The sequence below is a fragment of the Cohnella sp. 56 genome (assembly GCF_037963805.1).
Lineage (GTDB): Bacteria > Bacillota > Bacilli > Paenibacillales > Paenibacillaceae > Cohnella.
In genome coordinates this window covers 115,344-172,378 of sequence record NZ_JAZDQE010000014.1, presented here as the reverse complement: position 1 = coordinate 172,378, position 57,035 = coordinate 115,344, and the positions used below count along the sequence as shown (strand labels likewise).

General features: G+C 63.4%; 53 protein-coding genes and 4 tRNA genes (2 of these 57 cut by a window edge). 18 read left to right on the top strand and 39 right to left on the bottom strand.

Annotated elements, in window-relative coordinates:
* The 10 genes from VQ071_RS22385 to VQ071_RS22340 form a co-directional block, all read right to left on the bottom strand.
* On the bottom strand, positions 1-1,375 hold the 5' portion of the coding sequence (locus tag VQ071_RS22385; RefSeq protein WP_340516453.1) for a hypothetical protein. 938 nt of this gene lie to the left of the window's left edge; only the first 1,375 of its 2,313 coding nucleotides appear in the window; its start codon is at positions 1,373-1,375; its stop codon lies off the left edge, out of view.
* A gap of 44 nt (positions 1,376-1,419) precedes the next feature.
* Entirely contained in the window at positions 1,420-2,067 is a 648-nt protein-coding gene (locus VQ071_RS22380) for a hypothetical protein (protein ID WP_340516452.1), read from the bottom strand.
* A gap of 103 nt (positions 2,068-2,170) precedes the next feature.
* Positions 2,171-2,377, bottom strand: a complete 207-nt coding sequence (locus tag VQ071_RS22375; protein WP_340516451.1) for a Flp1 family type IVb pilin — start codon at positions 2,375-2,377, stop codon at positions 2,171-2,173.
* A 59-nt stretch (positions 2,378-2,436) separates the two neighbouring features.
* Complete coding sequence (locus VQ071_RS22370) at positions 2,437-3,303, bottom strand: type II secretion system F family protein (RefSeq protein WP_340516450.1); 867 nt, start codon at positions 3,301-3,303, stop codon at positions 2,437-2,439.
* Complete coding sequence (locus VQ071_RS22365; RefSeq protein WP_340516449.1) at positions 3,300-4,040, bottom strand: type II secretion system F family protein; 741 nt, start codon at positions 4,038-4,040, stop codon at positions 3,300-3,302. Before VQ071_RS22365 ends, VQ071_RS22370 begins: the two co-directional genes overlap by 4 nt.
* Positions 4,012-5,253 (bottom strand): CpaF family protein, encoded by a 1,242-nt coding sequence (locus VQ071_RS22360; RefSeq protein WP_340516448.1) that lies wholly within the window; start codon positions 5,251-5,253, stop codon positions 4,012-4,014. Before VQ071_RS22360 ends, VQ071_RS22365 begins: the two co-directional genes overlap by 29 nt.
* On the bottom strand, positions 5,250-6,458 hold the full coding sequence (locus tag VQ071_RS22355; RefSeq protein ID WP_340516447.1) for a nucleotide-binding protein: 1,209 nt from the start codon (positions 6,456-6,458) through the stop codon (positions 5,250-5,252). Before VQ071_RS22355 ends, VQ071_RS22360 begins: the two co-directional genes overlap by 4 nt.
* A 268-nt stretch (positions 6,459-6,726) precedes the next feature.
* Positions 6,727-7,524: an alpha/beta hydrolase gene (locus VQ071_RS22350; protein WP_340516446.1), complete on the bottom strand. Its 798-nt coding sequence runs from the start codon at positions 7,522-7,524 to the stop codon at positions 6,727-6,729.
* Positions 7,525-7,613: 89 nt separating this feature from the next.
* Positions 7,614-8,645: a Gfo/Idh/MocA family protein gene (locus VQ071_RS22345; RefSeq protein ID WP_340516445.1), complete on the bottom strand. Its 1,032-nt coding sequence runs from the start codon at positions 8,643-8,645 to the stop codon at positions 7,614-7,616.
* A 15-nt stretch (positions 8,646-8,660) separates the two neighbouring features.
* On the bottom strand, positions 8,661-9,569 hold the full coding sequence (locus tag VQ071_RS22340) for a sugar phosphate isomerase/epimerase family protein (RefSeq protein WP_340516444.1): 909 nt from the start codon (positions 9,567-9,569) through the stop codon (positions 8,661-8,663).
* 136 nt (positions 9,570-9,705) lie between these two features.
* Here VQ071_RS22340 and VQ071_RS22335 point away from each other — a divergent pair, with 136 nt between their 5' ends.
* A complete protein-coding gene (locus VQ071_RS22335) occupies positions 9,706-10,596 on the top strand; it encodes an AraC family transcriptional regulator (protein ID WP_340516443.1) in 891 nt (296 codons plus the stop codon).
* A gap of 9 nt (positions 10,597-10,605) precedes the next feature.
* Here VQ071_RS22335 and VQ071_RS22330 read toward each other — a convergent pair whose 3' ends face one another.
* The 3 genes from VQ071_RS22330 to VQ071_RS22320 all read right to left on the bottom strand — a co-directional run bounded on the left by VQ071_RS22330 (position 10,606) and on the right by VQ071_RS22320 (position 13,896).
* Positions 10,606-11,145, bottom strand: a complete 540-nt coding sequence (locus VQ071_RS22330) for a hypothetical protein (RefSeq protein ID WP_340516442.1) — start codon at positions 11,143-11,145, stop codon at positions 10,606-10,608.
* A 214-nt stretch (positions 11,146-11,359) separates the two neighbouring features.
* Entirely contained in the window at positions 11,360-12,865 is a 1,506-nt protein-coding gene (locus VQ071_RS22325) for an alpha-glucosidase/alpha-galactosidase (RefSeq protein ID WP_340516441.1), read from the bottom strand.
* Positions 12,866-13,002: 137 nt separating this feature from the next.
* Complete coding sequence (locus VQ071_RS22320; protein ID WP_340516440.1) at positions 13,003-13,896, bottom strand: AraC family transcriptional regulator; 894 nt, start codon at positions 13,894-13,896, stop codon at positions 13,003-13,005.
* A gap of 126 nt (positions 13,897-14,022) precedes the next feature.
* Between VQ071_RS22320 and VQ071_RS22315 the strand changes: the two genes are divergently transcribed.
* The 3 genes from VQ071_RS22315 to VQ071_RS22305 all read left to right on the top strand — a co-directional run bounded on the left by VQ071_RS22315 (position 14,023) and on the right by VQ071_RS22305 (position 16,444).
* Entirely contained in the window at positions 14,023-14,934 is a 912-nt protein-coding gene (locus tag VQ071_RS22315) for a J domain-containing protein (RefSeq protein WP_340516439.1), read from the top strand.
* A 410-nt stretch (positions 14,935-15,344) separates the two neighbouring features.
* Complete coding sequence (locus tag VQ071_RS22310; RefSeq protein WP_340516438.1) at positions 15,345-15,572, top strand: hypothetical protein; 228 nt, start codon at positions 15,345-15,347, stop codon at positions 15,570-15,572.
* A gap of 188 nt (positions 15,573-15,760) precedes the next feature.
* A complete protein-coding gene (locus VQ071_RS22305; RefSeq protein WP_340516437.1) occupies positions 15,761-16,444 on the top strand; it encodes a M50 family metallopeptidase in 684 nt (227 codons plus the stop codon).
* 17 nt (positions 16,445-16,461) lie between these two features.
* Here the strand turns inward: VQ071_RS22305 and VQ071_RS22300 are convergent, their stop codons facing one another.
* From VQ071_RS22300 to VQ071_RS22290, 3 genes are all read right to left on the bottom strand, one after another.
* A complete protein-coding gene (locus VQ071_RS22300) occupies positions 16,462-17,151 on the bottom strand; it encodes a hypothetical protein (protein WP_340516436.1) in 690 nt (229 codons plus the stop codon).
* 3 nt (positions 17,152-17,154) lie between these two features.
* The gene (locus VQ071_RS22295) at positions 17,155-17,661 is read right to left on the bottom strand and encodes a hypothetical protein (protein ID WP_340516435.1); all 507 of its coding nucleotides are present in this window, start codon (positions 17,659-17,661) and stop codon (positions 17,155-17,157) included.
* A 73-nt stretch (positions 17,662-17,734) separates the two neighbouring features.
* Entirely contained in the window at positions 17,735-19,288 is a 1,554-nt protein-coding gene (locus tag VQ071_RS22290; RefSeq protein WP_340516434.1) for an NAD(P)H-hydrate dehydratase, read from the bottom strand.
* 168 nt (positions 19,289-19,456) lie between these two features.
* Here VQ071_RS22290 and VQ071_RS22285 point away from each other — a divergent pair, with 168 nt between their 5' ends.
* Positions 19,457-20,062 carry a biliverdin-producing heme oxygenase gene (locus tag VQ071_RS22285; protein WP_340516433.1) on the top strand — a complete coding sequence of 202 codons (606 nt, stop codon included), beginning with the start codon at positions 19,457-19,459 and terminating at the stop codon, positions 20,060-20,062.
* 23 nt (positions 20,063-20,085) lie between these two features.
* A complete protein-coding gene (locus VQ071_RS22280) occupies positions 20,086-22,659 on the top strand; it encodes a diguanylate cyclase domain-containing protein (RefSeq protein ID WP_340516432.1) in 2,574 nt (857 codons plus the stop codon).
* A 61-nt stretch (positions 22,660-22,720) separates the two neighbouring features.
* Here VQ071_RS22280 and VQ071_RS22275 read toward each other — a convergent pair whose 3' ends face one another.
* Positions 22,721-23,542, bottom strand: coding sequence for an SPL family radical SAM protein (locus VQ071_RS22275; RefSeq protein WP_340516431.1), 822 nt, complete (start codon positions 23,540-23,542; stop codon positions 22,721-22,723).
* Positions 23,543-23,713: 171 nt separating this feature from the next.
* Here VQ071_RS22275 and VQ071_RS22270 point away from each other — a divergent pair, with 171 nt between their 5' ends.
* Positions 23,714-24,613: a DNA-3-methyladenine glycosylase family protein gene (locus VQ071_RS22270; protein WP_340516430.1), complete on the top strand. Its 900-nt coding sequence runs from the start codon at positions 23,714-23,716 to the stop codon at positions 24,611-24,613.
* Between the two features lie 15 nt (positions 24,614-24,628).
* On the opposite strand, the gene VQ071_RS22265 is transcribed toward VQ071_RS22270, so the two are convergent.
* Together VQ071_RS22265 and VQ071_RS22260 are read right to left on the bottom strand one after the other, a co-directional pair.
* Complete coding sequence (locus tag VQ071_RS22265; RefSeq protein ID WP_340516429.1) at positions 24,629-25,186, bottom strand: methylated-DNA--[protein]-cysteine S-methyltransferase; 558 nt, start codon at positions 25,184-25,186, stop codon at positions 24,629-24,631.
* Positions 25,183-25,791, bottom strand: coding sequence for a bifunctional transcriptional activator/DNA repair enzyme AdaA (locus tag VQ071_RS22260; RefSeq protein WP_340516428.1), 609 nt, complete (start codon positions 25,789-25,791; stop codon positions 25,183-25,185). The genes VQ071_RS22265 and VQ071_RS22260 overlap by 4 nt, the downstream gene beginning before the upstream one ends.
* Before the next feature lie 209 nt (positions 25,792-26,000).
* On the opposite strand from VQ071_RS22260, the gene VQ071_RS22255 reads away from it, so the two are divergent.
* Genes VQ071_RS22255 through VQ071_RS22245 form a run of 3 tightly spaced genes read left to right on the top strand, consistent with a single transcriptional unit; the run spans position 26,001 to position 29,088 of the window.
* Entirely contained in the window at positions 26,001-27,191 is a 1,191-nt protein-coding gene (locus VQ071_RS22255; protein ID WP_340516427.1) for a LacI family DNA-binding transcriptional regulator, read from the top strand.
* A 28-nt stretch (positions 27,192-27,219) separates the two neighbouring features.
* On the top strand, positions 27,220-27,945 hold the full coding sequence (locus VQ071_RS22250; RefSeq protein WP_340516426.1) for a ThuA domain-containing protein: 726 nt from the start codon (positions 27,220-27,222) through the stop codon (positions 27,943-27,945).
* 36 nt (positions 27,946-27,981) lie between these two features.
* Positions 27,982-29,088 carry a Gfo/Idh/MocA family protein gene (locus VQ071_RS22245; RefSeq protein ID WP_340516425.1) on the top strand — a complete coding sequence of 369 codons (1,107 nt, stop codon included), beginning with the start codon at positions 27,982-27,984 and terminating at the stop codon, positions 29,086-29,088.
* 391 nt (positions 29,089-29,479) lie between these two features.
* Here VQ071_RS22245 and VQ071_RS22240 read toward each other — a convergent pair whose 3' ends face one another.
* The 3 genes from VQ071_RS22240 to VQ071_RS22230 form a co-directional block, all read right to left on the bottom strand.
* Positions 29,480-30,175, bottom strand: coding sequence for a hypothetical protein (locus tag VQ071_RS22240; RefSeq protein WP_340516424.1), 696 nt, complete (start codon positions 30,173-30,175; stop codon positions 29,480-29,482).
* Between the two features lie 231 nt (positions 30,176-30,406).
* A complete protein-coding gene (locus tag VQ071_RS22235; RefSeq protein WP_340516423.1) occupies positions 30,407-31,141 on the bottom strand; it encodes a DNA alkylation repair protein in 735 nt (244 codons plus the stop codon).
* Positions 31,142-31,711: 570 nt separating this feature from the next.
* Positions 31,712-32,851, bottom strand: a complete 1,140-nt coding sequence (locus VQ071_RS22230) for a GntR family transcriptional regulator (RefSeq protein ID WP_340516422.1) — start codon at positions 32,849-32,851, stop codon at positions 31,712-31,714.
* A gap of 151 nt (positions 32,852-33,002) precedes the next feature.
* Here VQ071_RS22230 and VQ071_RS22225 point away from each other — a divergent pair, with 151 nt between their 5' ends.
* From VQ071_RS22225 to VQ071_RS22205, 5 genes are all read left to right on the top strand, one after another.
* On the top strand, positions 33,003-35,795 hold the full coding sequence (locus tag VQ071_RS22225; protein WP_340516421.1) for an alpha-mannosidase: 2,793 nt from the start codon (positions 33,003-33,005) through the stop codon (positions 35,793-35,795).
* A 162-nt stretch (positions 35,796-35,957) separates the two neighbouring features.
* Positions 35,958-36,314, top strand: coding sequence for a DUF6864 domain-containing function (locus VQ071_RS22220; RefSeq protein ID WP_340516420.1), 357 nt, complete (start codon positions 35,958-35,960; stop codon positions 36,312-36,314).
* Positions 36,315-36,320: 6 nt separating this feature from the next.
* Complete coding sequence (locus VQ071_RS22215) at positions 36,321-36,650, top strand: hypothetical protein (RefSeq protein WP_340516419.1); 330 nt, start codon at positions 36,321-36,323, stop codon at positions 36,648-36,650.
* Positions 36,651-36,777: 127 nt separating this feature from the next.
* On the top strand, positions 36,778-37,890 hold the full coding sequence (locus VQ071_RS22210; protein ID WP_340516418.1) for an ABC transporter ATP-binding protein: 1,113 nt from the start codon (positions 36,778-36,780) through the stop codon (positions 37,888-37,890).
* 13 nt (positions 37,891-37,903) lie between these two features.
* Complete coding sequence (locus VQ071_RS22205) at positions 37,904-39,475, top strand: glycine betaine ABC transporter substrate-binding protein (RefSeq protein ID WP_340516417.1); 1,572 nt, start codon at positions 37,904-37,906, stop codon at positions 39,473-39,475.
* 17 nt (positions 39,476-39,492) lie between these two features.
* On the opposite strand, the gene fdhD is transcribed toward VQ071_RS22205, so the two are convergent.
* From fdhD to VQ071_RS22160, 9 genes are all read right to left on the bottom strand, one after another.
* A complete protein-coding gene (fdhD, locus tag VQ071_RS22200) occupies positions 39,493-40,284 on the bottom strand; it encodes a formate dehydrogenase accessory sulfurtransferase FdhD (protein WP_340516416.1) in 792 nt (263 codons plus the stop codon).
* 21 nt (positions 40,285-40,305) lie between these two features.
* Positions 40,306-42,660, bottom strand: coding sequence for an FdhF/YdeP family oxidoreductase (locus VQ071_RS22195; RefSeq protein WP_340516415.1), 2,355 nt, complete (start codon positions 42,658-42,660; stop codon positions 40,306-40,308).
* Positions 42,661-42,923: 263 nt separating this feature from the next.
* Entirely contained in the window at positions 42,924-43,145 is a 222-nt protein-coding gene (locus VQ071_RS22190; RefSeq protein ID WP_340516414.1) for a hypothetical protein, read from the bottom strand.
* Positions 43,142-44,251, bottom strand: a complete 1,110-nt coding sequence (locus tag VQ071_RS22185; protein ID WP_340516413.1) for a GerAB/ArcD/ProY family transporter — start codon at positions 44,249-44,251, stop codon at positions 43,142-43,144. Before VQ071_RS22185 ends, VQ071_RS22190 begins: the two co-directional genes overlap by 4 nt.
* A gap of 39 nt (positions 44,252-44,290) precedes the next feature.
* The gene (locus VQ071_RS22180; RefSeq protein ID WP_340516412.1) at positions 44,291-45,490 is read right to left on the bottom strand and encodes a Ger(x)C family spore germination protein; all 1,200 of its coding nucleotides are present in this window, start codon (positions 45,488-45,490) and stop codon (positions 44,291-44,293) included.
* The gene (locus VQ071_RS22175) at positions 45,490-47,037 is read right to left on the bottom strand and encodes a spore germination protein (protein WP_340516411.1); all 1,548 of its coding nucleotides are present in this window, start codon (positions 47,035-47,037) and stop codon (positions 45,490-45,492) included. The genes VQ071_RS22180 and VQ071_RS22175 overlap by 1 nt, the downstream gene beginning before the upstream one ends.
* A 52-nt stretch (positions 47,038-47,089) precedes the next feature.
* Positions 47,090-48,208: a glucuronyl esterase domain-containing protein gene (locus tag VQ071_RS22170; RefSeq protein ID WP_340516410.1), complete on the bottom strand. Its 1,119-nt coding sequence runs from the start codon at positions 48,206-48,208 to the stop codon at positions 47,090-47,092.
* A 598-nt stretch (positions 48,209-48,806) separates the two neighbouring features.
* A tRNA-Leu gene (locus tag VQ071_RS22165) sits at positions 48,807-48,892 on the bottom strand.
* 83 nt (positions 48,893-48,975) lie between these two features.
* Positions 48,976-49,050 (bottom strand) — tRNA-Glu (locus tag VQ071_RS22160).
* Between the two features lie 149 nt (positions 49,051-49,199).
* Between VQ071_RS22160 and corA the strand changes: the two genes are divergently transcribed.
* Entirely contained in the window at positions 49,200-50,141 is a 942-nt protein-coding gene (gene corA / locus VQ071_RS22155) for a magnesium/cobalt transporter CorA (RefSeq protein ID WP_340516409.1), read from the top strand.
* A gap of 695 nt (positions 50,142-50,836) precedes the next feature.
* On the opposite strand, the gene VQ071_RS22150 is transcribed toward corA, so the two are convergent.
* The 3 genes from VQ071_RS22150 to VQ071_RS22140 form a co-directional block, all read right to left on the bottom strand.
* A tRNA-Ser gene (locus VQ071_RS22150) sits at positions 50,837-50,927 on the bottom strand.
* A gap of 4 nt (positions 50,928-50,931) precedes the next feature.
* Positions 50,932-51,007 (bottom strand) — tRNA-Asn (locus VQ071_RS22145).
* A gap of 79 nt (positions 51,008-51,086) precedes the next feature.
* Positions 51,087-51,587 (bottom strand): SprT family protein, encoded by a 501-nt coding sequence (locus tag VQ071_RS22140; RefSeq protein WP_340516408.1) that lies wholly within the window; start codon positions 51,585-51,587, stop codon positions 51,087-51,089.
* Between the two features lie 104 nt (positions 51,588-51,691).
* Here VQ071_RS22140 and VQ071_RS22135 point away from each other — a divergent pair, with 104 nt between their 5' ends.
* Entirely contained in the window at positions 51,692-52,048 is a 357-nt protein-coding gene (locus tag VQ071_RS22135) for a hydrolase/acyltransferase (RefSeq protein ID WP_340516407.1), read from the top strand.
* Between the two features lie 127 nt (positions 52,049-52,175).
* Positions 52,176-52,313 (top strand): cortex morphogenetic protein CmpA, encoded by a 138-nt coding sequence (gene cmpA / locus VQ071_RS22130; protein ID WP_340516406.1) that lies wholly within the window; start codon positions 52,176-52,178, stop codon positions 52,311-52,313.
* Between the two features lie 129 nt (positions 52,314-52,442).
* Here cmpA and VQ071_RS22125 read toward each other — a convergent pair whose 3' ends face one another.
* From VQ071_RS22125 to alr, 5 genes are all read right to left on the bottom strand, one after another.
* A complete protein-coding gene (locus VQ071_RS22125; RefSeq protein ID WP_340516405.1) occupies positions 52,443-54,635 on the bottom strand; it encodes a Tex family protein in 2,193 nt (730 codons plus the stop codon).
* A gap of 128 nt (positions 54,636-54,763) precedes the next feature.
* Positions 54,764-55,378, bottom strand: a complete 615-nt coding sequence (locus VQ071_RS22120; RefSeq protein WP_340516404.1) for a TetR family transcriptional regulator — start codon at positions 55,376-55,378, stop codon at positions 54,764-54,766.
* A gap of 150 nt (positions 55,379-55,528) precedes the next feature.
* Positions 55,529-55,879, bottom strand: a complete 351-nt coding sequence (locus VQ071_RS22115) for a type II toxin-antitoxin system PemK/MazF family toxin (protein ID WP_090114400.1) — start codon at positions 55,877-55,879, stop codon at positions 55,529-55,531.
* A gap of 3 nt (positions 55,880-55,882) precedes the next feature.
* Positions 55,883-56,164: a CopG family ribbon-helix-helix protein gene (locus VQ071_RS22110; RefSeq protein ID WP_090114402.1), complete on the bottom strand. Its 282-nt coding sequence runs from the start codon at positions 56,162-56,164 to the stop codon at positions 55,883-55,885.
* Positions 56,165-56,312: 148 nt separating this feature from the next.
* On the bottom strand, positions 56,313-57,035 hold the 3' portion of the coding sequence (gene alr, locus VQ071_RS22105) for an alanine racemase (protein ID WP_340516402.1). Its footprint extends 462 nt past the window's final position; 723 of the gene's 1,185 nt are visible here — the last part of the coding sequence; its start codon lies off the right edge, out of view — the gene reads right to left on this strand; it ends in the stop codon at positions 56,313-56,315.

The following is a 57,035-nucleotide window of genomic DNA, read 5'->3' as shown; positions in this document are numbered from 1 at the left end:
AACGAAGCGCGTCGCGTCTGGCTCCGGTCACGCTTCCCCCGGCTGCGTACTTGCCCGAATAGGCCGCAAGCAAAGATTGCAGACGGTCGGCGCCTCCGCGAAGCGTCTCGCCCATACCGGTTGAGCCCGGTACGCCCGGCAGCAGGTCGGCGAAAGCGTTGGCGGCCGTCAGAAGTCCCTCTCCCTCGGCGCGCATCGCTGTCAGCTCATCCCGGTAGCGAGGCCAATAGCTGTCAGGCAGCACAAGCTCGGCTGCCGTCTGCCGCAGCCCGCGCAGCGATTGGGCCTCGCCTCCGTTCATGGCGCCCTCGCCGGTTTCCGGCGGCCACTCGGCAGACCGCTCGGCTGCCGCCGCGGCTTCACCCGCGATTGCCGCCATCTCCCGATTGGCGGCCTCCGCCTCCTCCAGCGCGCTCATCGCAGCTTCGATTCCCGTCTCCTTCGCCCTGTCGCCTTGCCCGGCCCTATCCCTCAGCTTCGGAGACAAACGCGTCACGCCTTGCTCATAAGCCGCGATCTGCGCGCCGTACTGCGGCCCTTCATAGGGCGGAAGCGTCGGCAACGGCGTGCCTTTCTTTTTGCTTTCCGCCTCCAGACGCCGGCGCTCCTCCTCTCTCTGCCGCTGCGCCTCGGCTCTGGCCGCGTCTTGGGCGCGCTTGGCTGCATAGTCTCCGTACATCATGGCCGCATCGGCCGTATCGCGAACGTCACCCGCAGACCGTGAGCCGGACATCGGGTCCGGCGGCTGCGGCACGATGCCTTGAAGACGGTCGGCATACGCTTCGCCCGCTTCCGTCTGATGCTTCAGTGCGCTGTCCAGCGCAGCCTCGCGCCGGTCATAGGCCTCGCGCATCGCTTCGAGCAGATCCGCGGTTCTGCGCGCCTCCTTCATGACGGCAGGCAAGCCCTTGAAGCGCGAGGCCAGATCCAGCGTCAGATCGATCGGCGCCTTGTACTTCATCTCCTCGAGCACCTGCCGCTTGAAAATATCGTACATCCCCAAAGGCCTGCTCTCCAGCACCTCTGTCTCGCTCCACGAAGTGTCCAGCAACCGCAGCGCCTCGGAATCCTGCGGCTCTGCATGCCCCGCAAGCACCTCGGACACCAGCTCCTCGGACACGCCGCCTCCGATGGCGAACAAGCCGTAACGCTCGTACAGAACCGGATCGTAGGCGGACAAAACCGCTCTGGCGCCTGCCTTCACGGCGAGCTCCGCCTGCTTGCGGTAAGCCGCGATGCGGCCCAGATCGATCAGCACGCCGGTCAAAAAGATCATTGCCGCCATCACGGCTGCGAGATAGACCGATACGGCTCCCGGCGCACTGCCGCTGCGCCGCAGGCGCAGTCGCAAGCGAATCCGTCCTCCGAACGCCATGCTCCTCTCCCCCTCCTTGCTCCGGTTTTCCCGCTAGAACCGCCTCATCCGCCGCGTCTGCTCAAGAGGGTTCCGGCTTTGTCGAGATAACCCTTCGCTCCCGAGCCATCGCGCTCCGCCCGTGCCATATAGTAACGGACGAGATCGAAGGTACGAATCCATTCGGCCGGCTCCGTGACCGGCGAAGAGGACGCAGCCGATACGGCGGCAGAACCGCGCAGCGCCAACAGCGGCGCCAGCTCGCCCGGATCTGCGGCGGCCGCCTCAACCTCCCGCTTCAGTCCGCCATGCCGGTAGCCGATGCTCCCTTTCCAGTTCAAGCCCAGCGACTCGGCCGCGGGATACAGCTTGCGAAGCGTGGAGCTGTATCCCGGATCGGCTGCGCCGGGGTAGTCCAGCGTATCGGCCGACTCGTCCGAAGTCCACCCGAACAGCCCCTTCAGCAGCCCGTCATCCGTCAAGCGCCAATACAGTCCCTCGTACCGGCCCGGCTCGTAAGCGCCCGTCGCATAGTCGCTGTCCGCATGCCCCCAGTTGAACGCCGCGCGCTCCGTCGCGATCGAAGACTTGTAACGGATAATGACGTGCTGCGTCATGAACAGCGCATAAAAGACAAGCAAAAAGGTGATGATCATCAGCACAGGCATGAGCATGCTGGCTTCGAGCGTGTAAGAGCCGGATGACTGTCTCATAAACGGGACAACACGGGAACGCCCCGAATCCAAAGCCGCTCGCCAGATGCTCCCATCCAAAGGTCCGACGCTGCTGCGAACGCTGCCGCTCAGCATTGGCCGTTCATCCAAAAAACGACTCGGATTTGTCTTCGACCTTGCCGAACAGCGAGTTCAAAAAGTCGAGAATCCAGTCCCTGAACAGCACCGCAATCGCGATGATGACCGCCGCAATCAGTACGATCTCCAGCGTGCCGAGCCCTTCCCTGTCCTTCCAAAACGCGCTGAGCTTGCCCGCCGCGAAGGCGTATGCATTCGTACATAACTTCACTGTAAATTCCTCCTTGTAATTAGCTGTAATCAGCTGTAATCAGCTGTAATCAACCGTAATCAGCCGCCGGCCATCAGCAGTATCGATGGCGTCCCGACGAGCACCAATATGATCAAAAAGATGACGGCGAGCGGAAAAGCGAGCCGGGAGGACGCCCGCTCGCCGAGCGTTTTGGCGGCGGCCTTTCGTTTCTCCCAGAGCAGGTGCGACAGCTCCCGGAGTGCGGCAACGAACGTATCGCCGCCGCGTCTGGCATTCATGAGCAGCGTCGTCGCAAACATCCTCGCCTCGGGAACGGCGCATCTGCGGCCGAACTCCTCCCATGCGAAGACGAACGATTCTCCGCGCTTCATCGCCGCCACGGCCGCTTCGAGCTCCGCGTACAGCGGATGCCCGTCCTGTCTGCGGCCGCCCGCCGGCCTTTCCAGACAGCACTCGAGCGCCCGCAGCACGTTCTCGCCTGCATTGACCAGCAGCAGCAGCCGGCTCAGCAGCTCGGGCAGCTCCATGACGATCGAATGCCTGCGGGCTTCCAGCTTGCCATGGAGCTCCTTTCTTTTCATCAGCGGCAGCACTACTGCCAGCAGCGCGCCCAGACCGGCCAGCACGCCGCTGGCCGCGAGCCAGCCGAGCAGGAGGCCGGCCAGCAGCGCGCCGTACCCGTAGCCTGCGAATTGAGCGGCCTGCCGCAGCAGGCGCGACGGCACTGCCGCGCCGCCGAACAAGACGGACAATGCCGCCTGCTCCCGGTGAAGCTTCGGCGCGAGCCATGTCCATATTCTCCGGCGGCCGATCAGTGCGGCCATCGGATCGAACAGCAGGTGACGCGGCCTCCCCCACAGACGCCTGCGCGAGACGTCCAGACAGAGCGCCAGATAGCCTCCGAGCAGCAGCAGACTCAGCACGCCGAGCAGCGTCCGGCTCATAGTCGGATATCCATGATCCGCTTCATCCACAGGCACACGGCCGCCAGCGCCAGCAGGCATACCGTGAGCACGAGCAGACCGCCGCCGCGGTACAAGGGCTGCATGTAGTCCGCCGCAAAAAATCCCAGCAGTCCGACGAAGCCGAAAGGCATTGCCATCATAAGCTTGGACTCGAATTTTTTCTGGGCGATCAGCACGGATACCTCAAGCTCCACCTCAAGCTTCTCGCCGATCAGTTGGGACGTTCTCCGCATGACCTCCACCAGATCGCCGCCCGCGCGCTTGCAAATGCGGAAGGCCTCGGCGAAGTTCCCGATCTCCTCAAGCCCGCTGCGTACGGCCAGATCGCCGAGCGACTGCTCGAGAGGCTCCCCGTTGCGCAGGCGGTTCACGACCGCGCGAATCTCACGCAGCAGAGGCGCGTCCGGGTCTCCGACGAGCAAGGCCATATCCTCCTCCAGCGCGGCGAACGCGTTGTCGACCGAGCGGCCCGCGGACAACAGCGACGACAGCGTCTGCAGCATATCCTTGAATTGCAGCCGCAGGCGCTCCTGCCGCTTGCGCCGCAGATAGCCGGACAGCAGCTTCGGCCCGTACAGTCCGAGCGGGACCGCGAGCAAGGCAATCAGCGGCTCCCGGTACAGGAGCCATACGGCCGCGAAGCCGATACAAGCTGCGCCCAGCCGCGCGGACACCAGCTGCGCCCGGCTAAGCGTGTATACGGTGTAGTCCGTCATGCCCTGCTGCTCCCTTCTCGTGCTCCGCCAGCTTTCTGACGTTGTGCAATTCGCCGACTGCGACGAGCCCGCCGCTGCCTTCATCCCGCGCATACAGCGGATGCAAGCCCACCTCTCCGTCGCGCAGGCCCGCGATCTCGCTGATCTCGACGACGCGGCGAGTCCCGTCGCGCAGGCGGCTCAGGTGGACGATCACGTCCAGCGCCGACGAGATCTGCTGCCGCACGACGGACACCGGCAGCTCCGACCCTCCCAGCACCATCGTCTCCAGCCTGGACAGCATATCGCGGGCCGTATTGCTATGCCCCGTCGACAGCGAGCCCTCGTGCCCGGTATTCATCGCCTGCAGCATATCGAGCGCCTCCTCCCCGCGCACCTCGCCCACGATGATGCGGTTGGGACGCATCCGCAGCGAAGCGCGGATCAGCTCGCGCATGCCGATGCGTCCCTTGCCCTCGGTGTTGGCATTGCGCGTCTCAAGCGATACGAGATTCGGAATGCCGCGAATCTGCAGCTCGGCCGCGTCCTCGATCGTGATGATCCGCTCGTCCGGCGGTATCCACTGGGCGAGCGCGTTCAGGAACGTCGTCTTGCCCGAGCCGGTGCCTCCGCTGATGAAGATGTTGTACTTCGCCCCTACAAGCCGCCGCAGCAGTCCCGCCGCCTCCGCGCTCAGCGCCCCGAGTCCGACCAGCTCGTCCATGCCGAGCGGCCGGCTGGGGAACCGCCGGATCGTGACCGTCGGTCCCTGCAGCGCGATCGGCGGCAGCACGACATGCACGCGGGAGCCGTCGGGGAGCCTGGCGTCCACGATCGGCGACGCTTCGTTTACGATGCGGTTGACCTGCCCCACGATCGACTGGATCAGATCCTCGAGCCGTTCGCGGCTCTCGAAGCCGAGCGGCGCGAGCTGCAGCCGACCGTTTTTCTCGATGAAAATCCGCTCGTGTCCGACGATCATAATCTCCGTGACGGCCGGGTCGTCCAGCAGCGGCTGCAGCGCATCCAATCCTCTGAAGGAATGATAGAGCCGGTTCACCGCGGCCCTCCGCTCCTCCGAGGTCAGCCTGCGCATATGCGGCAGCACGAACAGCTCGCTCTCGATGAGCGCGCGCAGCTCGGCATCGGTCACGGCCGCATCCCAGGCCAGCCTGGATCGCACGCGCTCGCGCACCGCCGCGATCTCCTCGGGCACAAGTCCGGCGGCGATCATGAATAGCGCCCGACCGCCGCGGCCGGCCTCTCCCGAAGCTGATCGTCGGTCCTGCGGCGTGAGGGTGGCGAATAGACGCTCCCGCTCCCGCCTCCGCCGCGATCCGTAAGCGAACGGTCCGTCTCCTCGCCGGCGCCGGGGTAGCCCAGCTTGTCCAGCAGCCTGTCCACGCCGCCCGAAAAAGCTGCGGAGGTCACCAGCACGCCCATCTCCCGCGCGCGCTTCCACTGCGGAATATACGGCAGCGTCAGCCATCGCTCGCCGCCCGGAGGATGCCACAGGTCATCCTCCGGCTCTCCCGCTGTCTTGTTCAGCACGAAGGTCGACTTGGCGGACAGCTCGCCGAGCCTGCCCGCCCACTCGCGGAGCAGCCGCTCCGTCTTGCGCAGGAGCTGCGCGTCGTCCGCGCCGATCCATAGCAGCCTGTCGCTCAGTTCGAGCAGCCGCTGCTGCCATTCGCCGAACCCGCCGTCCGCATCCGCCACGATGAGATCGAAGCCGCCGTGGCTGCGCAGCGCGCCGAGCAGCAGCTCCAGCCGCTCCGGCGTCATGGACAGCAGCTCGGCGGGACTGGCCGCCGTGTCCATATAACTCGCGCCGATCGCGGATCGCCGCGCGCCGAGCCGGCCGATACGCGCGGCGGCGGCCTGCGGATGCGCGGACAGCTCGTACAACAGCCGCGTCAGCGCATCCGGCTCCTCCGATTCGAGCAGCAGATTGGTCGCATCGAGCGCCTCCAGATTCAAGTACATGACGCTGTATCCGCGCTCCGACGCCTGTCTGGCCAGATTAAGCGCGAGCGTGGTCTTGCCTGCCCCGCCGCCCGCCGAGCAGACGGTCCACAGCGCCGTACCGTCGGCGCGCGCAGCCTCCCCCGCAGCCGTCAGCCTGCGAATCTCCGAAGCAAGCCGCGGCAGCGACTGGTACTGCGGGATCGCAGGGAATCCCTCGTATTGCTCCGCCTGGGTCCCCTCCACGAGCACGATCACGCGCGCATGTCCGGTCGCCACCGTGCGCACATCCGCGAGCATCGCCTGGTGAACGACCAGAATATCCGGGCCTCCGCGATCCCGCAGGTCACTCTTCAGCGTATCGGCATGCGTGAAGGCGCCGATCGACAGCTCCGGCTCCCTCTCCTTCAGATACAACGCCAGCCTGCTCGCATAACCCGGCTGAGGCGCGGCTACAATCAGCCGGACTCCCATATTCCCACTCTCCCTTGTGTCCCGGCAACGACAAAAAAGCACCGCCAACTCCGATGAAAAATCATCGAAATTAGCGGTGCTTCCGCATGCCGAACGTTTGATATACGTCTAAACTATCACGCGCAAGCGTCCGCGTCAATCCCTTTCAGATGGTCGGGCCGCCAGAGCCGAGTACGCGCCGCTGCATCCGGCCCACGATCGCGCCATACGCCCGGTGTCCCCACCGGAACAGCGCTCCGGCTCGTCCACGGACAGACCGCGCTCCTCTTCAGTCATTGCCGCCCTGCAGCGGCAGCCATTTCAGCACGCGTTGAATGTGCTCGTCCCAATAGGCCCAGCTGTGGTCGCCCGGGCCCTCCTCGTAGTCGAGCGCGATGCCGAGCGAGCGGACATGATCGCGGAAGCGGACGTTGTCCGCGTACAGGAAATCCTCGGTGCCGCAGCATTGATACAGCTTGGGCAGGTCGGTCCCCGCGGCAGCGGCCCGATCCGCCAGCGCGAACAGATCGTCGTCGGAGCCCTTCGCCTCCGCCGGGCTGCCGAATATCCACTTGAAGTCTTTGTCGGCAAGCGGGTTCTCCGGGCCGCCGAGCGCGGTGGCGTCCATGGCGCCCGACAGGCTGGCGACGGCGGCGAACTTGTCCGGCGCGCGCAGCCCCAGCTTCATCGCCCCGTAGCCGCCCATCGAGAGGCCAGCCGCGAAGCTCTCCTCCCGCTTGCCCGAGATCGGGAACAGCGACTGCGCGACATGCGGCACCTCTTCGCTGATGAACGTCCAATAGTCGAGCCCGCTTTTCATATTCGTGTAGAAGCTCCTGTGAACCTCCGGCATGACGACCGCAATACCGTATTCGGCCGCATAGCGCTCCACGGAGGTGCGCCGCAGCCAGATCGAATGATCGTCCGACAAGCCGTGCAGCAGGTACAGCACAGGATACTTGTCCGAGGCTCTCGCGGCGCCGCCCGCCTCAACCCCGATCCCGTAGCTGCGCTCCGGAATAACGACGTTCATGCTCATGGACAATCCCAGCGTCTGCGCGAAAAATCCGCATTGAATCAGTGCCATTGACTCTCTCGCCTCCTACTATTGTCAAACGCTACCCTCTCCATAGTAGAAGAAAACCGGGCTCCGCCGCAAGACGCACGCGCAAGCGGTTAATAATAGCTGCGGAGATTCACCTTCGCGCCCGTCCGCGCGCTGTCGATCGCGCCGAGCACCATCGCCATGCTCTTGATGTTGTCGCGGCAATCGGTCTCGGCCGGCCGGCCTTCGGCGAGCGAAGCGAACATCTCGTCGAGACAGCCGGCATGCCCCGCGCGTCCCGGCCAGTCCAGCGCAGCCTCGACCCGTTCGTAATCCCGGATGAACTTGTCCTCCTGATCGCCTGCCGCGACGACTTCGGCGTACGGAGCGCCCGCACCGTCCCATACCGCCGTCCCGCGCTCGCCGTTCACCCGCCACTGGGACTCCCATGAGGTCGCGGCGCCCTCGGCGCACCAGGAGCCCCGATAGCAGAATACGGAGCCGTCCGACATCTCGAAAATGCAAATGGCGGACGCATTGCCCGCATACCAGGAGCCCGGCGGGTTGAACTCGTGGCAGTAGACCGATACCGGGTCCGCGCCGGTAATAAAGCGGGCCTGGTCGAACGTGTGAATCGCCATGTCCAGGACGAGCGGGCTGTCCATCGCATCGCGGAAGCCGCCGAAGTGGGCGCCGATGAAGAAATCCGCGCCGACGTACCCCGCCTTGCCGATCGTTCCGCCCTGCACCAGCCCCCGGAGCGCGCGGATGCCCGCGTCATAGCGCCGATTTTGCATGACCGCATACGCGCCGCCCGTCCGGTCCGCGATGCCGATCAGCTCGCGCGCCGCCGCCATCGTCTCGGCCATCGGCTTCTCGCCGAATACGTTCGCGCCCGCATTCAGCGCGGTCGAGCAGACGCCGAAGTGGCTGGCCGGGATCGTCACGTCGAACACGAGGTTCGCGCCCGTCTCCGCCAATGCCTGCGCCAGATCCGTATAGGTGCCGCAGGACAGCTCGTACCTGTCCGCCATCGCCTGGGCAAACTCTTGCTTGATGTCCACGAGCCCGACGATCTCCGCGTCCTCGCGAGCGAGCGCGTACTCTACCCAGGTGCGCGCCATGCCGCCGCAGCCTGCCACCACGATTTTATGCTTGCTCATCGATCGATCGCCCCCTTATACCGGATTCGGCACGAATTCGCCGCCCCGGCTTCGTTTCAGATAGTTCAACGCATGCACTTGCCCCGTCATCTCCAGCTCGTCCTTGTAGACCGGATCGTGCCAGCCTTCGATATCGATCGTCCCCCGGTAGCCGGACTGTCGCAGAATTGTGATGACGTCGGACCAGTTCGTGTCGCCGAAGCCCGGCGTGCGGTGCCAGACGAACGGCTTCGGTCCGTGGACGCCGTGCGCCTTCACGATATCCCAGGCGATCGTCGCGTCCTTGCCGTGCACGTGGAATACGCGGTCAACCCACTTCCGCAGCTGCGGAATCGGATCGATGAGGCTCACCATCTGGTGGCAGGGCTCCCATTCGAGTCCGATGTTGTCCAGCGGCACGCTGTCGAACATCATCTCCCAGGCGGTCGGATTGTGCGCGATGTTCCAGTCGCCGCGCTGCCAGTCGCCGCCCATGTCGCAGTTCTCGAACGCCAGGCGTACGCCCCGGTCCGCCGCGCGGCGCGCCAGCTCGCCGAACACCTCGGCGAACTTCGGGATCGATTCGTCGATCGGCCGATCCGTCAGTCTGCCCGTGAAGCCCGATACGATATTCGCGCCGAACAGATGCGCATGGTCGATCAGACGCTCCCAGCTCGCCAGCGTGTCCGCATTGTCCCCGTGTCCGGTGAGCGGGTTGCCGAATACGCTGACGGCCGAGATGACGATATCGCGGTCCCCGATCGCCTCGCGCACACGCTTGGCCGTCTCCGCCAGGTCGGCGCCGCCGGTCGTCTGCCAGTAGGTGAGGTTGAAGGATTCGAAGCCGTGCGGCGCGATCTGCGGGATCACGCGCGCGGCGTCCCCTCCGCCCACCAGGGTGCCGATGCGGATGCCGGTATGCTTGCCGATGGTACGAACGGTCATTGTGCTCCACTCCGATCCTAAGCTATATTGAATGAACTAGGACGATTATATCCTTATCGCTGCGCTCGTTCTCTATACGATCTTGCGATTTTATAGCCCGATCTTGGGGCATATATGGAGGGAGGCGCGGCGCGTCATGCATCCGCCCGAATTAAGAGAGGACACCTATCTCAGCGACGGCGCCTATCCTGCGAATCTGTTCCGCAACCTCTGTCCCGCAGGACCCGACGGGAGAACTGCGCTATATTTGCATTGGCATGACCACTTCGAATGGATCTATACGGTATCCGGCCGCGCTGTCTTCCATATCGACAGTCAGCCGTACGAGACCGGGCCCGGCGATCTGCTGCTCGTGCCGGCGGGCGGCCTGCATGTCGGATACGCGCGCGACGCGGAGCCGATCGAATACTGGTCGCTCGTCTTCAACCGGTCGCTGCTGCAGGGACTCGCGGTCGATCCGCTGCACGACCGGTATTTGGCGCCTTATGTAGAGGGGAGACTGCGGTTCCCCGTCAAGTTCGGCGCGGAAGAGGCGGGCTGCGAGCCGATGCGCAGCATCCTGCGGGAGATCGGAGCGGAGTTCGCGGAGAAGAAGCGGGCTTATGAGCTGCTCGTCAAGGCGAAGCTGTATCAGCTGTTCGCGCTGGCGGCCCGCCGCTTCATGCCGGAGCGCGACGGCGAGCAGGCCGACCGGACCGGACGGCGGATGGACCGGTTCAAGTCGCTCATTTTGCACATTGAAGCGCATTATGCGGACAAGCTGACGATCGAGGATGCCGCGAAGCTGGTGAACTTGAATCCGTACCATTTTTGCAAAGTGTTCAAAAACGCGACGGGGCGCACCTTCGTGGAGTTCGTCAACCAGCATCGCATGAACGTGGCCGACAGGCTGCTGAGAGAAGGCAAATTGACGGTGACCGAGATCGCCGAACGGATCGGCATCGCGAATCCCAACTACTTCACCAAGCTGTTCAAGCAGATCAAGGGCGTGACGCCGTCCGAGGCGCGGAAACGGGGAGACCGATGAACGCGCGGCTCACCGGCTGCCCGCCAGCAAATCCTTGAGCGCTTCGATCAGCATGCCTGCGCGCTGGTTCAGAGCCCGCTTGTCCTTGAGCCCGAGCGAGGCAAGATCGTGACCGGCGTCCAGTACGAGCGGCTGCGCGATGACGTCGTCGAGGATCACCTTCGCCGTCCGGATCGCCTCGTGCGACAGCTCGATCCCGGCGATGCCGTTCAACGCCTTGAGCATCCCGATCAGATGCTCCGCATGCTTCAGCTTCACGACGCTGTCCGCGCTCATCAAGTGCCGGGAGGCGAACCGTACCGCCTGCTGCAGCGCCTGCGGGTCCTTGTGGGCCCTGGCCGTCTCCTCGAGCGCGGCGGCGGCCTCCCAGTCCCGGATCGACAGCGCCTGCGCGAATCCGCCGATCATCTCCCGGACCCACTCCGCCTCCAGCGCCGGCGGCACCTCATGGGCCTTGTAGGTCTCCAGCGCCCCCGCCTTGTACATCCGAATCGTGCTGCCTCCGTATTGCATGAACAGCCGCTTGGCTTGGAGCCGCTCGGTTTCCATTTGTTGAACCGCCTTTCTATTCCATCCTTGAAACCATCGTATCATGTATGCCGCCGTCATGCGCCCCGATGCGACAGCAAAGCTGTTCAAGTGCATCTAAATTAGCCTAAGCCCTCCGCATACACGCAAATCAATTCTGCCGCAATGGATCGACGATCGCCAAAATAAAAAAAAGCCGGCGCCGCCCGAAAACGGCTGCCGGCCATCCCCACTATCAGTGCGCGTTCGCGCGTTCCTTGCCCTTGTCCGCTTCGCCCGCGTTTTTGTTGGCGGCCTCGCGGTCCTGCTGCATCTCCTCGACCGTCTTGACATGCAGGCGCGCCGCGCCGCGATAGCCTTCGCGCGTCGGCAGCAGGTCGCCGGACGCGAGGCGCGCCTTGGCCTCGGCGATCGCCGCGCCGTACTGCGGCAGCCACTTCTCCTGCGCGACGAGCATCTCGTCGACCATCTGCCAGATCTCCTTCGGATTGCAGACCGCGCCGACGAGCGGGTCCATCATGAACGCCTGGCGCAGCAGCTTGTCGTCTCCGTGCACCGCCGCCTCCACGGCGAGCCGCTGCACCGAGATGCTGACGTTGCATACGGCCGCAGGGCCGAGCGGCAGGTCGCCGATGCGCGGCATCGACACGCCGTTGCGATCGACATAGCCCGGCGCTTCGATGATCGCGTCGTCGGGCAGATTCGCGATGACGCCCCGATTGACGACGTTGAAGTGCCCGCGGTACACCCGTCCCGTCTCCAGCCCCTCGATGATATAGGAGCCGTGCTCCTGGCTGCGCTCGCCGCTCTCGTATTTCAACGCCGGGTCCTTCATCCAGTTCGGGAAGTCGGTCTCGAACCAGTGGCGCCCCTCGGTGCAGACGCGCAAGTATCCGCCGGTCTCCCCGTTGATCCAGCTGCCCAGGTCGATCCAGTCGTTAATCTCGTCCGGACGCTTGCGGTACCAGGGCACATACTCGCTCAGATGGCCGTTGGACTCGGTGCTGTAATAGCCGAACCGGCGCAGCATGTCGATGCGGACCTTCTCCGTGCGGCTGAAGTCCACATGCGCCTCGAACGCCGCCAGCAGCTTGCCGGTCAGGTCTTCTCCGTTGTGCTTGATCTGAACGTACCACGTCTGATGGTTGATGCCCGCGCAGACGATGTCGACGTCTTTCGTCTCCAGGCCGAACGCCTGCGCGATCTGCCAGTGGCCACCCTGCACGCCGTGGCACAGGCCGATCGTGCGCACGCCGCCGTACTTGTTGCATGCCCAGGTGAGCATCGCCATCGGATTGGCGTAGTTCAGCAGCGTCACGTCGGGCGCAGCGACCTCCCGAATGTCCCGGCAGATGTCGAGCATCGCAGAGATGCCGCGCTGCCCGTACATGATGCCGCCCGCGCAGAGCGTATCGCCGACGCATTGGTCGACGCCGTACTTGAGCGGGATGTCCACGTCCGTCGCGAACGCCTCGAGACCGCCGACGCGGATCGTGCAGATGACGTACTTCGCATCGCGCAGCGCCTCTCTGCGGTCCGTCGTCGCCAAGATCCGAATGCCCAGGCCGTTCTCCTCGATATCGCGCTGGCACAGCTGCTTCACCATGTCCAGATTGTGCGGATTGATGTCCGTAAACGCAACCTCGATATTCGCAAACTCCGGCACGCTGAGCAAATCGCGCAGCAGCCCCCGCGTAAATCCGATACTCCCGGCTCCGATAAACGTAATTTTAAACGACATTTCCGCCAGCCTCCTCCTTGTTGCGAGCCCGCAGGCGGGCATCGCTTTGCCTAGTGCCATTGTAACCGCAGGCAGGAAGAAAGCGTGATCATTTTTACAGCCGATTCGCGAAGGCGCTTGTTCAAAATTACAGCTTTTTATAAATCCCTACGGAAGCGCTCCTGCGAGGCCCGATATGCCGCCGGCGTCATCCCCGCATGCTTCTTGAACAGCGTGTGGAAATAGGAACGGCCCGCCACCCCGACGTACTCGCAGATGTCGGCGATCGGAATGCCGGTATAGGACAGCAGCATCTTGGCCCGCTCCATCCGATGCTCGGTCAGATACGCCGTGACCGGCTGTCCGACCTGCCGCTTGAACAGGCGCTGCAGGTAGCTCGGATGCAGATTGACCGCGCCGGCGATATCCTGGAGGCGAATATCTCTGTCGTAGTTCTCCTGCATGTAGGCGATCGCCTGCCGCACATACAGGTCGCTCTGCGGCACGCCGCGCGCGCGGCTGTCCGCGAGCAGCCTGGCGACTCTGAACAGCACCTGGGCCAGCAGCAGCTGGGCCAGCGGTCCTCTGCCGCCGCCCTGCAGATCGAGCTCCAGCACGAGGCTCTTGAGCGCATGGAGCACCTCGTCGGGATCGCTCAGCGTGACGCTCGGGCCGGGCGCCCGCAGCAGAGCATCCAGCGCGGCGTCCTCGTCCGCCAGCCGGCGCAGCGAAGGCACGACGCCCTCCGCGGCCGCCAGGTCGAACTCCACATTCAGCATGCGGCAGGCCCGATCCACCTGCAGCCGGTGCGGGACGTTGGCGTTCAGGACGATGAACTCGCCCTTGCGGAGCGCGCTGACCGACTCGCGGCCGCTGCCCGCGTCCAGCGCGACGAGGCATTCGCCGCTCATCACGTACATGATCTCCGTCGAATCGTGCGTATGCAGGTCCATCCGGTACGCCGACCATTCCTTGAAATAATAAGCCTGCACCCGCGGCCGATACTCGCCGTCATACCACGTCTCCCGGAACAGCCCGCTCTCCCGATCCATGCCCCTTACCTCCGCTCGACTTTCCTGCCCCCATCTTATCGCATCCGGCCCGCGAAGTGGAAGCCGCGCCCGGAATCGCGTATACTGGAAAAAACGCATTCATCGACAGAAGGTGACTCTCGATCCATGGAAGAACAGAATGACCTGATTAAGCTCAAGCAGGCTTATGCCGAGCTCGGCTTGCCCGAGGACGCCGACCGCGAGACGCTGGACAACCGCTATTACGTGCTCGTGCGCCGCGCCCGCACCCAGAAGATGCGGGACAGCGGCGACACCCCGCCCTCCGAGCGCGTGGACGAGGAGAAGGTGAGCGCGGCCTACCGATTCATCAAGGACTACGAGGAAGCGCAGGCCAAGGCCGCCTACGCCCGCGAGACGTACGGCGACGATCCCAAAAAAGCCGCCCGCGCCGTGAAACGCGCGCATTTTTTCCACTATTACAGGCTCCATATTCTCGGCGCGATCGTCCTGCTCATCGCGATCGGCTACGGCATCAAGAGCTATGTCGATCACAGGCACGAGCAAGCCGAGCTTGCGAAGCTGCCTCCGGTGGACGTATCGGTTATGTTTTTCGGCAATTATTTTTACGGAGAAGGGCTGAATCCCGATACCGAGCAGATCAACGAACGCATTCTGGAGCAGTTCCCCGACTGGAAGCGCGTCGTCTCGGAGATTACGTACGTGCCTGCCGAGACCCGCAGCGAGCAGGATATGGCCCTGCTCCAGAAGAGCATGCTCGTGCTGATGACGGACAAGTCCGACGTCTACATCATGGACAAGATCAACTTCGATAAAATGGCTCCGCAGGAAGGACTCCTGCCGCTTGACGGGGAGAACATCCCCGGCAAGGACCAGGTCAAGTCGAAGACGGAGAAGGATACGGCGGAACGCGTCTACGGCGTGGATCTGAGCGGCTCTCCCCTGCTGAAGGAGCTGGGCGTGCAGGGCACGGACGAGTTCATCGCCGGCATCCGCGCCACCGCCAAGCACCCGGAGCAGGCCAAGGCGTTCATCCGTCATTATCTGGGCGGTTCCTGACCGCTGCCGCACCGCGGCGTAGCCCGTTCGAGCGTCTGACGCTCGGGCGGGCTTTTTCCATTCCTTGGTTTAATCTCCATCGTGCCGGGTAAAAAGACATACATTCTACTTCTGGAACTGGAGGCGATCCATATGTTCGTTCACGGTAAATGCTTCGGCCGAACGTTGTATGTGAAAACACGCTCCGGCCGTTGGGTTCATCTTAAAACGCTCAAGCAGGTATAGCACGCCAATCAGCGCCGACAAGCCGACGTATGGCCGACATGCCGACATATGGTTACGGCATTAAGCCGCTCCCTCGGGGAGCGGCTATTTGATGTTCATAGGAATGTGCGGCGGGCGATTCGTTTGGTGCGCCGTGTGGGTATATGAAAGGTATCGTCTAACTTGACCATACCTGGAGGGACTTCATGACTTCAGCCTTTCTGTTCCTGCTGTGCCTGACCGACGTCGTCGCGGCCTCCGTGCTGCTGTCTACAGGCATCAGTCCCGGCGTAGGCGTCACGATGCTCGTCGCAGGCTGCCTCGTCTCCCTGGTCGGCGTCTTTACGATCGTACGCGCGGCAACCCCGGCGCCGGTACGGACGTCGCCTGCTCGGCGCGGTTCGCTGTCGGCCAAGCACTTGTCGCGCAACTGATCGCACGGGCGGCATGGCCGCCGCTGTACGGCTCACAGACCAGATGCTGCCTTTCATATCGATTGTTCCGAATCCAACGCCCGCGAATCGGGCGTTTTTCTTTTGGACATATAACCTGCGACAATGCTGAGACGCCGCTATGCATATTCCCTTATAATAGAATCACTACTAGAAAAGGAGGGCCGGATATGGGCAAATGGCTGTCGACGCTCGTCTATCTGGCGGTATCCGTCTTCCTGACACGACTGATTCCGTTCTCATCTTTTTTCCGCAACGTGGACACGATGATACACGAATTCTCCCATGCGCTGACCGCGCTGGTCCTCTCGGGCCGGGTGCTCGGCATCGAGCTTCATGCGGATCACAGCGGCGTCACCTACACGCGGCTCGTCTCGTCGTGGTCGTCGCTGCCTGTGTCCATGTCCGGCTATATCGGCGCCTCGCTGTTCTCTCTGCTGCTGTTCGCGCTTCATCACCGCCGGGCGCAGCGGCTCGGGCTCGCACTGGCGCTCGCCGTAGCAGCCGTCATGATCGTCCTGTTCGTGCACGGCGGCTTCGGGCTAGGCTGGCTCGCCGTCTTCATCGCATTGACGGCGGTCATGCTGTTCGCAGGCCCCAAGCTCCGCAGCTTCTACTATCTGCTGCTGGCGTTCCTGACGCTCGAGGAATCCGCGCTCGCGCCGATCTCGCTCGCGCTCACGGCGCTCGCCCGTCCGTCCGCCGCCGGCGACGCCTCGAACCTGGCCGCGGAGACGGGCGTCCCGGCTATATTGTGGGCGCTGCTGTTCGTTCTCGTCTCGCTGGTCTGCGCGACCCGCTCCCTGCAGCTGTTCATGCGGGGCAGAAAAGAAGAAAGGACCTACGGCCGCTAGACGGACGAAAGGCCCTGCTACTTGATATATACGCTGCCGAACGGCAGCAGCTCGCGCAGCAGACGCTTGAAAAATCCGTCTCCCTGCAGCTGCTCGCCGAGTCCGGGGTCCGTAGAGCCGACCTGGATCAGCGCCGGACCTCGGCCCTTCAATTGCCACTGCACGTTCATATGCTGGCTGGCGAGCGTATTGCCGTATACGGACAGCCGGACGTCTGCCCGCTCGGGGTAGGCGACGAGCGCACCCGATTCCGCGAACAGCGGCACGTCCGGATCGAGCTCGACCGAAGCGAGATCGCCCGCCGTGAACACGCCGACCCTGCCCGGCCCCGAGAATCGCATCCGGACCCACTCCCGTGTGATCCAGGCCGTCTTGATCTTCTGAATCCGGCTCTGCATGCGCAGGCCGTCCGTGTAGAACAGCACATGGCGAAAATTGAACATCAGATCGCTGTCCGCTGCAATATCGATCACGGTCAGATTGCAGCCGGGCGGGAGACCGAGGATCAGCTCGGCCGGTCCGCCGAGGCGCGAGCGGATCCACTTGCGCTTGCGGTAGGCGTTGGCCAGGTCCATGATGCGGTCCTCCCGCTGCGCGGGACTGCCCTGAAAGGCCACGATCGACTTGGGATGCAGCACATGGAGCGCCTCGTCCGGCTCCAGCGTGATACGGACTTGCCCGAGCGGAGCCGGCGTGCGGATGTCCATCGTCTAGGACCTCCAGCCGTCGCTGCGCTGGCGCCGCCAGACCGAGTAGCGCCACAGACGGATCGTCAGCATATACAGCAATCCCATGCCGAGCACGACGGCGACGCTGTACGCGACCCGGCGCGTCAGCGCCGTCCGCGCCTCCTGCCGCTTGGTCATGTCCGCCAGCTGCGCGCTCAGCGTCTCGTTCTGCTCCGTCAGCGCCTCGTTGCGTTGGCTGAGCGCCTGCGTCTCGGCCAGATACTTCTCCGTCTGACTCCGCATCTCCTCGGTGCGCCGGTTCAGCTCCTCCGTCTGCGCTTCGAGCTCCTGCTGCTTTTCCCGGTACTGCGACTTTAGCTCGTCGACCTTGTCCGGCACCTCGTATATATCCTTGAACCTGTCGTACATCGTCGCTGCCGCCGCCTCGGTCGAAGAGTGCGCGAGCAGAATGACGGCGCATGCCGCCACAATGAGCGGCGTGCGCAAGCGCCGGGCTGCCGATGCCAACGTCCGTATCGTAATGTTCATATTCCCTTCTCCTCTCCGCCGCAGCGGCGGCCTGTCTACTTATTCTAACACGATTCGCCTCCGATCGCGCCGTTCAGAGCGCTTCGACAATATCGCCTGCCGTCAGAGACGCGGCCTGCGCCCGACCGGCCGCCGCCCGGTCTCCGGCTGCGCCGTGCCAATAGACGCCGTACGCCGCAGCCTGCACCGCTGTCAGCCCCTGCCCGAGCAGGCTGCCTACGATGCCCGCCAGCACGTCGCCTGCGCCGCCCGTCGCCATGCCGGGGTTGCCCGTCGTGTTGACATACGCCGCGCCGTCCGGTGAGGCGACGACCGTGCGCGCGCCCTTCAGCACGACGGTCACGCCATGCTTCGCGGCATAATCGCTGGCGAGGCCGATCCGGTCCCGCTGCACCTCGGGCACCGACAACCCCGCGAGCCGCGCCATCTCGCCCGGATGCGGCGTGATGACGGTCGCCGCGCGCCGCACCGGCCAGACGCCCGGCGCCGCTCCGTCGTCCGCAATCATGTTGAGCGCATCCGCGTCCACGACGGCGGGCAGGTCGCCGAGCCGCTCCAGCACGTCGCGCAGCCATAGCCCGTCGCCGTCCCAGCGCCCCAGGCCCGGGCCGATGATGAGCGCATCCGCGCCTGCAGCCGCCGCGGCCACATGCTCCGGCGCCGTCCCCCGCCACTCGCCCGCGCCTCCGTCGGGAACCGCGCGCAGCATGAGCTCCGGCGCGAAGCCGCGCAGGCCCGCGACCGACGAGGCGGGCTGCGCCCAGCTCACGAGCCCGCTGCCGGCCCGCAGGGCGGCGCGCGCGCAGAGCAGGCCCGCGCCGCTCATCAGCGCGGAGCCGGCCGCGACGAGCGCATGGCCGTACGTCCCCTTGTGCGAGTCCTCGCTCCGCGGCAGCGGGGATTCGAGGCCCAGCTTGTGCCGGAGCGTCTCCGTGGTCAGCAGATGCGTATTCACGCCCGCCCGCTCCGCCGCGCCCGCCGGTATGCCGATGGGGCGGACGACGACCTCGCCCGCATACGCCGCGCCGGGGTGCTGATGCAGCCCCCGCTTCGCGTACCCGAGGGCCACCGTGAGCCGCGCCCGGATGCAATATTCGGAGACGGCGCCGGTGTCCGCGTCCAGTCCGCTCGGCAGATCCAGCGCGACGACGGGCAGGCCGCTGCCGACCGCCGCTTCGATGAGCTGGGCGTAGGGCGCCCGCGGCTTGCCCGCGCTCCCGGTGCCGAGCAGCGCGTCGACGAGGCCGTCATAACCTGCGAACACGCCGGCTGCCGGATCGCCCGGCGCGAGGACATGCTCCGCAATGCCGAGCCGCCTCGCGATATCCCGCTGCAGGGCGGCCGCGCCCTGCATCCGCTCAGGCGATTCGGCGTACAGTACGGAGACGCCGAAGCCCATGTCCGCCAGATGCCGCGCGCATACGAGACCGTCGCCGCCGTTGTTGCCTTTGCCCGCCAGAATCAGCCATCTGAAGTTCGTCCCCCGTCCGTCGGCTTCAGCGAAGCGCCTCGCCTCCTTCGCGACGGCCCTGCCCGCATTTTCCATGAGCGATACTTGCGGAATACCGATATCATCGATCGCCCAAGCCTCGATTTGCCGCATTTGCGCCGACGTCGCCACTTCCATTGCCGCGCCTCCTTCGTCTTCTATTTACTTAAACGCTTCGCGCAAATCATAGACATCGCCCCCGGCCCCGCCTTGCGCGCCGTGTGAGCAAATCTGCAAACAGCTTTGTTTTATGGCTTATATGTTTGTTACTATATAAGAGAGAGAATAGGAGGAGAACTGTCACCGATGACCGACATCATGATGCAGCTCAAAGAAAAAACGGCGCCTCAGCATCATCGCGCGGAGCAGAACCGTTATACGGCCGCAATGCTGAACCGCACGATGACCTTGGAACAATACGGCGAATATTTGGCCAAGTTTTACGGCTTTGTCCGGCCCCTCGAGCAACGGCTCGAAGAACGTCCCGAGTGGCGCCGGATCGGCTTCGACATCTCCGCCCGCATGAAAAGCCGTCTGCTCGAGGCCGATCTGGCCGGCCTGGGCTGGAGCGGGCAAGCGATAATCAACGCGCCGGACTGCCATGCGCTGCCCGACGTCTCTACATTCCCGCGGGCGCTCGGCTGCCTGTACGTGCTCGAGGGCTCGACGCTCGGAGGACAGATGCTCACCAAGCTGCTCGTGAAGTACTTGCCCGTCTCTCCCGATACGAACGCCCGCTACTTGAACAGCTACGGCGACGCGGTCCGCGCCCGCTGGGACGAGTTCCGCGGGATGCTGACGGGACTGGCGCACAGCGGCGAGGACGAGCGCGAGATGCTGGCGGCGGCCGGCGAGACGTTCGACCGACTGCACCATTGGCTGGAACAATCAAGCGGGACGAGCTCCCGTTAATTATAAACAAAGGCTGGTGTCAAATGACCGATGATTCCGGAAATTTGTACGAAGACGAGCTCAATCGCTCGCTGCTGACGGAAGGGGAATATACGGACGAACCGATTAATCTGACCAATTGCGAAAAAGAACCGATCCATATCCCCGGTCTGATCCAACCGCACGGCGTGCTGCTTGCCGCCGCCGGCGACGACGACCGCACGATTGTCCAGTGCAGCCGCAATACGGAGCTGCTGCTGGGCCTGCCTGCCGAGGAACTGCTCGGCCGCCCGCTGGCCTCGGTCATCGGCAATGAATTGCTGGACCGCATCGAGCACTACATCGCCAAGCCCGCCGGCACCGACAAGCTTCATTACATGGACGCGACGCTGGACGTCCCGGGCGGACAGACCGAGCTGTTCGCGATCTCCCACGTCAGCGAAAATATGCTGATCGTCGAGTTTGAAGCGCCGTCGCCCGAGACGCCGCCCCTCATCAACGATTTCGAGTGGGTGCAGACTTTTTTCACGCGGATCAAGCGGACGCACAGCCGCGCGGGTGCGAGCCAGGTGGCTGCGGAGCTCGTCAAGGACATCCTCGGCTACGACCGCGTCATGATCTACGAATTCGATGCCGAATGGAACGGCAAAGTCATCGCGGAAGCCAAAAACAACGATCTGGAATCTTTTCTCGGACATCATTATCCCGCATCTGACATTCCCAGACAAGCGCGCGAGCTCTATCTGCGCAACTGGGTCCGCACGATTGTGGACATGGACTATACGCCGGTCCCCATCCTCCCCGTCCTGCAGCCTCTCACCGGCAAACCGCTGAATCTGAGCTTGTCGGTTCTGCGCAGCGTATCGCCGATTCATCTCGAATATATGAAAAACATGGGCGTCGGCGCGACGATGACGATCTCTCTCATTCATGGCGGCGAGCTGTGGGGACTGATTACATGCCATCACAATTCGCCGAGATACGTGCCGCACAGGCTTCGCAATTTGTGCAACTTTTTGGGCTCCTTTTTCTCAAGCGAACTCCATCAGCGGCAGCTGCTGGACGACTATCAGGGAGAGCTGCATCACAAATCGATGGCTCAGCGGCTGTCCCGCATCTTCGGCGCCCCGGGCACGTCCGAGCAGCTCAAGGACAAGCTGGATGCGGCGGAGGACGACCTGCTCTCCATCCTGAATGCCTCCGGCGCGGCAGTTCAGTACCACGGACGCCTGTTTTTGTTCGGCATCACCCCGGCGCCGGCCGATATCGTCAAGCTGGCCAACTGGCTCAGCAGGCAGGCCGACGATTACGTATTCAGTACGAATCGGCTCCCTTCCCTCTACCCTCCGGCAGCCTCGTTTAAGGACAAAGCATCCGGCGCCGGCTTCCTGTCGTTGTCATCGGATTACCGCGATCATATCGTCTGGTTCAGACCCGAGGTGCTGCAGACCGTCACCTGGGCGGGCGATCCCGCCAAGGCCGTCATCCGAAGCGACGACGGCTACCGGCTCTCGCCGCGCAAGTCGTTCGAGCAATGGAAGCAGGTCGTGAAGGACTCTTCCCTTCCCTGGGAGCCCAAGGAGATCCATGCCCTTGCGGATCTGAAGTCGATCGCGCTGAAGCAGACCGAGGACGACCTTAGGCTCGCGGAGGAAAAGTCGATCATGTACGCCCGCATGCTGAAAGAAAACGAGTCGCGCTACCTGCATCTGATGGAGTATTCGCCCGTGGCGTTCATGACGCTGACAGGCGGCAAAATCGTATTCGCCAACCTGGAGGCCGCCATCATGCTGGATGCGTCCGACAGCGCCGATGTAGTCGGCAAGGAGCTGGCCGACTGGGTCGCTCCGGCCTCCGAAGCCGCGCTGAAGGAGGTGCTGGGCCGGGTCCTGACCGCCGCGACGCAGCTGACGTCGATCCGGCTGCGCCTGAAGCCGTCCGCCGACACGCCCAGGGAGCTGGAGATGACACTCGCGCATGTCGTATACGGCGGCAAGCCGTCCATCATGGCGGTTGCGAGAAAAGTCCACGCGGACGAACGGCAGGACGAGCTGTTCACGGAAGTGACGCAGCAGCTGTCCCACTACCTGCACACGGACAGCCTCACGGAATTGCCCAGCCGGCGCGCCTTCGAGGAACGCCTGGTGCGCGAATGGGAGCTGTACGCGAACGGCGGGCAAAAGACGATAAGCGTCATTATGCTGGATCTCGATCATTTTCGGGCATACAATACGATGTTCGGCTATCAGGGAGCGGACAACTGCCTCAGATGGGTCGCCGAATCGCTCGAGGCCGTCGGACAGACGGAGGGCGCCGTCATCGCGCGCTACGGCGGCGCGACATTCGCGCTCTCGCTGGCGATCGATCCGACGGCCCAGGGACGGGATGACGTCGTCAAGCTTGCCGAACGGCTCAGGCGGACCGTCGTCTCGCTGCAGATCCCGCATTCCCACCAGGACGGCGGCGACTATCTGACGGCCAGCGTCGGCGTCGCCTTCCATGCGCAGCCGGGGCTCGAACAGCCCGAGGCACTGATCGTCCAGGCGGAGAAGGCGATCGCGATCGCCAAGGCGGAAGGCAAAAACCGCGTCGCCGTACTCTCGTCCGGGCATGCATAAGCCGAATTGACGCCAGAAGACGCCATAGCCTGCCGCTATGGCGTCTTCTGGCGTCAGCCGTTCAAGGCGCGAAGCCTTCCTTGCTCACGAACAGCTCGTCCTCGCCGAAGCAGCGGCCCATACGCGTCTGCACGATCCGCCAAGCTGCCGGCGAATGCCACTCGGACAGCCCGAGCCGCGCATACAACGTCTCCAGTCCGAGCCTCGCGGTTCGCCGCCCGCCGCTGCCGTCTCCCATCTCGTAGTCGTCGATGACGACGCGATCGGTCAACGGCCGCAGCAGCGACGGGAAGTCCTCGCTGCTCGGCAGTACGGGCGCGACCGCGACCTGCACGGGCACGCCCGCCTCCCGCAGCTGCGCCAACGCCCTCAGCCTGGCGGCGATCGGCGGCGCCGCGGGCGTGAATACGCGTCTGACGTCCTCGCGGTCCGTCTCCACCGTCATGCTGACGCGCACCTGGTTCTCCAGCAGCCGCAACAGGTCGATGTCCCGCGCGACGAGCGGGCTGCGCGTCTGCACGAGCAGGAAGTCCGGCCGCACCTCGGCCATCGCCTCCAGCAGCGAGCGGGTGACGCGCTCCTTGTATTCCGCCGGCTGGTACGGGTCCGTGCTTGAGGACATGAAGATGCGCACCGGCCCCTTGGCCTTCGCCCGCCGCAGCTCCCGGCGCAGCGTCTGCGCCGCTTCGAGCTTGACATCGACCCAGCTGCCCCATGGCTCGCCCCTGAAGGCCGCGACCGGCATCCCTCTCACGTAGCAGTAAGAACAGCCGAACGCGCAGCCGCCGTAGGGATTCAGCGTATGGGTATAATCTTCGAGGAAGCCCGTCGCTTGGTTGAGCAGCGTCTTCGGCGTCCTGTAATCCGTCTTGATGCGCGCCATGACCGTCCTCCCCGCATCCGTAATAGCGTGCGCGAACTCTCGGATAAAAACGCAAATTCCCGATCTCCCCGTCGTGCGTCCGATCGGCTACAATCAGGTGAGGCCGGCATGTCCGCCGACCGGACAGCGGCAGCCGACCGATCGAATCGCGGCAGAAAGCGGTGACTCCTTTTGAAAATCAATCCTTCGATTCGCTTGCAGGTGCCGGAAGACTTCAGATTCGAGCCCAACCTCGGCTATCTGACACGCTCCGCAAGCGAGTGTCTGTACCAGATCCGCGATGGCGGAATATATAGGGCGCTCCCGATCCCCGGCACGCCCATCGTCATGATCCGCAGCGCACCGGACCGCGATCTCGTCGTGAAGTTCCTGGGCGCGGCATCCGAGCTGGCGGACGAGCTCGCGCCGGCTGCGGCCGCCTACATCCGGGATTGGCTTGATCTCGACACCGAGCTGACGCCATTCTACCGGCTCGCCGCCGCCGATCCGATCCTCGCCGCCGCAGTCGAGACGCATCGCGGCCTGCGGCTGATCGGCATTCCCGATCTGTACGAAGCCCTCGCCTGGGGCATACTCGGGCAGCAGATCAATCTCGCCTTCGCCTATACGCTCAAGCGGCGCTTGGTCGAGACGTACGGCGGCCGGATCGACCACGAGGGCCATGCGTACTGGACGTTCCCCCGCCCGGAGACGATCGCCGCGCTCGACGTCCGGGATCTGCTCCCGCTCAAGCTGACGGTCAAAAAATGCGAATACCTCATTCATACGGCGAGGCTCGTCGCGGACGGGACGCTGTCCAAGGAAGGACTCGCGTCCCTCGGCTTCCGGGAAGCGGAGCAGGCGCTCGTACGCATCCGCGGCATCGGGCCGTGGACGGCCAACTATGTGCTCATGCGCTGTCTGCGCATGAAGGACGCCTTCCCGATCGACGATGTCGGGCTGCATCACGCACTGCGCCATGTGACGGGCAGCGCGGCCAAGCCGTCCCGCGAGGACATCCGGCGCATGGCCGCAGGCTGGAGCGGGTGGGAGGCGTACGCGACCTTCTATCTGTGGCGCCTGCTGTATTGAGGCGCCGGCACCCGCCTACGCCCGCTCCGGCGAGACCGGTGCGGGCTCCGCAGCTTGTCCCCGCTCGAGCGCCAGCAGCCGCGTCTTCATCGGCAGGCCGCCCCGGTACCCGGTCAGGGCGCCGCTCTTGCCGACGACGCGATGGCAGGGCACGCATACGAGCACCGGGTTGGCGCCGATCGCCGCGCCGACGGCGCGCACCGCCGCCGGCCTGTCTACGAGCGCCGCGATCTCGCTGTAGGACCGCGTCTCGCCGTACGGAATGCCCTGCAGCGCCCGCCATACCGCCGTCTGAAACGCCGTTCCTTTGAAGTCGAGCGGCGCTTCGAACGTCGTGCGGCTTCCTTCCAAATAATCGATCAGCTCGCGCACATACGGAGTCAGCCGCTCGTCATCCCGGACGAGCGTCGAGCCCGGCACGCGCGCTTCTACCCACTTTTCCAGCTGTTCGAACGGCGCATCCGGCGAGCCTATATAACACAGCCCCGTGTCCGTGGCCGCGACATGCAGCCGCCAATCTCCATGGTCGATCCGCGACCAGCGCACGACCGCTTGTTCCTCGTTCCTGTTCATTCCGTCACCTCCGCATAGATTGACCGCCGATGCTGCCGTCTGTATTCGCTCGGCGTCGTTCCGACTCTCTGCTTGAACACGGTGATGAAGTACGGCACGCTGCCGAACCCGACGGCACGCGCGATGTCGGACATCGCCAGCTCCGTGTCCGCCAGCCGCTCCTGCGCTCTCGCGACCCGGATGCGCTGCACGTATTCTACGGGCGTCATCCCCGCAATTCGCTTGAACACGCGGTGCAGATGATACGGGCTGCCCCGGTACAGTTCGGCCAGACGGTCGAGCGTGATCGGCTCGTCGTAGCAGCGGTCGATATAATCGGTCATCTGGCCGACCCACTCGTCATCCGGCAGCTTGGTGTCGCTCGGCCTGCACCGCTTGCACGGACGATAGCCCGCCTCGAGCGCGCGCGCCGCGTCTGGGTACACCGAGACGTTGTCCCGCTTCGGCGCTCTCGACCTGCAGGACGGACGGCAAAAAATGCCCGTCGTCCGGACCGCGTACCGGAACCTGTCGTTGTAGGCGGCATCGCAGGCGACGATCGCCTGCCACGCCTCGTCGTCCGGCGCCAGGCCGACGTTCTCCCTGTCCGGTTTATTAGCGCTCATCTCGTTCACCTCATCCCAAGTATACCCGCATTGCCGCGGGGCCGTAAGCCATTTGGATTACAATCGCAAGATAACGAAATCCCACGCAAATGCAGAGGTGTATTGTTGTTCCGCCGCCGGTATGGGTGGACGATTGACGCAACGCGCGGCAAGTGGCATAATGTACGCGTGTACATTATTGATGTCAGCACCGGAAAGGAAGTGTGCGGATGGCGACGCGCAAGGAGGTCGCCGAGCTGGCGGGCGTATCCGAAGCTACGGTATCCCGCGTGATGAACGGCGTCGGGCCGATGAAGGAAGAGACGCGACGGCGGGTGGCGGACGCTGCCGCCAGGCTGGGCTATCAATTGAACGCGCTCGCTTCCGGCTTCGCCAAGGGACGCAGCGGCAATATCGGCGTCGTCCTCCCGCATGTGCCCAAGGTGAGAATGTTCTCCACCTATTACTTTTCCGAGATCTTGAGCGGCATCGGGGATGCGCTGCACCAGGCAGGCTACGGACTGCTGCTGCTCTACCGCAATCCGCGGGAGCGCTACGACTACGTGTCGCTGTACCGGACCCGACGGGTGGACGCCTGCCTCATTCTGGGCGCAAGCTCGCTGCCCGAGGAGCAGGCTTCCGTCCATGCGCTGGCCGACGCGGGCCTGCCCGCTTGTATCGTCGATCAGCGCTTCGAGCCGCGCGGCCGCGATATCCCCTTCGTGGGCGCCGATCATCGCGCCGGCGCCTATGCGGCCGCGCGCCATATGCTGGACACGGGCCGCCGCAGTCTCGGCTTCCTGAACGGCTCGCCGCATTACTCCAACAGCGCCGACCGCTACGACGGCTATCTCGCGGCGCTTGCGGACGCGGGGCTCGCGCCTGATCCTGACCTGCTGTTCGAAGGCAATTACAGCCGCACGAGCGGCTACGAGGCGGCAGGCGCGATCGCGGACAGGCTCGATCGACTGGACGGCCTCATGTGTGCCAACGACCGGATGGCGATCGGCGCGATTCAGGGGCTGCGCGAGCGCGGCATCGACGTGCCGGACCGGCTGCCGGTCATCGGCTACGACAATGCCGATGCCTCCAGCCTGACCGACCCGCCGCTGACGACTGTGGAGGTGCCCTTTTACGAGATGGGCAGGCTCGCCGCCGAGACGGCGCTCGGCATGCTGTCCGGCGATGCCGGCGAGGACGGCCCCGCGGCCGCCTTGCAGGGCGGTCCGGCTGCCGCTTCGCAGAGCGGCCATGGCGGCAGCGCCTTGCCGGATGACGCGGCCGGCGCCGGCTCGCCTGACAACCTTGAAGACATCGCTCCGCCGGATGGACCGGCTGCCGTCTCCAGCCCCGGCGGGGCTGCGCGGACGACAGGCGGCTTGCTGCTGCCGACGCGATTAATTATTCGCCGCTCCTGCTGAAGCGGCCGACATGGGAGAGGATTCGCCAATGACCAGAAAAGCATTGATCGTACAGGGCGGCTGGGACGGACATCAGCCCAAGGAAGTTGCGGAGCTATTCCGCGGCATACTCGCTGCGGAGGGCTTCGAGGCGGAAGTATCCGATACGCTCGAAGCGTTCGCGGACAAGGACAAGCTGATGGGGCTCGATCTGATCGTGCCTTGCTGGACGATGGGCAAGATCGAGCAAGAATGGGTGAACAACGTGTCCGCGGCCGTCCAGGCCGGCACCGGGCTTGCGGGCTGTCACGGCGGCATGTGCGACGCGTTTCGCGAGAATACCGATTGGCAGTTCATGACGGGCGGCCAGTGGGTCGCGCATCCGGGCAACGACGGCACCGAGTACGAGGTCAACGTCAAGCACAGCTCGAGCCTGCTCGTGGCGGGCATCCGGGACTTCACCGTGAGCACGGAGCAATATTATTTGCATATCGATCCGGCGATCGAAGTGCTGGCCACAACCCGCTTCCCGATCGCACCCGGACCCCATTCCCCGAACAAGGCGGTCGACATGCCGGTCGTCTGGACCAAGCGCTGGGGACGGGGCCGCGTGTACTACAACTCGCTCGGACATCAGGCCGATGTCGTGGCGCTGCCGCAGGTGAGCGAATTGATGCGCAGAGGTTTCCTGTGGTGCGCCGAGGGCAAGACTGCGGGCGCGGACGACTATGCGGCGGACACGGCGTATACGGGCATGCAGGACAACCAGCTTTAATTTTCGGAAAAAGGAAGATCAGAGGGGGACGCAGCGGTGAGCAACAAAGTTAAAGTGGGCATCATCGGTACCGGCAATATCAGCGGCATCTACCTGCACAACGGCGGGCGCTTCGGCTCGATGGAGATCGTCGCCTGCGCGGACCTGGACGTGGCGAGAGCCAAGGCGAAGGCGGAGGAATACGGCATCCGCGGACTGTCGGTGGAGGAGCTGCTCGCGGATCCGGATATTCAGATGGTTATCAACCTGACCATCCCGCAGGCCCATGCGAAGGTATGCCTGCAAGCGCTCGAAGCCGGCAAACATGTGTACGTCGAAAAGCCGTTCGCCGTGCAGCGCGAGGAAGCCCGAAAAGTGCTTGAACTGGCGAGCGCCAAAGGGCTGCTGGCAGGCAGCGCGCCCGATACGTTCCTCGGCGGCGGCATCCAGACGTGCGTCAAGCTGATCGAGGACGGCTGGATCGGCACGCCGATCGGCGCCACCGCCTTCATGGTCGGCGGCGGGCACGAGAGCTGGCATCCCGACCCGGCATTTTACTACAAGACGGGCGGCGGCCCGATGTTCGACATGGGCCCTTACTACTTGACCGCCCTCGTCGCGCTGCTCGGACCGATCGCCGCCGTGACGGGCGCCGCCCGCATCTCCTATCCCGAGCGCACGATCACGAGCCAGCCGAAGCACGGCCAGAAGATCGAAGTCGAGGTGCCGACGCATGTGGCCGGCATCATGGAATTCGCCGCCGGCCCGATCGGCACGATCCTCACCAGCTTCGACGCGCCGGGCGGCGCGCAGCTGCCCTTCATCGAGATATACGGCAGCGGCGGCACCTTGTCCGTCCCCGACCCCAACTCGTTCGGCGGGCCGATCCGCATCCGCCGCGCCGGCTCGCGCGAGTGGAGCGAGCTGCCGCTGACGCACGGCTATGCGGACAACGCGCGCGGTCTGGGCGCGGCCGACATGGCCCAGGCGATCCTGACCGGCCGCCCGCACCGCGCCAGCGGCGAGCTCGCCTACCATGTGCTGGAGGCGATGCACGGCTTCCACGACGCGGCGGCACAGGGCGCTCGCTACACGATGCACAGCACCTGCGCGAAGCCCGCACCGCTGTCGATCGGTCTGCGCGAGGGCGAGCTGGACGCCTAAGCCGAACACGACCAACAGCCCGATCGCCTCTGCGGAGAGGCGGTCGGGCTGTTGGCGCTGCGCGCTTGGCGACACATCGCCTACTCCACGAGAGGCGATGGGGCTCGCGCGACACGCTTCTGGCCCATCGCCTCCACTACGAGAGGCGATCGGGCTCGCGCGGCTCACTTCCGGTCCATCGCCTACACTACGAGAGGCGATCGGGCTCGCGCGGCTCGCTTCCGGTCCATCGCCTTTACTACGAGAGGCGATGCGACTCGCGCGGCTCGCTTCCGGCTCATCGCCTTCACTACGAGAGGCGATGGGGCTCGCGCGGCTCGCATCTGGTCCATCGCCTTCACTAGGAGAGGCGATGGGGCTCGCGCGACACGCTTCTGGCCCATCGCCTCCACTACGAGAGGCGATCGGGCTCGCGCTGCGCGCTTGGCGACACATCGCCTACTCCACGAGAGGCGATGGGGCTCGCGCGACACGCTTCTGGCCCATCGCCTCCACTACGAGAGGCGATGCGACTCGCGCGGCTCGCTTCCGGTCCATCGCCTTCACTAGGAGAGGCGATCGGGCTCGCGCGGCTCGCTTCTGGCTCATCGCCTTCACTACAAGAGGCGATGGGGCTCGCGCGGCTCGCTTCCGGTCCATCGCCTTCACTACGAGAGGCGATCGGGCTCGCGCGGCTCGCATCTGGTCCATCGCCTTCACTACGAGAGGCGATGCTTCCCGCGCAGCACGCTGCCGGCCCATCGCCTTCACTACGAGAGGCGATGGGGCTCGCGCGACTCGCTTCCGACCCATCGCCTTCACTACAAGAGGCGATGGGGCTCGCGCAGCTCGCTTCCGGCCCATCGCCTTTACTACAAGAGGCGATCGGGCTCGCGCGGCTCACATCTGGTCCATCGCCTTCACTACGAGAGGCGATGCTTCCCGCGCAGCACGCTGCCGGCCCATCGCCTTCACTACGAGAGGCGATGCTTCCCGCGCAGCACGCTGCCGGCCCATCGCCTTCACTACGAGAGGCGATGGGGCTCGCGCGGCTCACTTCCAGTCCATCGCCTACACTACGAGAGGCGATGCGACTCGCGCGGCTCACTTCCGGTCCATCGCCTACACTACGAGAGGCGATGCGACTCGCGCAGCTCGCTGCCGGCCCATCGCCTTCACTACGAGAGGCGATGCTTCCCGCGCAGCACGCTTCCGACCCATCGCCTTCACTACGAGAGGCGTTGGGGCTCGCGCGGCTCGCTTCTGGCTCATCGCCTTCACTACGAGAGGCGATGCGACTCGCGCAGCACGCTGCCGGCGCGATCCCCGCCGTCTGCGATTACAGGCTCGGCTCCGCAGAGCCCGCCGCCGCCCGCCGCGGTCGCTTCGCGCTTCGTCTCATCGCCCGCACCCGTTGCTTCGCCGCGGCGTCGACGCGGTACGACTCGCCGATTTTTTGCAGCGACTTGTTGAACGTGAAGTCGTCCAGCGCGCTGTCCGTCAGATACGCCTCCGTCACCGCCGGAAACTTGACATAGCAGATCGACACCGCCCAAGCGACCGCCATTTTCGCATAATATCCGTCATGACATATGCCGTCCAGCAGCCGCAGCACCGCCGACACATGCGACTCGTCGAGAAAGTGCTCGAGCAGCATGACGACGCCGAAGCGAACCTCGTATTCAAGCCTGGACTTCAGATAGGGTTGCAAAAACGTCCACACCCGCTCCTGATGCGCGGCCGCAAACTTGAGTCCGAGGCAGAAGCGGTCGCATACCGACCAATTGTCGATCTTGGGTACGTATGCCGCCACAAGCCGCAGCCGCTCCTCGACATCCATATCGGCATACCCGATGACCATCGCCTGAAGCATCGTCTCCTCGAACGAGGCAGCCTCCGCACCCGCAAGCCATCCACGCCAATCGCCGCGTGCAGCCGCAAGTGCGATTCGTCTCAACGCAGGCAGCCGCACCCCCATCAGATTGTCGATATTCGGAATAAGCGACGAAGCGAACTTGCGGTAGCCGGGCTCCGCCAACGCCTCCAACTGTTCTCTTACGGTTTGACTATTCATGCATCTAATCTATCCCTTCGAGCGCAACGCCCGCGAATCTATCGTTGACTTCTATCCTACCGCAGGTTCGCCGCCTAATGCGAGGCCGGCCAATATAACCGCAAGATCCCGAAGTCCTGGCCGCCTCCTACCGGCATGCCGATGCCCGCCCGCTGCCTATCGTTGGCGCGCTCGCATCACCCGCTGCCTATCTTTGGCGCGCCTCGCATCACCCGCTGCCTATCGTTGGCGCGCTCGCATCACCCGCTGCCTATCGTTGGCACGCCTCGCACCGCCCGCTGCCTATCTTTGGCGCGCCTCGCATCACCTGCTGCCCATCGTTGGCACGCCTCGCACCACCCGCTGCCTATCGTTGGCGCGCCTCGCATCACCCGCTGCCTATCTTTGGCGCGCTCGCATCACCCGCTGCCTATCGTTGGCGCGCCTCGCATCACCCGCTGCCTATCTTTGGCACGCCTCGCACCACCCGCTGCCTATCGTTGGCGCGCTCGCATCACCCGCTGCCGACCTTCCCCCCTCGCTGCTCACCGTCGACCGTGCCCCCGCTGCTCGCTGTTGCCAAGCTCAGCACTATTCCACCGCCCCCTGTCCCTCCCCGGCAAGCGCCGCCGTCGACGCCCGGACGATCAGCCGGGTCGGTATGCGGACCATGCTCCGCTCCTGCAGCGGGTCGGCGATCAGCGAGAGCAGACGCGCCGCGGCTTGCTCGCCGATCAGGCCGCCCTGCTGCGCCACGCAGGTCGGAGGGATACGCGCCGCTTCGGCGTGATCGTAATCGTCGAAAAAAACGACCGACAAATCTGCCGGCACCCGCTTCCCCGAAGCTTCGGCGGCCCGGATCGCGGTCTGTCCGATGCCTTCGTTGACGGCGAACAACGCGGTCACATCCGCGTTCGCCGCCAGAAATGCGGAGATTGCCTCCGGCTCTACCTGCTCCAGCACCAGGCTCCGGTCCAGCACGACGCCATAATCGTTCAGCGCCTGGCGGAAGCCGTCCATCCTTTCCTCCAGGCTGGTCGTCCTCAAGTACGGCGTCGTCACGAAGGCGATCCGGCGATGACCGAGGCGCAGCAGATGTTCGGTCGCTTCATAAGCCCCCGTGAAATGATCGGAGCACACGCAGTGCGTCTTCACGCCGCGGACATAGCGGTCGATGACGACGATCGGGTACCGGTCGAAGGTCAGCCGGAGCATCTCCTCGCTGTAGGTGCGCCCTTCCGCAGGATAGACGATCATGCCCCGCGCGCCCGCGCGAATCGCCTCGCGCAGCTTCTCTTCCTCCCGCGTCTGGTCGTCGTCGGTCGTCAGCAGCAATATCCGGTATCGCGACGCGGCCAGCCCCTGCTCCACGCCGGCGAACAGACTCGTCGTCAGCATGCCTCGCAGACGCGGCAGGATGACCGCCACCGGCAGCAGATCGCCGTGCGTCGCCGACGTGCCGACGGGATAACGCTTCGGCTCTCCCGCCGCATCGTCCGCGACGAAGCTGCCCCTGCCCTGGATCCGGTAGACGACGCCTTCCTCCACCAGCTTCTCCATCGCGCCGCGGATCGTGATCCGGCTGACGTCGAATTGCTTGCAGAGCTGGTTCTCCGAAGGCAGCCGTCTCCCGGGCTGCCACCGGCCGGAACGGATCTGATCGCGCACATACGATTCCACCTGCGCATACAGCGGCGTTCGTCCGCCGCTATCCCGCTGCTTCTGATCCATGAATACCCCGCCATTCCCGTTATAACTTATATACAACTTTATTCGGCTCAAAAAGCCAGATTCCATTTACATCAAACGACTATCTCACTATGATCGATTATAACAACTTCACATTAGGTTGTATATTCGTATTATACGGAGGAATGAACAGATGACAAAACGCGTCGTTCATGTCGTCTCTCACACGCATTGGGACCGCGAATGGTATATGCCTTACGAACGTCACCACGTCCGGCTCATCGAGCTGATGGACACACTGCTGGACACGCTCGATAGCGATCCGGACTACCGCAGCTTCCATCTCGACGGACAGACGATCATATTGGAAGATTACCTGCAGGTCAGACCGGAGCAGCGCGAGCGGCTGACGCGCCTGATTGCCGAAGGACGCATCAAGATCGGGCCGTGGTACGTGCTGCAGGACGAGTTCCTCACCAGCTCCGAAGCCAATGTGCGCAACCTGCTCGTCGGCCATCAGGACGCCCTCCGCTACGGCCCCGTCGCCAAGATCGGCTACTTCCCCGATTCCTTCGGCAATATGGGCCAGGCGCCGCAGCTGATGCGGCAGGCCGGCATCACGAACGCCATCTTCGGGCGCGGGGTCAAGCCGACCGGCTTCAACAATACCGTCTCCGACTCCGAAGCTTACGAATCCCCGTACTCCGAGATGATCTGGCGGTCGCCGGACGGCTCCGAGGTGCTCGGCATTCTGTTCGCCAACTGGTACTGCAACGGCATGGAGATCCCCGTCGACCCCGACGAAGCGCGCGTCTATTGGGACAATCAGCTGCAAAATGCGGAGCGCTTCGCATCGACGCCGCAGCTGCTGTTCATGAACGGCTGCGACCATCAGCCCGTACAGACCGACCTGTCGGCCGCGCTCCGCACCGCCCGCGAGCTGTACCCCGACTACGAATTCGTCCATAGCGATCTGACTTCGTACGTGGCAGCCGTAGAGGATTCGTCCGAGCGCGCGCTGTCCGTCGTCAGAGGCGAGCTGCGCAGCCAGCGGACGGACGGCTGGTTCACGCTGGCAGCCACGGCGTCGGCGCGCGTCTATATCAAGCAGGCCAACGTCAAAGGCCAGATTCTGCTCGAGCGGCTCGCGGAGCCTGCGGCCGCGTTTGCCTCTGCGCTCGGCATGTCCCATCCGGACGCGCTGCTGACCTATGCTTGGAAGACGCTCATGCAAAATCATCCGCACGACAGCATCTGCGGCTGCAGCGTGGACGAGGTGCACGCGGAGATGATGACCCGCTTCGCCAAGAGCCGTCACGCCGCGGAGCCGATCGTCGAGCGGAGCCTGGCGCATATCGCCTCGAAGATTGACACCTCCGGCTTCGGCGGAGATGCGTATGTGCCGTTCGCGGCGTTCAACTTCGCCGGCATCGCACGCTCCGGCTCCGTGACCGTGGAGCTGGACGTCGCGCGGCGCTGGTTCAAGGAAGCCAAGCCCGCCGAAGCCTATGCGGACATGGAACGCCTCGCGATCGGCCGGGGAACTGTCGTCGATCACGAGGGCCGTACGGTCGACGCCGACATCGAGGATCTCGGCATCCGCTTCGGCTATACGCTGCCCGACGACAAGTTCAGGCAGCCGTACATGGCAAGGCGCATCCGCATCACCTTGGCGGCGGAGGCCGTTCCTTCGCAGGGCTATCGCCTGTACGCCTGGCGCCGCGAGGACGCACCGTCCGAAGGCTCGGATGTGGCCGCCGCGGCTAGCCGCAGCGGCACTGCCGTCATCGCGGCCGAGCCGCAGACCGGTATCTTGACGCCTGCGGACGCAGGCGCAGGGGCCGCGCTGAGCCTGGAAAATGAGCTGATCGCCGTCGAAGTGCTGCCGAACGGCAGCTTCGCGCTCACGGACAAGGAGACGGGAGAAGTGTACCGCGACCTCGGCGTCTTCGAGAACACGGGCGACATCGGCAACGAATACGTCTACATCCAAGACGGCGAACGCGTGACGCTGACGACGCAGCATCTTCGGGCCGAGACGAGAATCGTCTCCCGCTCTCCTTTCCGGACGGTCGCGGAGATCGTGCACCGGTGGGAGATTCCCGCCGAGGCGGACGCCCTGCTGCAGCGTGAGTGCGCTGCGATGACGCATCTGCCGGACCGCAAGGCGGGCAGGTCCACCCGCACCTTGCCGCTCACGATCACGACGACCCTCACGGTCGAGCGCGGCGTGAAGGCGCTCAAGCTCAAGGTCGCCTACGACAATCAGGCCAAGGATCACCGCCTGCGGATGCTGTTCCCGACCGACGCCGCTGCCGCCGTCCACCATGCCGACTCGATCTTCGAGATCGCGGAGCGTCCCAACGAGCCCGCGGCGGAGTGGCGCAATCCGAGCAACGCGCAACATCAGCAGGCGTTCGTCGCCCTCGATGACGACAGCCGCGGCCTGGCCGTCGCCAACATCGGCCTGAACGAGTACGAGGTGCTTCGCGACGGGCGCGGCACGGTCGCCGTCACGCTGCTGCGCGCGGTCGGCGAGCTGGGCGACTGGGGCGTGTTCCCGACGCCCGAAGCCCAGTGCCTGGGTGCCCAAGAGGCGGAGCTGACGCTCATTCCGTACGGCGGCGCAGCCGGCAGATACGCCGCCGCGCAGGAAGCGTACGCGTCTCAGGTGCCGTGGCTCGCCGTCCAGACGGACGCGCATGCGGGCGAGCTGCCGCCCGTCTACAGCCCGCTCGACTGGAGCGGCGACCGGCTCGCGCTGTCCGCCGTCAAGCGCGGCGCGGCTTCCGCAGACGTATTTTACCGCTGGTTCAACATGTCCGGCGAGCCCGCGGCGCTCACTGTGAGCGCTGCTCCGGGCACAACATGGTACGCCAGCAATGTGCTCGAAGAACGCCTGGATCTGCTGTCCCCGGACAGCCAGGGCGCACTTCGCATCGACGTTCGGCCCTACGAGATCGTCACGATCGGCCAATCCTGCTGACGAGAACCGACCGCCCCATGCCGGCATCCGCCGGCCGAGCCTCCTCTAACCCCAAGAGGAGGCTCTTCGTATTATTCCGACATAAGACCGGCCTCGTGCTCGTACATTATTATATTGGCAGATATTGATCGTATATCCAGTTGAAAAACGGGAGGGATACGCATGCGCATTCGTTCCGGCGGATTCGAGGCCGTCTATCATGGCAGGGTGTTCGCCTATCAGATGAATCCGATCGAGGTCACGCTCTCCGAGGAGAACGATCCGCTGACCTTTGTATTTTGCATCGAGCAGGAGCCCGGACGGGACGACTTCGTGACGGATATCCGCCTCGTTCAGCACAACAAGGTGCGGATCGCCTGCATCAACTTCCCCAGAGGCAAGCCGACGGGCAACGATGACATGATTCATCTCGGCGTGCTCGACAACCGCAAGCTGTCCCTCTGCTATGAGGTGACGATCAACTACGACGCGAGCGCCTGGGTACTCTCCTTCACCTTTTTCGCCGGAGAGGGGGCCTGATGGGCCGTGAACAAGATCGAGATTCAGGACCCCAAGGTGGCGAGCAAGATCATCGCGGCCAATGCCGAGAGCGAGAAGCGCAAGGCGGAGCTCGGCTTCCTCGGCAAGTTTTTCGGTTCGGGCGACAATGTCCGGCTGTACATCGTCGGCACGATCTCGCTCGGCGTGCTGCTGATCGCGCTCGTGTACACCCTTGTTCCCGATCGGTACAGATCGCCGGACTTCGGGCTCAAGGACCTGTGGACGCTGGTCGTGCTGCCGATCGAGTCCACCATCATCGGTTATTTGATCGGCTCCAGAACCGGCGAGAACGCCGGACGGAAGCCGGACGTCTAAAAAAGCCAGCCGGCTCACAGTATCCGGTTGGCTTTTCTTATTTCACTTATTTTTCCCGGGGGCGGGACATACTACGGACATTATCGCCGCCGCCCGGACGGGCGCGGACGACGGGGAGCGGTCGCGCGTGATTCAGTTTATCGACGTAACCAAAAAATATCCGGACGGCACGAGCGCCTTGAAGGGCATCAATCTCGAAATACAGGAAGGCGAGCTGGTCACGCTGATCGGCCCGAGCGGCTGCGGCAAGTCCACGACGATGAAAATGATCAACCGGCTCGTGGAGCCGACGAACGGGAAGATCGTCATCGACGGCAAGGACATCTCGAAAATCAATCCCGTCCAGCTCAGGCGCGATATCGGCTACGTGATCCAGCATATCGGCTTGTTTCCCCATATGACGATCAAGGACAATGTGGCGATCGTGCCGCGGCTGAAGCGCATGGATAAAAAAGCGTACGAAAGCCGGATCGACGAGCTGATGGACATGGTCGGACTCCAGCCGGACCGGTACCGGGACCGCTATCCGTCCGAGCTGAGCGGCGGCCAGCAGCAGCGGATCGGCGTCATCAGAGCAATGGCGGCCGAGCCCTCGATCATTCTGATGGACGAGCCGTTCAGCGCGCTCGATCCGATCAGCCGCGAGCAGCTGCAGGACGAGCTGATCCGGCTGCAGGAGACCGTGAAGAAAACGATCGTATTCGTGTCGCATGACATGGACGAAGCGCTCAAGATCGCCGATCGGATCGTACTGATGAAGGGCGGCCAGATCGTGCAGGCGGATACCCCCGAACGCATCCTGCGCCGGCCGAAGGACGACTTCGTGCGCAGCTTCATCGGCGAAGGACGGCTGAACGAAGCGTCGGAGAGCCTGGCCGTCGAGGACGCGATGCTCTGGAACCCCGTCACCGTCTATCAGTCGAGAGGGCTCGCGCACGGCGCCAAGCTGATGAAGCAGCACCGCGTCAACGGCCTGCTCGTGCTGGACAAAAACCGCGTGCTCCAGGGCGTCGTGTCCCGGGAGGCGATCGAGGAAAATTACCGCAACGAGGAGCTGTCGCTCGGGGAGATCATGCGGACGGACGTCCCCTCCGTCATCGTCGGGTCCAGCATCGGGGATGCGGTCGACGTCATGAAGCAGAACGGCATGAGCTACCTGCCCGTCGTCCATCCGAACGGCCAAATCGCGGGTCTCGTGACCAATTCAAGCCTGATCGACGCCCTGCTGAAGCAGATCTGAACGGGAGGCAGCCATGAATCTCTGGGACGTATTCGTCAACCGGCGCGACGACATCGTACGCGCCACGCTCGAGCATCTGCAAATCTCGTTCGTCGCGCTGCTCATCGCCATCGTCATCTCCGTGCCGGCGGGCCTCGCGCTGACGCGCTACCGCAGGCTCGCCGCGCCGATCATCGGCCTGACCTCGCTGTTCCAGACGATCCCGAGCCTCGCCCTGCTCGGATTCATGATCCCGCTGGTCGGCATCGGCCGGGTGCCGGCCGTCATCGCGCTGACGGTGTACGCGCTGCTGCCGATCCTCCGGAATACGTACACCGGCATCATGAACGTGGAGAAGCCGATCAAGGAAGCGGGCATCGGCATGGGCATGACGTCCCTGCAGGTGATGTGGCGCATCGAGCTGCCGCTCGCGCTCAGCGTCATCATGGCGGGCATACGCACCGCGACCGTCATGGTGATCGGGGTGGCGACGCTGGCTTCGCTGGTCGGCGCCGGCGGTCTGGGCGATCTCATCTTCCGCGGCATCTCCACGGTCAACACCGAGCTGATCCTCGCGGGCACGATCCCCGCCGCGCTGCTCGCCCTGCTGCTCGACTTCCTGCTGGAGCGGATGGAGCGTGCGGTCACGCCGCCCGGCATCCGGCCGGCGAGCCGGCGGCGCAGCCATCCGTTCATGCGCGGCGTCGAGATCGCGCTCGGCGTACTGCTCGTCGCGGCAATCGCGACGAGCCTGATCGGCAACGGGCGGTTCGGCTTCGGAGGCGGCGGTGCCGACACCGTGACGGTCGGGGGCAAAAACTTCACGGAGCAGGACGTGCTCGTCCATATGCTCGCCTCCCTGATCGAAGCGAAGACGGACCTCAAGGTCGTGCGCAAGCCTTTCCTCGGCGGGTCCCAGGTGACGCACAGCGCGCTGACGAGCGGCAGCATTGACCTGTACCCGGAATATACGGGAACCGGCTGGTCCTCGGTGCTGGGCGAAGCGCCGGTCGTAGGCGAGCCCCAGCTCACCTACGACAAGGTCAAGGCAGCCTACAAGACGAAGTTCGGCGTCACCTGGCTGGCGCCGCTCGGCTTCAACAATACGTATACGCTGGCCATGCGGGCGGACAAGGCGGAGCAGCTCGGCATCGCGACCATGTCGCAGCTGGCCGCGCGTTCTCCCGGGCTGCGGCTCGGCGCGACGCATGAATTTCTCGAGCGCGACGACGGCTTCAAGGGGCTGCAGTCGGCCTATGGCATGCGCTTCAAGACGGTGACCGGACTCGATGCGGGCTTGACCTACGGCGCCGTGAAGGAGGGCACGACCGACGTCAACGACGCCTTCTCGACCGACGGGCGCATTCAGGCGTTCAAGCTGAAGGTGCTGGAGGACGACCGGCACTTCTTCCCTCCCTACTACGCGGCGGTCGTCATCCGCGACGATACGCTGCAGGCGCATCCCGAATTGGCTGAGGTGCTGGGACTGCTGGCCGGAAAAATCGACGACAAGACGATGTCCGTGCTGAACGGGAAAGTCGATCTGGAACGCAAAGAGCCCCGCGCGGTGGCGGAGCAGTGGCTGAGCGAGCAAGGGCTGATCTGACGGCCGGACGGAGCCCTCTATTCGAAGCGGATGCGATGCGGATGCGTGTAGACGTTCAGCGCGTCCGCGCGTATAAAACCGACGCATGTAATGCCGAGATCTTCGGCCAGCTGCAGGGCGAGATCGGTGGGCGCGGATTTGGACAGCAGCAGCGGGCAGCCGATCTTCGCGGCCTTCAGCACGACCTCGGATGACAGGCGGCCGCTGAAGACGATGACGCTGTTGCGGGCGGAGAGCCGGTTGCGGATGCAATGGCCGAACAGCTTGTCGAGCGCATTGTGCCGGCCGATGTCGGAGCGGATCTCGGCTGCGCCCGATTCGTCGGCCAGTGCGGCATTGTGGACGCCGCCCGTGGCCATGAATGCAGTCGAGCCCGCCTGCAGCATACGCATCAATTCGAAGCAGCGCTCGGCCGGAATCTGCAGTCCGCCGGACAGCGTTCTGGCCGTTCTGGCATCGTTGTGAAAATAAAATTGCCGGCTCTTGCCGCAGCAGGAGCCGATCATCCGCTTCGAATAAAAGTCCTTGCCGGTGGCTTGCGGACGGACGAGCTCGACGCGGGCAAAGCCGCCCTCCTCGTCAAGCGTCAGCGAACGGATGTCGTCAAAGACGCGGATGACGCCTTCGGAGCCAAGAAATCCGACGACCAGGTCGGTCAGGTCGCCCGGCGAGCAGACGATCGTGGCGAACTCATCGCCGTCGACGATCAGCGTCAGCGGATATTCGGAGGCCACATCGTCCTGCAGCTCGCTGATCCGGCCCCCCTTGATTCTCGTTGCGGTCCATTTAACGCTCGCGGGTCGCTCCATGCCGTCGTTCCTCCCTGCCGCTCACTCCGGCATATCGATGTCCAGTTCCTCGATCCGTCTCTCGACGTAACGCGTGTCCTTCAGCGCATGGTACGTCTCCGCCTTTTCCACGACGACTGCCGTGTTGTACTCGGGGATGCCCGCATGCGGCTCGTAGACGCCCCTCGGGAAAAGCATGTTGCCTTCCGGCCAGTACAGCTCGATATTGCCTGCGGCGATCGCCTCCGTCTTGGCCCTGCCGTGGAAAACGCCGTGGCGGTTGTAGACGACGATCGCGTCGCCTTCCTGCACCCCAAGCCCCTCCGCGTCGCCCGCGTTCATCAATACGTCGTACCGCCCGGCGCCGTTGAACGGATCGATGCCGCCGTAGATCATCGAATTGAACTGCTTGCCGCGCCGCGTCGTCGCGTAATACCGGCCCTCGGGCTTGCGCAGCTCCGGCAGCTCGATCGGGATGAGTCTCCCCCTGCCGTCCGGCGTCGGGAACTCCCCGGCCTCGCAGAGCCAGGCGCCGCCCCACTGGAAGACGTCGCCCCGCTTGCTCAGGTGCTGGATGCCGTCGTAGTTCGGCGCGGCCGCGGCGATCTCTTCGCGTATGTGATCGGCATCCCTGAAGGCGATGCGCTCGCGCCGCTCCGGTCTGATGCGCGATGCCAGCTCCATATAAATCTCCCACTCCGGCCGCGCCTCGGCGATCCGCGGACCTGCGATCTCCGGCGAGAAGTAGACCATCCGCTCCGTCGACGTGGACGTGCCGCCGCCGGGCTGCTCGTAGCGGGTCATGGCGGGCAGCACCCATACCTCCTCCCGCGCGTCCGCGAGCGTCGACGTATTGAGCACGATATCCTGATGCACGCGCACATCGACGTTTTCCAGACAGCGCCGCACGAAGTCCGGATCGGGCATCGTCTCCAGGAAGTTGCCGCCGGACGTGTAGAACACCTTGAGCCGGCGCTCGTGGTCGTCCGGCAGCATGGCATTCTCGAGCGATACGCCGACGATGTCGCCCTGCCAGCGCGGCAGCTCGAAGCCCCACTGCGCTTCGATCCGCGCCACATGCTCCGCCTGGAAGTCCCCTCCGGGCAGGCTGAACGGATCGGCACCCATCTCGCCCGAGCCCTGGACCCCGCTATGCCCCCGGATCGGCATGACGCCGCAGTGCTCCCTGCCGATGAACCCGCGCAGGAGCGCCAGATTGGCCACCTGCGAGATATTGTCCGTGCCGAAGCGGTGCTGGGTCAGCCCCATGCTCCAGACGAACACGCCGCTGCGCGAGCCCGCCAGCAGCGCCGCGAACTCCGCCATCCGCTCGCGGGACAGGCCCGACGACCGCTCCAGCGCTCCCCAATCCTGCTTGCGCACATGCACCTCCAACGCTTCGAGCCCGTTCGCATGAGCTTGGACGAACGCATGGTCGATCGCCGAGCCGGGAGCGGCGTCCTCCATGTCGAACCAATGCTTCATCACGCCGTTCATGAACGCGATGTCGCCGCCGATGTTGACCTGATAGAAGTCGTCGGCCAGCTTCGTGCCGAACAAGGCCGATTCGGGAATCGACGGCACCCAGTAGCCTTCCATCGCCGGCTCGCGGTACGGATTGATGACGATGATCTTCGTGCCCTTGCGCTTGGCCGCGTACATGTACTTGGTCGACACCGGCTGGTTGTTCGACGCGACGCTCCCCCAGAATACGAGCACATCCGTGCCGATCCAGTCCTTGTAGTTGCAGCTCGAGGCGCCGATGCCGAGCGACCGCTTCATCGCGGTCTTGGACGGCGAATGGCAGATGCGCGACGCATTGTCGATATTGTTCGTGCCGATCAGACGGGCGGCCTTGGCCGCTGCATAATACGATTCGTTGGTGATGCCGCGTGCGGTGAGATAGAACGCCAGCTGCTTCGGATCGATCTCCCCGATCTTGGCGGCGATACGCGTCAGCGCCTCCTCCCAGCTCGCGCGGCGGAAGGCGCGTTCTCCCTTCGCGCGCACGAGCGGGTACGGAATCCGCCCCAGCTTGCGCAGCTGTGCGCTGTCCATTTTCCCAAGCTCGCCGATATCGGCATGGAGAATGTCCGGCTTGATGGCTCCCATCGTGTTCAGGCGCAGCACGTTCAGCCGGGTCGTGCACAGATGCGGACCCATGAGCGTCTGATCGTAAAGACCGGACACGCCCAGCGCGCATCCGTCGCATACGCCCTGCGTCAATATTCTGTAGGCATAAGGCAGATTGTCGCGATTGTCCCAGACGACCTTCATCGTATCTCGAATATGGTGCGGCTTCTGTCTTCCCAGGCCGAACGGGACCTTGCTCACCCACAGCTTGGGTTCCGGTCGTCCGGGCAGCTTCGTGCGTCCTGAATGTTTGGTGTTGCCCATCGTCGTCTACCTCCGCCGCCAGTGAAGTCCAAAAGGCCGCACGGCTCGAAGCAGCTCGCTGCTCCGCGACATGCGGCTTTGTGAATAGGTTTATTTTAGCAGGTTGCCCGTTCGGTCGGCAAGCGTTTTCATGATGGGTTGGGCAGCGCTCTCCGCTGTAGTCGTCAGCTTGCTGCTGTCGGTGCCCCGCTTGTTTTGGCGAGGGATGCCCATGTTTCTGGTTGTACCCTCTTTTCTTGCGCAGGGTTTGGCGCCGCCTGTGCTCACTTGCCGAGCAGCGCCCGCTCCAGCGGTCCGAACGCCGCCTGAATCCACTGGGCGAGCTGGAACCGGTCCCACTCGGCGTACAGCACTTCGCTTATCGCCAGCATGATCGCGATCGAGCCGAATACGACGTACCAGGTGCTGCGCTTGCGTTTGCGGCGATGCAGATAGCTGCCCTCGGCCGTGGCGATCGCGGCGAACAACAGACAGATCGCGATCATTCGGGAGCCTCCTGCCGCGAGGCGCCGAACGCCCTGCGCATCGTATCGACGGCATAGTAGATAATCGGAACCAGCTCCGCAAGCATGAACAGCGTCAGGATGCCGCCCCTGAGCATATTGTTGAACTGGACATTCGACTTGACGATGACGAGCGAGCAGACTGCAATCAGCAGCGTCACCGGGAACACGAACGGCTTCGAATCCCGCTGCCGGCACGAGAGCGACAATATCAAGCATATGTTGAAAACGATAAAGCCCATTTTGACGAAAATACTGATCAGCCACAACGCGATGAGCGCCGGGTCCAGCGTCTCTAGAAAGGAGCCGCTGCGCATAAAGCGGAGCATCTCCAGCTCCGGATAGTTGATCTTGGTGGTCAGCTCCGGGCCGAAAATAAGCAGCAGCGGCACGACATGCATCAGCACCACGATGACGGCGATCGCCATCGACTTGAACAATGTGCGGAACGTATCGCGACGGTTGGCGAGATAAGGGAAAATCAGCAATATAAACGACATCTCGCCGAACACAGAAGCGGTGTAGTAGGTCGAGGGCCAGCACTCGCGCAAGCTGAAATGCGTCACAAGCCCGCGCGCGGAAAACCAGTGGAAATTGTTGCCGACCATAAACGGAATCAGAACGAAGGACAGCAGGCTGATGAAAAAAATACCCTCGGCTGCGCGAAATACCGACTTGACGCCGAAGCGGACGGTATAGGCGACACAGAGCCCGCATAGCCCCGCAATCGCCCATGACGGCGTGCTGACCAGGTAAAATTGCACGAGCACGTCCTGCAGCTCCCACATATTGATGATCGCGATCAAAAAGTTGGCGAGTCCGATAAAGTAGAGCAGCGGATAATGCAGCCAGCGTCCGATGATCTCCGACCCGTATTCGATGAAAAAGCGGTCGGGCCGGCGCAGCGCCAGCCGATAAGCGATATACGCCGGCACCAGACCCAGCAGCCCGCCGGCCAGAATGCCCAGCGGCGCGTTGAAGCCGCTGGATTGCAGCATGATGCTGAGCATAAACGCAACCATGGTCGAAAACAGATGCAGCGCAAACAGCTTGAGCAATTGGCCTTGCGTCACAGATTGCAGCTCCACTTGTACACCTCTCTTCCGGCTGGTCTCTCCGCCCGCCCGCTATGGCTTCTCCGGCGTCCCGTCGTCCAAAAAGCTTGTGCGCAACGATTCCGTCGAGGAACCGACCCGTCGCAGCTGAATGACCGAATCCACGTTCACCTCGAGCCGATCTTTATAGTAGGCTCTCCAATTGCCTTTTATTTTTTTCCATTCGCGCGGATATTGCACGGATATATACCTGGCAAAGTTAAACGCGTCGGTCTCCGCCGCCTTCGATTGCTCGAGCACACGCTGCACGGTTTTGTCCGCCATCAGCTTGATCTCCTGTTCCAGCCTTTCAATATTCGCCGGCTTGTTCAGATCGATGGTCGAATCCGAAGCGATGATGCCGACATGGGATGTCGATCTGACGAAAATGCCGAGCCCGCTTTTCGTGCGGTACGGCTTGATCTCCATATGGAAGGAGGTCGTATAAAATCCTATGTTTCTCCCGTCCGTAGGCGATTGGATACTGTAGGTGTACTGCTTCAACTGGCCGGTCACCACCCGTACAGCCGACGCCTCCTCCGGGGTCAGCAGCGCCGCGAGCTTGCCCTTGCGGAGAAGTACGCAGCCGGACGTGCCGACGCTCGGTCCCGCACCGCTCTTGGGCATCGCGCCGTCGAACCGCAAAATCGGCAGTGCGCCGTCTCCCCCGTTCGCTTTGTCAAACATCAGGTCCTTGACCGTCGTACTCAGTATTTGATGGTTGCGCACATAGCCGTTCAGTACAGTCACAAAAAAGCGCTCGAACGAGTCCGGCATGTCCGCCACCTTGGACTTCGCCAGGCCGTTCACCATAAACAGGTTTGTGTTGAGTCGCAAAAACGGGTTGCGGGCGACGAACTCCAGCACCGGCTCGATCCCCTCGCGCACGAAGCGCTCCCCCATCACAATGCTATGCGTCTGCCCGAACGCAACCCGCCGCGGGATATCGCCCTGAATTTTTTGCAGCGCGTCCTCGAGCGAGACCCCGGACCGCGTGACGAAGGCGGTAGGACGCTGATTGCCTCCGCCCCCCGTCCCGCCGGTCTGCCCGGGAATCAGCCGGTTCGTCAGCGGAATGCCCAACGTCAGTTCGATGCCCTCATCCGTGCGGTCCACGACAATCACGCTCACGAACGCCCGATTGTTCAGCTCGTTGGACGACCAGCAGCCTGCGAGCGGCAGCGCCAGCGCAGCCGCCGCGAGCAGCCCGGCCACCCGGCCTAGCGCCGCCATCACTCTGCGTCCTCCCCTTCTTGCTTGACCCATGACCTTGCGCTGCGGAGCTGCCTGATCCGGTTGACGGCCGCCGCCGTCGGCGGTCGCCTCAGCATATGCCACCAGGGCGCGCGGAACAGCGTATCCTTGATCGCGCTCGTCACCTGAGGAGCGATCGGCGACAAATAAGGCGTGCCGAACGATTGCAGATTGAGCATATGCACATAGATGAGGATCATCCCGCAGGCGATGCCGAAAATGCCGAATGCGCCCGCCAGCAGCATCATCGGAAAGCGCAGCAGCCGAAAGGACAGCCCGAGGTCGAAGTTCGGAATAATAAAGGAAGCGATGCCGGTGAGCGAGACGATGATGACCATTGCGGCGGATACGATGCCGGCCTGCACGGCCGCCGTGCCGATAATCAGTGCGCCGATGATCGATACGGCCTGGCCGATCGACTTGGGAATGCGGACGGATGCCTCCCGCAGCGCCTCGAACGCAATTTCCATCATCAGAGCCTCCATAAGCGCGGGGAACGGCACGACCTCCCGGGACGCGGATACCGAGATCAGCAGGTTGAACGGGATCATCTCCGGATGGAACGTCGTAATCGCAATATAAAAGGAAGGCAGCAGCAGCGAGGTCGCCAGGAAGACGAAGCGAATCCACCTGATCCACGACGCCGCGATAAAGGGCTGGTAGTAGTCCTCGGCCGATTGCAGCATCATATAAAAACTGACCGGTGCCAGCAGCGTGATCGGCGTATTGTCGACGACGATGGAGATTCTGCCCTCCAGCAAGGAGGCGGCGACTGTGTCAGGACGCTCGGTATATTGGATCTGTGGAAACGGTGATGAGGGGCTGTCTGCGATCGCTTCCTCAATATAGTTCGAGCCGAGCACGCCGTCGATGTCGATACATCCGATACGGCGCTTCATCTCCCGCACGAGCGAGGATGGGCAGATATTGTCCATGTAGATGAGGATGACGGCCGTGCGCGTCTCCCTGCCGATCAACAGCCGTTCCGTCTTCAGATGACGACTGCGGATGCGACGCCTGATCAGGGTCAGGTTCGTATCCAGGCTCTCTACAAACGCCTCGCGCGGCCCGCGAATGACCGACTCGTTGGGCGCCTCCTCCACCGCTCGTTTCTCAAACTTCGCAAAGGGCAGCTCCAGCAGACGCTGATCGCCGTCCGCGAGCAGCAGACCGCTGCCGTCCAATATCGCCGCCATGGCGGCATCCGGCTCTGTCAACGTCCGGCAGCCGGACATCGGCAGGCGATGCTCCGAGAACAGTCTGGACACATCGCCGTCCCAATCTCCGCTCGCCGTCAGCAGCGGCTCCAGCAGATGCTCCTCGGCATCGCGATAATCGAACATCTCGCGCAAATAGATCAACGCGCATCGCAAGCCGCCGCCAATAGCGAACTCATAAAAAACGACGTCCGAGCATGCGGAAAAGCTGCGCTTGAACCAAGCCAGCCTCTCCTCAAGCCCCGACGTCACCGGATAATCGTCACAATCGCCCGACGCAGCCGCCGCGGCGTTTTTAAACGTACTCACAGCGCTTCCCCTCCGCGATGCCATGATTTACATAGCATCCTCCGCGCGAAGGTTAAATATTCCGAAACGGACCATTGTCCGCAAAATCCATAAACCGGTCCCAATCGTAGACCGTCAGATCGTGAACGCCGGTGCGCAAGTGATAGCCCATGCGCTCGCCGAAGAGCGGCGTGTCCGGGTCCGGAAACGGCGCGTCCTGCAGTCCGCGATACCCGTATAACCGGTAGACGGGTGCGGCGTGAATCAGCGAGGCGAACTCGGCGCTCGGATCGGCCCATTCGTCCTCGGTTGCGCTCGCCACATAGACGGGGCGCGGCGCGATGGCGGCGACCAGCATATGCTGGTCGACGGGCAGCTCCTCCTCGCGGCCGGCGAACGCATGGTAGTTGGCGCTGAACCAATGAGGGAACTGCGCGTTAATATCGCGAATCGTCTCCCCGCGCTTGCCGCGCGAGATCGCCGCGCCCGTGCAGCCGGATTCATTGCTGACGACGAACGCGAATCGCTCGTCGACGGCTCCCGCCCACAGCGCGGCCTTGCCGCCCCGCGAATGGCCCACCACCGCGACGCGGGAGGCGTCGATATCGGGGTCCGACTCGAAGTAGTCCATCGCCCGGCCGGCGCCCCATGCCCATGCCGCGATCGTCGCCCAGGCGTCGGCGGGACGTTCTTCGCCCTCGAAGCGGTCGAACAGGCCGTGCACGCCGTTGCGGAAGCCGTCGTCGAAGTCGGGATCGACCTCTTCGACATCCAGCACGGCCGCCGCATAACCGCGCGCCACAATTCGATCCGCGGGCCAGAAGGGGGTGTCGCCCGCGTCCGGTTCGTCGCCTGCCAAGGCGCCCCGATTGTTGAGCAGCAGCAAGACGGGAGAGGGCCCCCGCCGATCGCTGGGGAGGTACAGCAGCAGGCGAATACGGCCCGCTCCTCCTGCGCCCTCAAAACGGATCTCCACCTGCTTGCGGACGGCGGCGCCCGCCATCACGTCAGTTGTAACCGCCGTGTGAAAAGTCTGCGAGGCCGGCCGCCCGACCGGTTCCCTCCCGTATACATGCTCACGGAATAAGTCCATAATCTCCGGACGCCGCTTCTCCCGCCAATCGTCGGCCGTCCCAATCCGCTCCCCACCCTGCGTCACAAGCACGTCCGGCAGCCCGCGTTCCTTTGTCATCGTCAGCGCCCCCTCGTTGCCGGCGCTTCGGCAGAGTCAAGACTGTAAACCCTATCATTCTGTTGTGGCAGAGCACCAGTTCCTGTGAATAGCTCACTCATCCTCATGATCATCCGCCATTCTCCCTTCATGCTCTCGTAATCGCCATTCTGAAAGTCCCTCTGGGTCGTCTGTATGAGTTATTATAGCGCTTTCGCAAAATGGAGTCGGTGAATTTCTTCTTTTTTATTCAATTGCTAGCGTTAAATCTTCTTATAAAAAAAACGAATAAGAGAGGCAATTCGCCCCTCCATCGACAAAATAGAGTACTTTAAATATACTCGACTTTCGTCGATAGTGTATCTCCGCACAAACCTAAAGATTATGTAAGAACGTCTTTGTCACTCTCAGTATTCGACTACAGCCGATCCGTATGCGCACGTCATAAAGAAGTCAAGCCGGGCGACAGTGGACAAGCGTGACCTGCGCACAGGTACGAATGGAAAGCTCGCTCCCACGAACAAAAACAGGAACAAGCATTTCCTCCGAATCGGATTCTCTCCGCTTCGATAAAAATAAAAAATCCCTTGCTGCGCAAGGGATCTCGTCATTTAAGTTATGGTGCGGTCGAGAGGACTCGAACCTCCACGGTATTGCTACCGCCAGCCCCTCAAGCTGGTGCGTCTGCCATTCCGCCACGACCGCATATTGTAAGTCTTCCCGTTCTCCAAGCGGCAGTGCGAGGAAACCGTTAAATCCTATGAAACCATCATCCGGTATTGCTGAAGTGGTGACCCGTGGGGGAATCGAACCCCCGTTACCTCCGTGAAAGGGAGGTGTCTTAACCGCTTGACCAACGGGCCGCATTAGTATCGAATCGCTTGTTTACCGACATCTCTTTCGGACGACAAAAATGATTATATAACATGGATTCGGGAATGGCAAGCGTCTTTGCATACTTTTTTAAAAGTTTTTTTGTGGTGTATGATAACAGCAGGAGAGGAGTACCGCGATGACCCAAATGCTACTGTTCGATACCGCAACACAAAGCGTCAACGAGTCGTCCGTGCGTATGCCCGGAGACAATGAAGTTGCCTGGGTGCCGCTGATCGCAGCCTCCCAGGAGGAGATCGAGCATGTGCTGCGAGATGTGTTCGGCTGCCACCCGCTGATCGTCGAGGACTGCGTCAAGCTGGACCAGCGCCCCAAGCTCGACCGCTACGACAAGCATCTGCTGCTCACCTTCTTCGAGGTCGGCCACGATCTGTCGACCGTCGAGATGGAGCATGTCATCGGTCCGAATTACGTGATCACGGTCGCACCGCAATCCGCCGGCTCGGTCGAGGCGGCAGGACGCGACTTCCGTGCCGCGCCGGAGCGCTATATGCCATTCTCCGGCGCCATCCTCTACCGGCTGCTCGACCGCTGCGTCGACGACTACGCCGAATTGACCGACAAGGTGGAAAATGTGCTGGACAAGCACGAGCGCGCCGTCTTCCGCAATCCGCATGTGAAAATCGCGGGTGACGTGTTCCGGCTCAAGCGCAAGCTCCATACGGTCAGGCGGATCATGGCGGAAGAAAAAGCGGCGCTCGCGCAGCTCACCCACCAGCAGTTCCCGTATTCGCGCGCCGAGGCGGATGTGTACTTCATCGATATTTACGATCATATCTCCCGCGTGCTCGATTCCATCGACGGCTTCCGCGAATCGCTGTCCGGCCTGCTCGAGCTGCAGCTGAACATGAAGTCCGATCGCATGAACGAGATTATGAAGACGCTCACGATCGTCAGCTCTATCTTCCTGCCGCTGACGTTCGTCGTCGGCCTGTACGGCATGAACTTCCTGCATATGCCCGAGCTGCGCTGGAGGTACGGCTATCCTGCCGTGCTGCTGGTCATGCTGATCATCGCCGGTTCACTATGGGCGTATTATAAAAGGAAGAGGTGGCTGTGAGGCTCGGACGGTGCGGGCGGTTAGGTTCGGAGATGTGGGCCGGTGAGGCTCGCCGGATAGCGCAGGCTACAAGGCTCGGGCGGTGCATTGCGCCGCTCCAACCTGATGCTCCCACAGTGGGCGGTCCCTCCTGTAGGGCGCTTTTCTCGCTTACAGCACAGTCCGCAGCCGTTGCTCCTCCTGCAACGGCGTTTTTCTCGCTTGCAGCGGGCGCCCCCTTCGTAGCAGCGCATTTCTCGCTTACAGCGTAGTCCACCATCGTTGCCCCTCCTCCAACGGTGGTTTTCTCGCTTACAGCGGCGGCTCGCTTCTGTAACGGCGCTTTTCTCGCTTACAGCACGGTCCGCCGTCGTCGTTCCTCCTGTAACGGTGTTTTTCTCGCTTACAGCGGGCGCTCCCTCCTGTAGCCGCGCTTTTCTCGCATACAGCGCAGTCCACCATCGTTGCCCCTCCTCCAACGGTGGTTTTCTCGCTTACAGCGGCGGCTCGCTTCTGTAGCGGCGCCTATCTCGCTTGCAGCACCCTCCAGCTACCTCGGTCCTTCCGCAGCGTCACATTTCTCGCTTACAGCGGCGGCTCCCTCCTGTAGCCGCGCCTATCTCGCTCACAGCACAGTACGCTCCCCTCGCCGCTCCAAAAAAAAGCAAATGCAAAAAAGGACCGCCTCTCGGCAGTCCTTCGTCATGTCACTATGGTGGCGGAGAGAGAGGGATTCGAACCCTCGCACCACTTGCGCAGTCTAACCCCTTAGCAGAGGGTCCCCTTGAGCCACTTGGGTATCTCTCCATGTTGGCTCCCCGAACAGGACTCGAACCTGTGACAACTCGATTAACAGTCGAGTGCTCTACCAACTGAGCTATCAGGGAACGTTTTTTCCAAAAGCGACATTGATTAATTTATCATAAGCCCACAATTGAGTCAAGCATTGTCGGGCATTTTTTTAAATTAATTTTGCACGGCCATTTCCGGAAGGCGGGAAGCCGCCTCCGGCGCGGCTTCTTCGAGCTTCAGCTTGCCTCTGCAGCGGCCGCAGACGTACTTGCGCGGGTCGGTCTTGCGCTTGCGCGGGTAGGACATGCCGCAGGCGTGGCAGACGAGATGGTAGCGGACCGGCAGACTGCGCCGCGCCCCCGGAAGCGCCTGGCAGTAGAGCGTCGCCCCCACCTGGGCGAGCAGCGCCTTGAACTCGGCATCGCGATGGCGATAGCCCCGTCCGAGCAGATGCAGATGGTAATGGCACAGCTCATGCTTGATGATGCGCTCGGTCTCCTCGCTGCCGTTGATCTCGAGCTGATGCGGGCTGATCTCGATATGATGGCTCTTCGTGAAGTAGCGTCCTCCCGTCGTTCGCAGTCTGCCGTTGAAGGTCGCCTTGTGGAGGAATGGCCTGCCGAACCAGCGGAGCGACAGCTCCTCCACCCAATGCTGCAATTCAAGGTTGTTCATGGCACGAAGCCGCCTTCCTGGCCAAGCCTGATTGTACTTGAATTGTAGTCACGGGTTGGGCTACACTGTCAAGTAGAATTTGCCGAGGGGAGAACGTCCGAGCCATGCCCGATATGACCTATGTACTGCTGCAGCGAGCCGATGGCAGCCTCTTGTTCGTCGAGATGCCCGCCACGCACGCCTACCAGCTCAGCGCCCTGAACCTGAGACTTCACAAGGAGCTGTCCAAGCTGACCGCCGACAACATTCCTGCGCTCCCGCGAGCCGTCGCCGAGATCGGCCGTCTGGAGCTGTTCGAGGGAGCGGCCGAGCGTGCCGACGGCATGACCTACATCAATGAGCTCGAAGCCGCCTTCGCTTCCGTGCGAGAGAGCGCCTATCCGCTCGTGTCGCTGCTGACGGAGATCCGTGCGCTGCAGGCGCAGCTTGAGCAATGGTATGAGGAAGAAGGCTTGATCTAAGCGCCGCTGCCGCCGTTCGACCCGGCGTCCTTATTTTTGCGCGGCAACCTGCAGTCGGACCTGCACGACCCGCCCCTCCGCTCCATAAGGTAGAAGTACAGCATGACAGTGGAGGAGGACGACGGCTATGCCGCAATGGCTGTGCAATCAGATGATGAGGGCTTATCAGAAGAAGGATCGCCGCCAGATCAAGATGCTGAACGATTGCTGGTTTTTCTACTACCGCCAGCCCGCGAAGGATGCGGCCGCCGGTCCCCGTCAATAATACGTGCCGATCAGAACCTCATACCTATCGATAAAAAAGACAGCCGCCCCCGATACGCGCGCAGACCTTGCTGCGCCGCATCCGGGGCGGCTGTTCGTATTCGCACTTCGACTGACCGCGAAGAACCCGTCAGGCTTCGGCCGGTCCCTTCATCGTCAGACTGACGCGTCCCTTCTTCAGATCGACGCCCATGACCCACACCTTGACCGTGTCGCCTACGGCGACGACTTCGGTCGGGTGCTTGACGAACCGGTTGCTGATCTGGGAGATGTGTACGAGACCGTCGTTCTTGATGCCGATGTCGACAAAGGCGCCGAAGTCGACGACATTGCGGACCGTGCCGGTCAGCTCCATCCCCGGCTTGAGGTCCTCGATATCGAGCACGTCAGTATGGAAGATCGGCGGCGGCAGCTCGTCCCGCGGATCGCGTCCGGGCCGCTGGAGGCTGTCCAGAATGTCGCGCAGCGTCGGCACACCCACACCAAGCTCAGCGGCCGTCTGGGCCGCATCTACGCCGCGCAGGCGCTCTTTGACGTCGTCGTCGCCGAGGCGGTCGAGCTTCAGGCCGAGCGCCTTGAACAGCTTGTCCACGACGCCGTACGACTCCGGATGGATTGGCGTGCGGTCGAGCGGATGGCTGCCTTCGGTGATGCGCAGGAAGCCCGCGCATTGCTCGAACGCCTTGGCGCCGAGCCGCGGCACCTTCTGCAGCTGCTTGCGGTCGGTGAACTTGCCGTTCTCCTCGCGCGCCTTGACGATGTTCTTGGCGAGCGTGGCGTTGATGCCCGACACGTACGACAGCAGCGAAGGCGAGGCCGTGTTCACGTCGACGCCGACGTGGTTGACCGCCGACTCCACGACGCCGCCGAGGCTCTCGTCGAGCCGCTTCTGCGACACGTCGTGCTGGTATTGCCCGACCCCGATCGCCTTGGGCTCGATCTTCACGAGCTCCGCGAGCGGGTCCTGCAGCCTGCGGGCGATCGACACCGCGCTGCGTTCGGCGACGTCCAGATCCGGGAACTCCTCCTGCGCGAGCTTGGACGCCGAGTAGACGCTGGCTCCCGCCTCGTTGACAATCAAGTACTGGAGTCCCCGCTCAGGCAGACCCTTGATGACCGACACGACGAACTGCTCCGTCTCCCGTGAGGCCGTGCCGTTGCCGACGACGATGAGCGTCACGCCGTACTCGCCGATGAGCCTGCGGAACAGCGCCTCGGCCTCCGCCTTCTTGTTGTGCGGCGGTGTCGGGTACGACACCGCCACCTCGAGCAGCTTGCCCGTGTCGTCCACGACGGCAAGCTTGCAGCCCGTGCGGTACGCCGGATCGACGCCGAGCACGACCTGGCCTTTGACCGGCGGCTGGAGCAGCAGATTGCGCAGATTCTCGGAGAAGATCGAGATCGCGTGCTCCTCCGCCTTGTCCGTCAGCTCGCCCCGCAGCTCGCGCTCGATCGACGGCGCGACCAGCCGCTTGTAGGCATCCTCGGCCGCCGCAGCCAGCGCGTCCCGGGCCGGAGACGGCCCGCGCAGCGTTCGCCTGTGCAGCTCGGCCACGACGCGCTCAACCGGCACCTCGAGGCCGACGGCGAGCACGTCCTCACGCTCGCCCCGGTTGATCGCGAGCACGCGATGCGGCGGCAGGCGCTTGACCGGCTCGCTGTACTTGTAGTACATCTCGTAGACGGACTCGGCTTCGGCGTCCTTGGCCTTGCTCTGCAGCACGCCGTGGTCCCAGGTGAAGCGGCGCACCCACTTGCGGATGTCCGCGTCGTCCGCGATGCCCTCGGCCACGATGTCCATCGCGCCCTGGATCGCCTCCTCCGCGCTGCCGACGCCCTTCGCCGCGTCGACATACCGGGCTGCCTCGCGCAGCAGATCGCCCTGGCGCGGCTGGGACAGCATCCAGCCCGCCAGCGGCTCAAGCCCGCGTTCCTTGGCGACGCTCGCTCTCGTCTTGCGCTTTTGCCGGTACGGCCTGTACAAGTCCTCAAGCTCCTGCAGCTTGACGGCGGCGGCGATCGCGGCCGACAGCTCCGGCGTCAGCTTGCCCTGCTCGTCGATCAGGCGCAGCACCTCGCCCTTGCGGTCCTCGAGCTGCTTCAGGTAGCCGCGCCGCTCCTCGATGGCCCGCAGGACGTTCTCGTCGAGCTCGCCGGTCATCTCCTTGCGGTAGCGGGCGATGAACGGGATCGTATTGCCTTCGTCGAGGAGGCCGGCCACCGTGCGGACCTGGGCGGGCTTCAGCCCCAGCTCCGAGGCGATCTGGGCGATCATGCGCTCCGCGGCGCGGCGCGCGTCCTCCGTCGTAGTCGCTTCATTCATCACATGCGCAACTCCTTTTCATATTCCATGCTTCGTAAGTTCGCTCAAGTTCTGCGGTTGGCCCCGAAGCTCATGCTTGCTCTCATCTTAACAAAAGACGCCTCCCGCAGGAAGCGTCGTCAAAGTCGCTATATCGCCTCAGCCCTGTCGTCCGCTTCCGGGCAGCCGAGCGCGGCCAGCACGAACGCAGTCAGATCCTCGCACAGATGCTCCTCATCCGGCGCCGGCTCGGACAGCACCGGATCGAAGTAATTGAACTCGCGGCGATACATAATGCCGCCCCAGATGTAGAGGAAGGCGCTGTCGAGCGAGCGATAATGGAACACGCCCTGCCGCTTGCCCTCCTCGAGCAGCGATCTCAGCTTCCCCCATACCGGAATGAGGTACTCCCGGATCAAGTCGCGTCTGGCCGTCTCTCCGCCGATCTCATTCTGAATAACGCGGATCAGCTCGGGATCCTGCGCCTGGAAACTCACAATCTCGCGGATCACGATCTTAAGGCCGGCTACCGGTTCCAGCGGAGCCGCGGCCGTCTCCCGCACAAGCTCGATTGGAAAAAAGGCGTCGAGCAGCGCCTCGAACAGCTTGTCCTTGCCTTGAAAATAATAGGAAACGAGAGCGGGATTCGTATCCCCTTCCAGCCCGATCTCTCTGACCGTCGTCCCGTCAAAGCCTTTGCGCGCGAACAATCGCTTGGCGGCCAGCAATATTCGCGTTCTTGCATCTGAATCGTAGGTAGCCATAACCCCTCCACGACGGAGAAGCTTTAGCGCTTCACCGCATTATATCTATTATGCAGGAAAGTGCCAGAGGGAAGCAAGAGAATGATGATCCGGCGAAGTCGAATTTTGCATAAAAAAAGAACGATTCCCTCTTTCCCGGGAACCGTTCTGTTAAAAATCGATCAATCCGACGCTGATCAGCAGCGCTTCGTCCACCTTGCGCATCATCTCTTCGTCCAGATGCGTGATCTTGTCCGTGAGACGCTGCTTGTCGATCGTGCGGATCTGCTCGAGCAGCACCACCGAATCGCGCTCCATCCCGTGCTCCTTGGCCTCGATCTCGACATGCGTCGGGAGCTTCGCCTTCTGAATCTGGGCCGTGATCGCGGCTACGATCACCGTCGGGCTGAACCTGTTGCCGATATCGTTCTGAATGACGAGCACCGGACGTACGCCGCCTTGCTCGGAGCCGACGACAGGCGACAAGTCCGCGTAGAACACATCCCCGCGTTTGACGATCAATCGCTACACCCCGCTCACGAGCCGGCCGAGCGTGCTCTCGGCGTCTTCCTCGGCATGGAACGCTTCGGACGCCATGTTCAGGTTGATCTTGGCCATCTCCAGGTATCCCCGCTGCATTGCGTCGCGGATCAGTCGCTTTTTCCTGTCTACCAGATACTGCTTCATCGCCTGGCGGACGACCTCGCTGCGGTTCGAATTCTCGTTCGCAGCTACATAATCGACCTCACGCAGCAGATGATCGGGCAGACTGATCATAATCCGCTTCGTATTGTGCAAATTGGCCACCGAACACGCACCCCCAAAATAATTCCATCCTGCAATAATTTCCAGTATCCCGTACCGCGAAAGGAAATATACGACTAACCAATACCATTCGCGCATGCTGCGACGCATTCCTGCTTGACAGCCTGAAAAAATGTCGAACCCGCCTCGCCTAGCGGACGAGCAGCGGATTCACGACGTCAACGATCTCTCCGCCCCGCACGTACACTCTCGGCACGCGCGCAGCCACCATGCAAGTCACTTCATAATTGATCGTGCCCAGCCGATCGGCCAGCTCCTCGACCGGCAGCTCCGCGTCTCCTTGGCGGCCGAACAGCACGACCTCCTCGTCCGGCTCCCAAGCGGGGCCGTCACCGGCGGGGCCATCCTCCAGCCGGACCATGCATTGGTCCATGCAGATCGATCCGACGACCGGATGACGCCGTCCGCGGACCAGCACCTCGGCCTTGCCGGACAGCATCCGGCTGTAGCCGTCGGCATACCCGACCGGCAGCGTGCCGATCCGCTCCGTCTTCTCCGTCACGTATCTCGTGCCGTAGCTGATGCCCTCGCCGGCGCTCAGCGTCTTGACGTGGGCGAGCCGGGTGCGCAGCGACATCACCGGCTGCAGCGCGATCTCGTCCCGGCGGACCTCGCCGCTCGGATACAGACCGTACATGCCGATGCCCAGACGCAGCATGCCCCCCACATGGGGCGGCAGGTCGATGCCCGCGGCGGTATTGCCGGCATGGATGAGTCCGATCGGCAGCTGCGCGCGCCGGACGTAGTCGACGACCGAGCCGAATCGCTCGGCCTGCATCGCCGTGTACGTCTTATCCGCTTCGTCCGCCTTCGCGTAATGCGTATACATGCCCTCGACAGCGAGCTGCGGCAG

Bases quoted from the DNA above. Each gene is read 5' to 3' on its own strand.
- VQ071_RS22380 (WP_340516452.1), bottom strand. From the start codon at position 2,067: ATGAGACAGTCATCCGGCTCTTACACGCTCGAAGCCAGCATGCTCATG.
- VQ071_RS22370 (WP_340516450.1), bottom strand. From the start codon at position 3,303: ATGAGCCGGACGCTGCTCGGCGTGCTGAGTCTGCTGCTGCTCGGAGGC.
- VQ071_RS22365 (WP_340516449.1), bottom strand. From the start codon at position 4,040: ATGACGGACTACACCGTATACACGCTTAGCCGGGCGCAGCTGGTGTCC.
- VQ071_RS22360 (WP_340516448.1), bottom strand. From the start codon at position 5,253: ATGATCGCCGCCGGACTTGTGCCCGAGGAGATCGCGGCGGTGCGCGAG.
- VQ071_RS22355 (WP_340516447.1), bottom strand. From the start codon at position 6,458: ATGGGAGTCCGGCTGATTGTAGCCGCGCCTCAGCCGGGTTATGCGAGC.
- VQ071_RS22350 (WP_340516446.1), bottom strand. From the start codon at position 7,524: ATGGCACTGATTCAATGCGGATTTTTCGCGCAGACGCTGGGATTGTCC.
- VQ071_RS22345 (WP_340516445.1), bottom strand. From the start codon at position 8,645: ATGAGCAAGCATAAAATCGTGGTGGCAGGCTGCGGCGGCATGGCGCGC.
- VQ071_RS22340 (WP_340516444.1), bottom strand. From the start codon at position 9,569: ATGACCGTTCGTACCATCGGCAAGCATACCGGCATCCGCATCGGCACC.
- VQ071_RS22335 (WP_340516443.1), top strand. From the start codon at position 9,706: ATGCATCCGCCCGAATTAAGAGAGGACACCTATCTCAGCGACGGCGCC.
- VQ071_RS22330 (WP_340516442.1), bottom strand. From the start codon at position 11,145: ATGGAAACCGAGCGGCTCCAAGCCAAGCGGCTGTTCATGCAATACGGA.
- VQ071_RS22325 (WP_340516441.1), bottom strand. From the start codon at position 12,865: ATGTCGTTTAAAATTACGTTTATCGGAGCCGGGAGTATCGGATTTACG.
- VQ071_RS22320 (WP_340516440.1), bottom strand. From the start codon at position 13,896: ATGGATCGGGAGAGCGGGCTGTTCCGGGAGACGTGGTATGACGGCGAG.
- VQ071_RS22315 (WP_340516439.1), top strand. From the start codon at position 14,023: ATGGAAGAACAGAATGACCTGATTAAGCTCAAGCAGGCTTATGCCGAG.
- VQ071_RS22310 (WP_340516438.1), top strand. From the start codon at position 15,345: ATGACTTCAGCCTTTCTGTTCCTGCTGTGCCTGACCGACGTCGTCGCG.
- VQ071_RS22305 (WP_340516437.1), top strand. From the start codon at position 15,761: ATGGGCAAATGGCTGTCGACGCTCGTCTATCTGGCGGTATCCGTCTTC.
- VQ071_RS22300 (WP_340516436.1), bottom strand. From the start codon at position 17,151: ATGGACATCCGCACGCCGGCTCCGCTCGGGCAAGTCCGTATCACGCTG.
- VQ071_RS22295 (WP_340516435.1), bottom strand. From the start codon at position 17,661: ATGAACATTACGATACGGACGTTGGCATCGGCAGCCCGGCGCTTGCGC.
- VQ071_RS22290 (WP_340516434.1), bottom strand. From the start codon at position 19,288: ATGGAAGTGGCGACGTCGGCGCAAATGCGGCAAATCGAGGCTTGGGCG.
- VQ071_RS22285 (WP_340516433.1), top strand. From the start codon at position 19,457: ATGACCGACATCATGATGCAGCTCAAAGAAAAAACGGCGCCTCAGCAT.
- VQ071_RS22280 (WP_340516432.1), top strand. From the start codon at position 20,086: ATGACCGATGATTCCGGAAATTTGTACGAAGACGAGCTCAATCGCTCG.
- VQ071_RS22275 (WP_340516431.1), bottom strand. From the start codon at position 23,542: ATGGCGCGCATCAAGACGGATTACAGGACGCCGAAGACGCTGCTCAAC.
- VQ071_RS22265 (WP_340516429.1), bottom strand. From the start codon at position 25,186: ATGAACAGGAACGAGGAACAAGCGGTCGTGCGCTGGTCGCGGATCGAC.
- VQ071_RS22260 (WP_340516428.1), bottom strand. From the start codon at position 25,791: ATGAGCGCTAATAAACCGGACAGGGAGAACGTCGGCCTGGCGCCGGAC.
- VQ071_RS22255 (WP_340516427.1), top strand. From the start codon at position 26,001: ATGGCGACGCGCAAGGAGGTCGCCGAGCTGGCGGGCGTATCCGAAGCT.
- VQ071_RS22250 (WP_340516426.1), top strand. From the start codon at position 27,220: ATGACCAGAAAAGCATTGATCGTACAGGGCGGCTGGGACGGACATCAG.
- VQ071_RS22235 (WP_340516423.1), bottom strand. From the start codon at position 31,141: ATGAATAGTCAAACCGTAAGAGAACAGTTGGAGGCGTTGGCGGAGCCC.
- VQ071_RS22230 (WP_340516422.1), bottom strand. From the start codon at position 32,851: ATGGATCAGAAGCAGCGGGATAGCGGCGGACGAACGCCGCTGTATGCG.
- VQ071_RS22225 (WP_340516421.1), top strand. From the start codon at position 33,003: ATGACAAAACGCGTCGTTCATGTCGTCTCTCACACGCATTGGGACCGC.
- VQ071_RS22220 (WP_340516420.1), top strand. From the start codon at position 35,958: ATGCGCATTCGTTCCGGCGGATTCGAGGCCGTCTATCATGGCAGGGTG.
- VQ071_RS22205 (WP_340516417.1), top strand. From the start codon at position 37,904: ATGAATCTCTGGGACGTATTCGTCAACCGGCGCGACGACATCGTACGC.
- fdhD (WP_340516416.1), bottom strand. From the start codon at position 40,284: ATGGAGCGACCCGCGAGCGTTAAATGGACCGCAACGAGAATCAAGGGG.
- VQ071_RS22195 (WP_340516415.1), bottom strand. From the start codon at position 42,660: ATGGGCAACACCAAACATTCAGGACGCACGAAGCTGCCCGGACGACCG.
- VQ071_RS22190 (WP_340516414.1), bottom strand. From the start codon at position 43,145: ATGATCGCGATCTGTCTGTTGTTCGCCGCGATCGCCACGGCCGAGGGC.
- VQ071_RS22180 (WP_340516412.1), bottom strand. From the start codon at position 45,490: ATGGCGGCGCTAGGCCGGGTGGCCGGGCTGCTCGCGGCGGCTGCGCTG.
- VQ071_RS22170 (WP_340516410.1), bottom strand. From the start codon at position 48,208: ATGACAAAGGAACGCGGGCTGCCGGACGTGCTTGTGACGCAGGGTGGG.
- corA (WP_340516409.1), top strand. From the start codon at position 49,200: ATGACCCAAATGCTACTGTTCGATACCGCAACACAAAGCGTCAACGAG.
- VQ071_RS22140 (WP_340516408.1), bottom strand. From the start codon at position 51,587: ATGAACAACCTTGAATTGCAGCATTGGGTGGAGGAGCTGTCGCTCCGC.
- VQ071_RS22135 (WP_340516407.1), top strand. From the start codon at position 51,692: ATGCCCGATATGACCTATGTACTGCTGCAGCGAGCCGATGGCAGCCTC.
- cmpA (WP_340516406.1), top strand. From the start codon at position 52,176: ATGCCGCAATGGCTGTGCAATCAGATGATGAGGGCTTATCAGAAGAAG.
- VQ071_RS22125 (WP_340516405.1), bottom strand. From the start codon at position 54,635: ATGAATGAAGCGACTACGACGGAGGACGCGCGCCGCGCCGCGGAGCGC.
- VQ071_RS22120 (WP_340516404.1), bottom strand. From the start codon at position 55,378: ATGGCTACCTACGATTCAGATGCAAGAACGCGAATATTGCTGGCCGCC.